Raw genomic sequence first — 57,671 nt, 5'->3', positions numbered from 1 at the left:
GAAAATTCCTGAATATCTTGATCGCCATTCGGATCGGTCAGGAAAAAAGCCAGGCTGAGCGTGCTGTTTTCCCGGATTTTGAATGAGCGGGTATTGGGCACAACCGAGATTTCAGGCGGAAGGTCGAGCTGGGTAACATCGATCTTCAGACGGCCCTTGCTCCGGGATTTCATCGGCTGGTCTTCCACATAGAATTCCACCCACAACGGACTCGCCTTCAGCCGATTGAATTGTGTCTGAGAAGGTTTCCAGGTGAATTCGCCCTGCGCGGAGAGCTTGGCTCCTTCAGGCATTTCATCCGGGATGGGGATGAACACGAGGGGATCTCCATCCGGATCACGGACGGAATTACCGTCCACCTGATAGGTATTCTGAACGTTGTACTGTACGTAGAAAGGCTTCAGCTCCCCTACGTATGGGGCGCGGTTGACGTGCAGCAACCGGAACTCGGCGACCTTGCGGATCTGCTCGCCGCCGCGGACGGATGCTTCAAACAACACCGGGAATATCTTACTGCCCTGGATGCGGTCCACCAGATCAAACGATGGCGTCCAGGCGAAGTTTCCGAGTGAATCGAGTTTCATCCCGTCTACACGACCTTCAGGAATAGAGAACTGAAGGTGGGTCGAATCGGGCAGGTTCCCCTTGAGGCGAAGCTGGAAGGAAATCGTCTTTCCTTCTTCCACCACGTTCCAGTTGGATTGGTCGGGCAGGATCAGGCTCGTTTGGGCATTAGCGGAGAGGCCCAGCAGGAGAACAAAAATAAATTGGACGAAAGAAAGTCTCTTCATGAGATACCTGTATCATTATGGCAATATCATGGCCAAGGGTGATCACTCTGTTGGACGAAATCAAAGCCCATTTATTGCGTAAACAGGCCAATATTTTCCCCCAGCACCCTGATCGAAACACGCTCCGGCCTGGTATTCCGGGCCGGAACATGCACTTGTTAAAATTGTATTTTCTGAACCCGCTTCCGCGCGGGAAAGTGCCCGGCCATGCCGGAAAGGCTACATAAAAAGCAGAATGAGTGTATTCCCGTTTTCCGGAACCCACTCATTCTGTACCCCGAGTATGTCTAAAACGGCTATCGGATCGCCTTGATAATGTCGACAAAATCGCGGGACTTCAGGGAAGCACCGCCGACAAGGCCGCCATCTACGTCCGGGCAGGCAAACAATTCAGCCGCGTTGGCTGCGTTGACACTACCGCCGTATTGAATCGTCGTGTTATCTGCTACTTCGGCGCCGTATTTCGATGCGATGTGGCTGCGGATCGCCGCGTGAACTTCCTGTGCCTGGTCGGCAGAAGCCGTCAGCCCCGTACCGATCGCCCAGATCGGTTCATAGGCAATGACTACCTGTCCGAACTGCTCGGCCGGGAGGTGGAAGAGGCTGTTGGTAACCTGATCCCTGATGATGGCGAGGTAATCTTCGTTCTGACGCTGCTCGAGCGATTCTCCGCAGCAGAAGATCGGCTTGAGGCCGTTTGCCAGGGCGATGTCCACCTTTTCTGCCAGGAGAGCGTCGGTTTCGCCGAAGTACTGACGGCGTTCGCTGTGACCCAGAATAACGTAGGGCACGGAGAGGGATTTCAGCATCGGGGCTGAAATTTCACCGGTATACGCGCCGGAAGCTTTCTGGTGACAGTTCTGAGCGCCGACAGAAATGCGGCCGCCAACGTACCGCTGAAGCGCAGGCAGGTAAATGAAGGGAACGCACAGCACCACTTCTACCGAACCCGTCACTTCGTCGGCAACCATGTTAACAATTTCCGAGGTCAGCGCGACGGCTTCTTCGGCGGTCTTGTTCATTTTCCAGTTGCCCGCGACAATTTGTTTTCTCATACGAAAAGATAGAATAATCAGAAGAAAGTTTGTAATCAATCAAAGAAGGCCCTACAGGCATCAGGAAAGCATTTTCAGCCGGGCTATCCGCGCGGCGAAAGTAACGAAAATCCCTGAAAGTGCCTTTGTTCCCCTGTTATTGATCGACGAGCATCTTGATTATCAGGAAAAAAGAATGTACATTAAGGGCGTGTTAGTCCTTAATTCCGGACCGCCATGAAACACGTTATACCACTCGTTCTGCTGTTCGGGTTGGTTTTGGGTTTTGCACCCGGCAGCTGTGGGCAAGGTCAATTTGGACTTTACCTGAAGGGACGCCATAAAACGACCCGTATTCCTTTCGAGCTTCAGTCTAACCTGATCATTGTACCGGTCAAGGTGAACGACTCTGACACGCTTCGGTTCATCCTGGACTCCGGCGTATCGACCATTCTGATTACCGATCCCAAAGTACCTGTTGCCAAAAAAATGAAGCCCGTCCGGAAGGTGCAGATCGCCGGCGCCGGAGAAGGCGGCAGTCTTTCCGCTACGGTCATGATCGGCAATTCGATTCAGATGGGGCATATGGTTGGCTTCAACCAGAACGTGGTGGTACTGGATCAGGATATTCTCCAGATTTCGGAGTATGTCGGCGTGCCTGTCCACGGAATTTTCGGGTATGAGCTTTTCAATCATTTTGTTGTAACGATCGATTTTGCCCGCAGGGAGCTGCTCCTCGAAGAACCCGAGCATTATACCTACAAACGGCGCAAAGGCGAACAATTCCCGATTACCATTGAGGAAGCCAAACCCTACCTCAATGCCGTAGCGCTGGTGGAAAAAGATCGTACCGTCCCGCTTAAAGTAGTCATCGATACCGGCGCCGGACACGCGCTGTCGCTGGATATTCACTCCCGAAGCAACATTCAGCTGCCGAACAAGGTCGTTCGCGCGCAGCTTGGCCGCGGGCTTTCCGGCGTCATCAACGGCAGCCTCGGACGGGTCGAAAAAATCCGTATCGGAACTCTGGAGGTCAATAACCTGATTGCCTCCTTCCCGGATAGTATGGCATATGGCATGAAAATCGCCCATAATATTGAGCGTCAGGGCAATATAGGTTGCGAGTTGTTGCGGCGGTTTAAAGTCACGTTCAATTACCGGGACCGCTACATCGTCCTGAAACCGATCCGCCGGCGTCTGCGGGAAGCATTCGAGCACAACATGAGCGGCATGGACATCATCGCCCGGGGTACCGACTACCACGAATACATTGTTGAAAAAGTGGAAAAGAACTCCCCGGCAGAGCTTGCGGGTTTGCAGTCGGGCGATCAGCTGGTGAGCGTCAACGGCGAGTTCTGCAATGATATCTCGATCTCAGACCTTTACAAAATCATGCAACGGGGAGAAGGACGAGAAATCGTCATGGCCGTCCGCCGGAAAGGGCAGCTCTTCATCACGAGCATGGTACTCCGGCGGATTATCTGACGCCTTACCAATTGTTTAAAAATCAACCGCTTTCCCTCCGGCCTCGGCCAAAACCCGTACCTTTCACGCAGCTAATCAACGCCGCCACGTTTATGCAGCTACGTTCAATCCTTCTGTTTGTTCTCTGCTGGTCGGGAGCGCTATCCTCCTTTGCCGTTCATTTTCCCGGAGATTCTGCCCGTTTTTCGGCTGGTCTTGCCGGCGGAACGCTGGGATATGGTGTGGAAGGTGCCTGGCGTCTGAATCATCGCTGGCAGTTCCGGCTGGGTTTTACCCGGGTGGCCTATAAAAAGCCTTTTGACGTGGATGCCAACAAGGAGTCCACCTTTCACCTGCAGCCGCTCGTCCGCATGAACCTGCTGCATGCCGGCGCGAACTGGGTACCTTTCCGGAAAAGTTCGTTTTACCTGACGGGCGGACTGGCCCTTCAAATCGATCCGAGCTACTCCGTTTCCGGCAATACGCTGACAGGTCTTCACGTGGATGCGATCAATATTTCCCCGGAAGAATTCGGACAGGCCCGGCTTTCGCTGAAATGGTGGCCGGTTATCCCGCACCTTGGCCTCGGTTTTGGCCGTGCAGTGCCAAAGAAGCGGATCGGCGTCAGCTTTGAAATGGGATGCCACTACCTCGGAAGCCCGAAAATCAACTTCTGGACCGACGGCCTGGTCGAATCCACTACCCTTCCCGACCAGATTCCGAAAATCGAGCACAACATGCGGAATTACAGCTACCTTCCTTACCTCATGCTCTACGTCCGGTATCGGCTTCCGGATCGGAATTAATCGGGCACAGACAGCGAATCCCAGCGCATTCCCGCTTATTTTGCTGATTCAATCAGCTTATTTGCGCATGTCTTTTCGCATCGGACACGGATACGACGTACATCAACTCGAAAAAGACCGGCCGTTCTGGCTCGGCGGCATACAAATTCCCCATACACACGGCGCCAAAGGGCATTCGGATGCCGATGTGATCTGTCACGTCATCTGCGACGCGCTCCTCGGCGCGGCCAATCTCCGCAACATCGGGTACCATTTTTCAGACAAGGATCCGCAATGGAAAGGTGTTGACTCCAAGGTACTTCTTCGGCGGGTGCTGGAAATGATCCGGGAAAAAGGGTATGAAGTCGGCAACATCGACGTGACGGTCGTATTGCAGGAACCCAAGCTCAATCCGCATATTCCGCTGATGAAAATCGTCCTCTCCGAAGTCATGGGGATCGACGAAGAAGACCTTTCCATCAAGGCGACGACGTCCGAACACCTCGGCTTCGTCGGCAAAAAGGAAGGGATCGCGGCCCATGCCGTTGCCCTCATTCAATCAAAATCCTGATATCTCCTTTTCCTCCTATGCGAAAAACTGCTACACTTCTTGCCCTTCTGCTGCCGGGGTTTCTCAGCGCGCAGACGACAGACCAGCCTCTGGGTTTCGAAGAGTATGATCCCGTTTCGACGTTACGGGTCGAAGAGCATAAGTTGACCCGGGCGAAATTTCCGTTTATCGACGTCCACAACCACCAGTTTCAGATGCCCACGCAAAACCTGAAGGAACTGCTGGCACAAATGGACGCGCTGAATATGCGGATCATGGTCAACCTGAGCGGGCGGGGCTGGACCAACAACCTCCCTGAGAGTACGCAGTTTTTCGACCAGGCACTGGCAAACATTGGCCAGTCGGCCCCGAAACGCATCGCGTTATTCACCAATATCGTCTTTGACGGTCTCGGAAAGCCGGGATGGACGGAAGAGGCGGTAAAAGTGCTGGAAGAAGACGTGAAAAAAGGAGCGCGCGGTCTGAAAATTTATAAGAACCTCGGCTTCAACATCAAGGACAATACCGGTAAGATTATTCCGGTGGATGATCCGCGCCTGGACCCGATCTGGGCCAAATGCGGCGAGCTCGGCGTACCGGTTCTGATCCATACCGCCGATCCGCGCCCCTTCTGGGACCCGCTGGACCGCTACAACGAACGCTGGCTGGAACTCAAGCTCAATCCCGGTCGCCGGCAGGGCGGCAAAGGCGGTTATACCTGGGAGCAGCTGATCGACCAGCAGCACAAGGTTTTCCGCAAGCATCCGAAAACCCAGTTCATTGCTGCGCACATGGGCTGGTACCCGAACGATCTCCGCAAATTGGACAGTATCCTGACGGTATTGCCGAATGTAAATGTGGAAATCGGCGCCGTCATTGCCGAACTGGGGCGGCAGCCGCGCACGGCCCGTAAGTTTTTCGAGAAATACCAGAACCGTATTCTCTTCGGGAAAGACAGCTGGGTACCCTCCGAGTATGCAACGTACTTCCGGGTACTCGAAACGGAGGACGAGTACTTCCCCTACCACAAGAAGTACCACGCGTTCTGGCGCATGTACGGGATGGGTCTTCCGGACGCCGTTCTCAAAAAGGTATACTACAAAAATGCGCTCCGGCTGATACCGGGACTGGATAAGTCGGCTTTTCCGGAGTAGCGGAGATTTAAGCAATAAGCTGTAGGCTTTAAGCTATAGGCAGGGACCTGCTTATTGCCTACAGCTTAAAGCCTACAGCTACTCAACAGCTGGGTACCCTCCGAATATGCGACGTACTTCCGGGTACTCGAAACGGAGGACGAGTACTTCCCCTACCACAAGAAGTACCACGCCTTCCGGCGCATGTACGGGATGGGTCTTCCGGATGCCATTCTCAAAAAGGTATACTACAAAAATGCGCTCCGGCTGATACCGGGACTGGATAAGTCGGCTTTTCCGGAGTAGCGGAGATTTAAGCAATAAGCTGTAGGCTTTAAGCTATAGGCAGGGACCTGCTTATTGCCTATAGCTTAAAGCCTACAGCTACTCATACGATATCCGCCCCACAATACTCCGGCCGAGGGTAATCTCGTCGGCATATTCGAGGTCGCCGCCAATGGGGATACCCCGGGCGATAGTAGTGATTTTGAGGGGGAAAGAACGCAGGCGCTTGGTCAGGTAAAACGACGTGGTATCGCCCTGCATGGTCGGACTGAGTGCGAGTACCACTTCGCGGATTTCTTCTCCGGATTGGGCAACGCGTTCGATCAGGGATTCTACCTGCAACTCCGCGGGGCCGATGCCTTCGAGCGGGTTGATGAGGCCGCCCAGTACATGGTACAGGCCCCGGTACTGCCCGGTATTTTCAATCGCGAGGACGTCGCGGGTATCTTCGACGACGCAGATCAGGCTGCTGTCGCGACGGGGACTGGCACAGATATGGCACAGCTCTTCGTCCGAAATGGTATGGCATTGCCGGCAATAGCGGGTCTTCTGCCGCAGACTGACCAGGGCTTCCGCCAGCTGAGTCGTCTGTTGCTCCTCCCGTTTGAGTAAATGAAGTGCCAGACGAAGCGCCGTTTTCTTCCCGATTCCCGGCAGCTTGCTGATCTCCTCAACGGCGTCTTCGATAAGCTTGGAAGGATAATTCAAGGTGTATTCCCGGATAAAGTTTGCCTAGACCACTTCGGCGCTGATGCCCCGGTTGCAGATGGCATTGCGCATCGGCGCGAGCTCCTCGAAAGGACCTTTTTTCACCGCGCATTTGCCTTTGAAGTGGATGAGAATGGTACATTGCTCGGCCTGCTCCGGCGAATGCCCGCAGACGTCGATCAATGTATCGATGACCCAGTCGAACGTGTTCACATCGTCGTTGAATACCACCAGATCATGCTCTTCCTTTTCGTCGATGAGCTCCAGTACATCAACGTCTTCCTCTTCCCACGGTTTTGGTAAGGTGTTCACTAACATGGCTTTTCGAAAGGACAGTTTTCAAAATTCAGAACAAATTTAACGGGAATAAACCGCATACCCAACCGTCTTCCGGCGAACTTTGCCAGCTTTTCCCCCGAAACAAGTAATATGTGGTCCGGATTGATTAGGTTTGCAGGAATGTGCGTTTTTCGACCCATATCCTGACGGTATTTTCTGATTTCTACTCCTGTTGCTAACGATTCATTCATGAATGCTTACCTCGCTCTTTTTATCCTGATCGGCTATTTTGCTGTGCTGGTGGCGGTTTCTTTTTACACCTCCAGAGGCGCGGATACGAATGCGTTTTTCACCGCAAACAAGCAATCGCCCTGGTACCTGGTGGCTTTCGGGATGATCGGCACGTCTTTGTCCGGCGTGACGTTCATTTCAGTACCCGGAAACGTCAATACCTCTCAGTTTACGTACTTTCAGGTTATCCTGGGGTATCTGGTCGGATACTTCGTCATCGCCAACGTGCTGATGCCGATGTACTACAAAATGAACCTGATTTCGATCTATACCTACCTGGAAAGGCGCTTCGGGTTCTGGTCGTACAAAACAGGGGCCGGGTTCTTCCTGGTTTCGCGGACAGTCGGCTCTGCCGGCCGTATGTTTATCGCGGTGCAGGTGCTTCAGCTGGCCATTTTTGACAGGTTTGGGATTCCGTTCGAGGCGACGGTCGTTTTCGCCATCCTCCTCATCTGGATCTATACCTTCAAAGGCGGCGTCAAAACCATCATCATCACGGATACCCTGCAAACCTTCTTCCTGGTCACGGCGGTATTTCTGACGGTATTCCTGATTGCCAAACAGCTTAACCTCAACTTCTCGGAGCTGTGGACGACGGTGCAGTCGACCAGCTACTCCAAAATATTTGTGTGGGACTGGGCGCCGAAAAACAACTTCTTCAAGGATTTCATCTCCGGCGCGTTTATCGCCATCGTCATGACCGGCCTGGATCAGGACCTGATGCAGAAAAACCTGACCTGCAAGAACATCGGCGAAGCGAAAAAGAACATGCTCTGGTTCTGCGTGGTACTGGTGATCGTCAATTTCGCCTTCCTTAACCTAGGCGCGCTGCTGCTGATTTACTCGCAGCAGATGGGTATCCAGCTGCCGGCCAAATCAGATGATATTTACCCGATGCTCGCCCTCGGCAATCACTTCGGGATTGTCGCGGCCATTACTTTCCTGCTGGGGATTACGGCTGCAACCTATGCCAGCTCCGATTCGGCGCTGACGGCCCTGACGACGTCGTTCTGCATCGACTTCCTCAACATTGAAAAGTACGCGGAAAAAGACCGTGAACGCATCAAAACCCGCGTCCACATCATGTTTTCCGTGCTTTTCCTGCTGGTGATTATGCTTTTCCGGCAACTGAACAGCCAGGCCATGATCCGGACGATTTTCGACCTCGCCGGGTATACCTATGGCCCCCTGCTCGGTCTCTACGCCGTAGGTCTCTATACGAAATGGCATGTGCGGGATTCCTATGTGCCGGTTGTCTGCCTCGTTTCTCCGTTGCTGACCTACCTGATCGTAACCAACTCCGAAGGGCTTTTCGGCTATACCTTCGGGTTTGAGAAACTCCTGCTGAACGGATTCATTACGCTCGTCGGCCTGGCACTGCTCCGGCAGCCCAAACCGCTTGCCGCCTGATTTTTCGGAAGGTTAATTTTTCACTATTGAAGAAATAATATAACTTTGAAGCGAAAAACGTAACCTCTCTCAATCTCTATTGACGGACTGACTTTCTCCTGTTTCTTGATTTTCAAGGGATTCTGGAAGAAGTCAGTCCGTTTTTTTGTGACATTCGGCCGCGAAACCGGATGCTTTTTACCGCCCTTAACCGAATAAAAAATGCCTGATTCTCCTTTCCTCCGAATAAAATTCAACCTTCCGATTGACTAGCTCTCAAAAAATACCGACTTTTAATTAGTGTTTGTTTCCCCCAGAACTTGCCTATGACCTTATTCTCTACTTTCCCGATTTCCAACCGGATTGTGCGGCTGTTCGCCTGCGGAGCCGTTGCCGCTCTATCCGGAACCAGCAGCGTACTTGCCCAGACACCTACCGATGGCATTATGATGGGTAAGCACCTGATCTGTAATGTTTTATCTTATTCTAACAGCCAGTGGGACACTTACTGGGAGGGTACGCTCAAACGCCAAAACGGCAACATCGGTACGTTCGTCAATCAAAACGTGACAGCCATGAGCGCCTATGGCCTGACGAAAAACCTCAACGTCATGGCGGCCCTGCCGTACGTATGGACCCATTCGACAGGCGGTCACTTCTCCGGTCAGAAAGGCCTGCAGGACCTCTCCCTCTGGCTGAAATACCGGGCCGTGAAAGCTGAAGGCAAAGCCGGTACGTTTGCGGCCTTTGTAACAGGTGGTGTTTCGTTTCCGACGACGAACTATATCCCGGACATGCTGCCGTTTTCGATTGGTATCCGTTCGAAAACAGCTTCTGTTAAGGGCGTTCTTCACTACAAGCTGCATGGCTTTTACCTGACGGCACATGCGGGGTACCTCTTCCGCTCGAATATCCACATCGACCGCGACGCCTACCAGGCCAACGGGCAGATTTACGATACGCACGAAGTGGAAGTACCCAATGCGATTGATGCCTCCGCCCGCCTCGGGTATATCAACAAACATGTACAGGTGGAAGGGTATGTGGAAAACATGACCACGCGGAAGGGAGATGATATCCGTCGCCAGGACATGCCGTTTCCGACCAATAAAATGGATATGACTTCGGTAGGCGGCATGGCAAAAGTGCATATCTACCTGAAAAACGGGAGCTTCTTTTCGCTCGTCGGCCAATATGGCCGCGTCATCGCCGGACGCAACGTCGGCGAATCCACGATGTATACCCTCGGCGTCCAGCATACCTTTAATGTTACCGGCAAATAGCCCCTTTTCCTGACTTTCATGAAACTTTTTCCGATTACCGGACTTGCCCTGCTGGCGCTCTTTCTGGGCAGCTGCGATAAATCCATTGAACAGGCCAGCTTATCTCCCTATGTTCCGGCGGGGCTCGACGCCAACGGCGGGCAATGGAAAACATATGTACTGGGCAGCCCTGACGAAGTAGCCGTAGCGGCTCCCAAAGCCGCGAATTCCACCGAATACCTGGCAGAAATCGCTGAGCTCAAGACTACTGTTTCAAAGCTTACCGACGCGCAGAAAGACCGCGTGCAGTTCTGGTCGGCCGGCGGCGTTTACCGCTGGAACGAACTGGCCCGTACCCTGGCAGCCAACTACAACCTGCCGCCGGTATACGACGAAGTACAGAAGAAGTACCCGGTACCCGACGCTGCGAATCCGAAAGCGGAACCGAAGTTCCCCTTTTGTAACCCGCCGTACGCCTCCCGGATGTTTTCCTACCTGGGCGTCGCCCAGTATGACGCGCTGGTTGCCGCCTGGAAATACAAATACCTCTACAACCGGGCCGCGCCGGGCAAAAACGACGCGACGCTGAAACCGCTGCTGGCGGTGACAGATCTGCCCTCCTACCCGTCGGAAGACGCCGTTGTTGCGGCCGCGTCGCTCGAAATCCTGAAGCTCATGTTTCCCGGAGAAGTAGATAAACTGACGGCGTTTTACGAAGAGCACCGGAATGCCCGTATCTGGTCCGGCGCCAATACCCGCAGCGATCTGGATGCCGGCGATGCGCTCGGCAAAGCCATTGCGGCCAAGGTCATCGCCCGGGCAAAGGCTGACGGCATGGGCGCAGCCAATAACCAGGCCGCCGTACCGGCAATGATCGCCGACGCAAAAGCCCGCGGGCTGAAAACCGAATGGGTAAGCCTCGACATTCCGGCCCGCCCGCCGATGCTCCCGACGTTCGGAAACGTAAAAACCTGGAATTTTACCGATGCGCAGAAAGTGGCCATGCGGCCGAGCCCCCCGCCGGCGCTGGGTACTGCTGCTTTTGAAAAAGACCTGAATGAATTACGCGGGATGGCGTCGCGCATTACGCGGAACGAACACCGGATTGCGTCCTACTGGTCAGACGGCGTCGGCAGCTATACCCCTCCGGGTCACTGGAACCGCGAAGCCGCCAACCTGACGCGCAAATACAAGGAGAATGAGCTCCGCGCTGCCCGTACCATGGCGCTCGTCGGCACGACGCTGATGGATGCCGGTATAGCCTGCTGGGACACCAAGTACTATTACTACACACCGCGTCCGTTTCAGGTAGACCACGAAGTCCGTTCGACTATCGGTACGCCCAATTTCCCGAGCTTTACCTCCGGCCACTCCACGTTTTCCGGAGCCGCTGCAACGGTACTCGCCTACCTTTTTCCGACGGAAGCCGACGCGATGAATGCTCTTGCGCTGGAAGCTTCTACGTCCCGCATCTACGGATGTATTCACTACCGTTCCGACTCCGAAGTGGGCCTGGAACACGGCAAGGCCGTTGGTCAGTATGCCATCAAACGTGCTCAGGCAGACGGTGCCGGCCTGTAATTGCGTATGAAGAAGTTCTTTTATGCCGGACTGGCAGGACTGCTGGCTTTCGAGGTACTCCGGGTGTATTTCATTATGCCCATGCCGGGAAGCCAGCGGTCCCAGAGTCTGGATACCGCCTATTTTCTGCATCAGTGGCGCTGGGAAATCCGCGCGCTTTTCGGGGTTTGCTGCGCCCTGGGCCTTGCCGCGGCGCTCAGGCCTTCGTCCCGCAAATCGACCATTGCCCTGCTGGCGATTGGAGCGGCTGTTGTCTGGCTTTTCAACGGGAAGTTCTCGGCCGATCACATGTTTCTCGAACCGGAATCAGTGCGGATGCTACCCGCAGCATCGAGCAAGGTACCGGGAGAACGCCTCGTCATGGGGCTCGTCATGGGCCGGGAAGCCCGCGCCTATCCGATTCAATACCTGGCCTATCATCACCAGGTACGGGATACGGTCGCCGGTACGCCGGTACTCGTAACCTATTGTTCGGTTTGCCGGACAGGCCGGGTATTTGCCTCGCTGATCGACGGGGAGCCGGAGACCTTCCGCCTCGTTGGCATGGACCACTTCAACGCCATGTTTGAAGATTCCAAAACGGGCACCTGGTGGCGCCAGGTAAACGGCGAAGCCGTAGCAGGACCGCTGAAAGGTACTTTTCTTCCGGAAATTCAAAGCTTCCAGACGACCCTTAGTCAGTGGCTCAAACTCTACCCGAATGCCCGAATTCTCCAGGCAGACCCCGCGGCAGAAGGGAAATACAGCAAAGACCTGAAGTACGAAAAAGGCGCCTCACGCGATGAGCTGACCGGCACCGATCCTGATTCCTGGAAAGACAAGTCATGGGTAGTGGGTGTGCAAGCAGGTACCGCTTCCAAAGCATATGACTGGAACCGGCTGAAAAAAGAGCGCATTGTCAACGACTGGGTCGGAAAAACACCTGTTGTGCTGGTACTTGCCCGCGATACAGCCAGTTTTGCCGCCTTCCAGCGCCCCGACGATCAGGTCATTTTCTCACTTTCCGGAGATTCGCTCAAAGCCCCCGGATACGCATTCGACCTGATGGGACGCTCTCCCTCCGGCCGCCTGCGCGCATTGCCCGCTTCCCAGGAATTCTGGCATAGCTGGAAGACCTTTCAACCCTCCACCGCCCGATACTAGCCGATGAAGCACCTTTCCTTTTTACTGTTGCTGTTGTTCGGGCATCTTTCTTTCGGGCAGGTACTTTTTTCGGGGAAAGTCATTCAGTCGGAAGGAAAAGGCGTTGCAGGTGCTGCCGTCCGGATCACGGGCCGGCCGGGCCTGCTGACGACCGATGCTTCAGGCGCCTTTCAGGCAACGCTCTCAACCGGAACCTACGACATCCGTATTTCCCACGTCGGCTTTTCGACGTTGCGGCAAGCTATCTCGGTATCAGGCACTTCGACCCGTGTTTTTCTATTACAGGAAGACGTTTCGCTGCTGAATGAAGTAGCCGTACGCGAGCGCCTCGATCGTTCCGTTCGGCCCCTGGCGGATGTCCAGGGCACTTACCTCCTGAGCGGGCGAAAGTCGGAAGCAATCCCCGTCGCACAGACCGACGCCAATCTGGCCGAAAAAAACATCCGCCAGGTTTTTGCCAAAGTACCGGGAGCCTTCGCCTATGACATGGACGGGTCCGGCAATCAGGTCAACCTCGCTACGCGCGGCCTCGACCCGCACCGGAGCTGGGAATACAACATAAGGGCAAACGGCGTGCTGACCAACTCAGATATGTATGGCTATCCGGCGAGCCATTACTCGGTTCCGATGGAGGCCGTGGAGCGCGTGGAGCTGGTTCGCGGCAATGCGTCGCTGCAGTACGGAGCGCAATTCGGTGGCATGCTCAACTATGTCCTGAAACAAGCGGATACTTCCCGGGCGTTTTCCTATGAAACCATGAACACCGCCGGCTCCTTCGGCCTCCAGAGTACCTTTCACCGGGTAAGCGGCAAAACGGGCCGGCTTTTGTATAACGTATATTACCAGCGTCGGACGTCCGACGGATACCGCCGCAACAGCCGCTCTGTTTCGGAAGCCCAGTTTGCCAGCCTTCGTTTTCAGGTAAGTCAGCGCCTGATGCTGACGGCGGAGCTGGGTCGGTCGACGTACCGCTACCAGATTCCCGGTCCGCTGACCGACTCGCTGTTTGCCGCCGACCCGCGCCAGGCTACCCGCTCCCGCAATTACTTCAGCCCGGATATCTACATTCCTTCGCTGCGCGCAGAATGGGCCGTTTCACCCCGGACAACGATTCAGGCTACCCTGTCGGCCGTACTTGGCTCCCGGAACAGCGTTACATTTGAAGGGTTTGCCAATCAGCCGGATACAATTAACCGGGCGACGGGGCAGTATAAAAACCGGCAGGTCGACCGGGACCAGTTTCACAGCTATACCCTCGAAATACGCGGCCTGCACCGATACGGAATCGGCCGGGTACCGGCTATCCTGGCAGCGGGTATTCAGCTGATGAACAATGACTTGCACCGCCGGCAGGCAGGCAAGGGAACAACAGGCACAGATTATGACCTGACGCTTACCGGACCCTTTGCCAGGGACCTGCATCTGCGGACGAAAAACGTCGCTTTCTTCGCCGAAAACCTCTTCCAGCTCACTTCCCGCCTGCACGTAACGGCGGGTGTACGGGTGGAGTCCGGCACGACAAAATCCACGGGATACCTGGCTTACTATGATCCGAAAGGTATTCCCAATCAATTCGACCACCATTTTCCCCTTTTCAGCCTCAACGGGCAATACCGCCTGCGGGAACATATCCGGTTATACGGCGGCTGGTCGCAGGCCTACCGGCCTGTCGTCTACAAAGACATCATCCCGAACAACATACTGGAAAAAGCCAATCCGGATACAAAAGACGCGCGCGGACACAATGCCGAACTGGGCATCAGCGGTACTGCCGCCGACAACCGCCTGACTTTTGACATCAACCTGTTTGAACTGGTCTGCCGAAACCGCCTGGGTAGCCAGGTCATCACTGAAAACGGCCAGTCGTACATCTATAAAACCAATATCGGAGACAGCCGTACCCGCGGCGTGGAAGCCTATGCCGAGTATGCCTTTGTTCAGCAGAAGCATAGCCGCGTTTCGCTCTTTTCGGCGACGTCGCTGATGGATGGGAAGTACCTCTCCGGGCGCGTCACTGACGGAACAGAAAAAAACCGGGACATCACGGGCAATACCATCGAATCCGTCCCCCGCTGGATGAGCCGTAACGGCCTGCAGGTAAGCTGGTATGGGTTCTCGGCTACGCTGCAATACAGCTATGTTTCGGAGACGTTTGCCGATCCGCTCAATACCATCAAACCGACGGCCAACGGCGCCAAAGGTATTGTTCCGGCGTACGGCCTGTGGGACCTGAATATGGGATACCGTTTCGGCGGCCGGTTTACGCTCCGCGCCGGTATCAGTAACGCCGGGAACAAAAGCTATTTCACAAAACGCCCGACGATGTACCCCGGCCCCGGAGTATGGTCTTCCGACGGACGGGCCATCCAGGTTTCAGTGGGTCTCCGTTTATAAGCTATCTCCAGAATCTTCCTGCTGAGATTGACAAACGATCTGTTTCCTTTTCCCGAATATTTGATAGCTTCCGGCCAAAATCAGTCTGATTGATTGCTATGGAATCCGGAACCTGCCGTGTCTACATTACTGGTGTTTTTCCCGAACTGGAGGAAGGACGTTTTTCGGCCAAAGGCCTTGCGGGAGACGTGTTTACGGTCGAAGCCGATTTTCTGTCCGATAGTTTCGAACGGGTTTCCGGCCATCTGCTTATCCGGCACGAAACCCGTCAGGAATGGGAGCGTGTCCGGATGGAGGACCTGGGCAACGACCGGTTCCGTGGTCATTTCAGGCTCACAGAAACCGGATTTTACGTTTTCACGGTCGAAGCCTGGATCGATCACGCCCTTACCTGGCAGGAGAACCTGCGGATCAAACTGCAGGACCGGCAGTCGGTCGAGCATGAAATCGCGGAAGGTATTCGCCTGTTCAGCCGGATGGCGGAAGACGCCGCGCCGGAAGACAAGCCCCGCCTCGAACAAATAAACAGCGAATTAGCTGGCACGGATACCTTTCACCTCGCCTTGAGTCAGGAAGTAACCGACTGGATTCACCGGTATCCCGTTCCCCGTCACCGCACGCGGTACCGCCGGGAGCTGACGGTTTTTGCCGAACGGGAGCGTGCCGCTTTTTCTGCCTGGTACAACCTCTTTCCCCGCTCAACGGCCCCTGCGAAGGGCCTGCATGGCACGTTTGCCACAACGGCGAAGCTGCTCCCCAGGATGGCGGAGCTGGGTTTTGATGTTTTGCAGATTCCGCCGGTTCACCCGATCGGGCGTCAGTTCCGGAAAGGACGAAACAACGCTGCTGTTGCGCAACCGGGTGAGCCTGGCGTGCCGTATGCCGTGGGTAATGAGCTCGGCGGTCATGATGCGATTCACCCGGAACTGGGTACACTGGACGATTTCCGTCACCTGATCCGGCAGGCAGCCGCACATGGCATCGAAATCGCCATGGACCTGGCGGTGCAGTGCGCGCCTGATCACCCGTGGGTTAGCCAGCATCCGGGCTGGTTCCGGCACCGGCCCGATGGCAGTATCCAGTACGCCGAAAACCCTCCCCATAAGTACCAGGACAGCTATCCCTTTGATTTTGAATGCGATGACTGGGAAAATCTCTGGAAGGCCCTGCGGGACGTTGTCTTCTGCTGGGCGGAATGGGGCGTCCGGCTGATCCGGGCCGACCAACCGCACGGCAAGCCTTTTCTCTTCTGGGAATGGCTGATACGGGAAACGCGGGCAAAGTACCCCGACCTGCTTTTCGTAGCGGAGTCGTTTACAAAGCCGAAAACGATAGACCTGCTGGGAAAGATCGGTTTCGCCCAAAACTACACGTATTTTATCTGGCGGAATACGAAAGAAGAACTAACGGAATATGTACACGAACTGGCCGGTAAATCCGCCTTTCTGCGGCCCAATTTCTGGCCGAATACACATGATATCAATCCGTTTCCACTGCAAAGCGGACTGGAGCCGGTCTTCCTGACCCGTTTTTTTCTGGCTGCGACGCTCTCCTCCAATTACGGCATTTATGGCCCTGTTTTTGAACAGATGTACCACGAGGCCTTCCCCGGCCAGGAGGAATACCTCAATTCCGAGAAATACGAAATCGCGCATTGGGAGTGGGATCGGGAAAACAAGCTGACATTGTTGATCCGCCTCGTCAACCGCATTCGGAAAGAGAATTCCGCTTTGCAGCGAACCGACAACCTGACGTTTGTACACCTGCCCAACGACGCCCTGATCGGATATCTCAAGGTACACGAAAACGGGAATCAGGTACTTTGCGTGGTCAACCTCGACCCGCATCACCGGCAAAGTGCGGGGATCTACCTGCCGCCGGCGCTGATCGGTCGACGGGAAGATGAACCGTACCTCGTGCACGACCTGCTTACCGGCAACCGGTGGCAGTGGCAGGGTGACTGGAACTACGTTGAGCTGGACCCGGCGATTTTGCCCCTTCACCTGTTCCGGATCGAGTACCCGGTTAGTTGATCAGCTTTGTCAACTGACTGATACTCTGAAGCTTTCCTTTTCGGTAGAGTTCTGTTTTAACAACGATACCGTTTGACGGCGCGTACCACTCCGTGGTTTCGTAGTCGAACGACATAACCGATTTCATTTGCTGCCGGGTCGTAATTTTGAGGCAGTCGTAGGTCCCCGCAGGCGTCGTAACGGATTCTTTACCAACGACCTGTCGGTCGGTTACCGACAGGTTGAGCGACATGATTTTCATGCCGTTCATGCTGGTTTCCAGGTGAAAGTTGCCGTCAGGGAGGCGGCTGCCGGTGGTCATGTTCCGCGGGAAGATCAGGTAGGAGTCGTCGGCCTTAACCTGCATGTCTTTCATCCCCTGGGTTTGTTGTGCGGGAACGTAGCTACGCATATTCATGCGAAACTCGGAACCGGTACATTGGTAAACCACATCAGCTGTCGATAGTTGTTTTTCTTTTTTGTCGAAAACTGTCGACTTCACAACAGCTTCTACGTGGTTTCCTGTACTTTTGGTCTCAATCACTTCATACTCCACCCTTGTTTGGAGTTTCCCACCCTCGTCCGTTGTACGGAATTCCAATTTTGAATTCTTTTTAAAATAACTGGAGACCAGGCAGTCCTGTGCCCAGGCATTTTCCATTGCCCAGAGGAGGAGGATGGCAGAAATCAGCGTTTTCATTTCAGGAGAGTTTCTTAGAAAAGTACAAATTTTCATTTTTCATTCCGGGCCTTTTTCCAGCCTTCTGAAAAAGGAAAGAGAAAAAAAATGCAAAATTTTTTATTCACATAACCAATTGATAATCAATAAATTAAAACATACAAAATCGGTTTTCTAAAATTTTTTCTGTTCGAGCAGGTTACATTTTGCCTTCCCGATTGATATAAGGATGAATTCGGGACATAAAACTTAAAAAAATGAAAACTTTTGCACGACTCTCACTCTTGAATCTGCTCTTTGCGGCAAGCCTGTTCTCACTCGCTTCCTGCCAACGCGAACTCGATGAGATTACCCCTCAACAGACGAAAACGAAGACCGTGAGCCAAGTCGTGCAAGATGCTGATTCCGAAGGAAGTATTCCTCCGACACCGGTAATTAAAAGATAAATTATAAAGAGATAACGGGATTCACCTAGCCGTTGAGACATAGTACTGCAATTCAAGTATCTTAAGAAATCCGCTCAGGCAGTACTGCATTCGCCAAAGCAACCACCTTCGGGGCGCACCGCCATGCCCCCGGAGGTTTTGGCGTTTTTAGGAGATTATGGTTATTTTGTACAAGTGACTTATTGCCGCGGGAGCTATGCTGTGTTCCACTAAAAGCGGAAGGCTTCTTTCGATCTTGTGCGCGCTGATGCTCCTGTTCCTCCAGGCAGCACAGGCACAACAGGTATTGCCCGCTGATCCGATTCGGACATTACAGCAAAAAGCGGAATCAACTTACCTTGGCGGAGATTATAACGGGGCCATTAAACTGATGGAAGAAGCGGTTTCCCTAGCCCGTCAGCAAAAGAGTACTCCGCGCGTTGCCGATCTCCAAGTTGAGTCTAGTACCATCTACTTTGTTTCCGGAGCTACTGCGAAGGCCGTTGCAGCATGCAAGTCAGCTATTGATTTGTTGCACAAGACGCCGGTTGATTCGATTCGGTTCAAAGCCTTCTCCAATCTCGGATACTTTTACACAGAATCTTTTCAGGAAAAGCAGGCCGATTATTATTACGGACTGGCTGAAAACTTGCTGGAAACGGCGCCAAAGCTCGTTCAAGAGACACCCGCCTACGTCGCAGCCTATTATAACCAGCGGGGTGTTTACTACAATAACACCTATGACTTCATTCAGGCGACAATTTATTTCGAAAAATCCGTCAGCGTCGCTAAAGAATATCACCTTTCCTCATTGCTCTCCTTCTTTACCAGTAACCTCAGCACACAATACAACAACTTAGGTGACTACGAAAAGTCTCTTCGTCTGAGTCTGGAAACCCTGGCGAACGAACCTGAACCCTACCGACAGATCGTTTATCAGATCAATGTAGCCCAAACCTATTCCAAGCTCAGGAATAACCGGGCTGCCCGTCGATACCTGGAACAGGCTCAGCGACTGATTGCTCAATACAAACAGCGCAGTTCCGGTGATTTTGCCGAACTGGCCATAACATTATGGCGGAACTGGGGAACGTATTATACCGGAACGCATCAGCTGGAGCAGGGGATAGCAGCCTTTGACCGTTCTATACGTTTATCTATTGCTTATTGGGGAGAACACCATCCCACCCTCGCCGTTTCCTACCGCGACAAAGCCCGACTCCTGGAAGAAAACGGCCGTTATGAGGCCGCGCTGGAAAACTACCGCCATGCCATGAGCGCCGTCTACCTTGGCGCGCCGCTTGGTAAGGGAACTTCGTTGCCTGACCTGAACGAAGGCATTCTGTCTGACCGTGAGTTGTTTGAGGCGTTGCTGGGCCAGGCCTCCGTACTTGAAAAGATCGGCCTGCAGCGCAGGAAGCCTTTTCTGGAAGAAACCTTTGCGACGTACCAGCTTGCTCTTCACCTGGCCGAACGGATCCGGACGAACTACGACGTAGCCGATGCCAAGCTGCTTTTCGGTCAGCAGGTATCGGCTGTCAACGAACAAGCCCTTCGGATTGCCTATGAGCTCTACGCCGAAACCCACCAATACCGTTACCTCAAAAAAGCGTTTGAAATCACGGAAAGTACCCGTGCATCTACCCTTTTTGACGCCCGGAAAGAACAGTCGCTCAAATCAGCCTGGGTTCCGAGAGATCTTTCCATGCAGGAAAGCCAGATCAAGGGAGAAATTACTTCCCTGAAACTGCAACTGCAGCAACCGCTCAGCAAGGAGGAGCAGGCCAATCTGAAAGCCAAACTGGTCGAACAAAAACTGGCGCTCGACAAATTCCGGCAGAAACTCCGCCAGCGCATTCCAATGTATGCCCGCTACCGGGCAGCCAACGAAACGCTCGGCGTGGACGACCTGCGGACCAAGGTACTCGACGACAAGTCGGCCGTCCTTTCCTATGTACTGACAGATCAGGATGTATTCATTTTTGTGGTGACAAAAGGCGCGGTAAAATGGTTACGCCGGCCCATGAACGAGCACATCCGCGGCATCATCCAGAAATTGCAGGTATCTCTTTATGAAAATCCCGGCATCTCGCCTTACAAGGGCCATCAGGCGGCGCAGTTCGCGTATCAATACCTGTTTGCGCCGGTTCTGCCTTATCTCAGGGGTGTAGACCGCCTGATCATTATCCGGGACAAGGAACTGAATTACCTGCCGTTTGAAGTACTTGAATCCGACGCGTCCAGCCACGGGTTCCTGCTTCGGGACTATGCCATCCGGTACGCATACGGCGCGTCGCTCGCCCAGATTCATTCACCGCCTCCAAGTTGGGGTGGCGGGCCGAGCGGCGTACTCGCCATGGCTCCGTTTTCCGATCTCTCTGTTCAGAAGAATACATTCCGGGATAAAACGCTCGGAACACTCCCGGCTTCCCAAAAAGAGATTATGGCCGTGGGCGGTATTCAGTTTGCCAATAACAAGGCGACGAAAGATCAGTTTCTGAAGAGCTACGCCTCCTCGGAAATCATACACCTCGCTACACACGCCCGTACGGACGACAAAGACGCCGAGCGTTCGTTTATCGCTTTTTATCCGGATAATTCACAGTATAAGTTATATACAGACGAATTATATAATCTTTCGTTCTCGCATACGCGCATGGTCGTGCTCAGCGCTTGCGAAACCGGCCGGGGACGGCTGCACCGCGGCGAAGGGCTGATGAGCCTCGCCCGGGGATTTCTATACGGCGGTTGTCCAAGCGTGGTTACAACGCTCTGGAACGCGCACGATCAGTCGTCGGCCTATCTTTCTGAACGTCTGTATTATCACCTCCGCAAGGGGGATTCGATCGACGAGGCCCTTCGTCAGGCCAAGCTCGACTTCTTCTCGTCCAAGATGGGCGTGCTCTATGACCACCCCTACTACTGGGCCAATATGATTCTGATCGGAGATGCTTCGGTGCTGTATCAATCCAAGTGGAAAAGCATCGGCCGTATCTCGCTCGGTATCTGCCTGATCGGCAGCCTTTTTCTGGGGATAACGCTGGCGCGGTATTGGTTTAGGGAGTAATTGCTTTGATGGGCTTTAGGCGGTAAGCTTTAGGCAGTAAGCCTTAGGCAGGCGGTAGGCTTTCGGCACGAGTCCTGGCTTAAAGCTTATTGCCTAAAGCCTACCGCCCTCCAAAAAAATAAACCCTTCCCGGGACAAGGAAGGGTTTTCGGGTTGGATAGTGAACCAATCTATGGTTATTGCCTGTGAGCGAGACAGCCTTTCAACTCAGTTTGACTTTCCGAACCACTTTGCGATTCGGATCTGCCAACGGATCTTCTGCTTGTCAAGCCAATTGATATCGTACTGAAAATCAGGATTTTTGGTTATTTCCTGATACATATTCTCTGCCTGCTGGGCCTGATCTGCCTGGAGATACGCCACCGTCAGGTACCATTTGGAGGCATCCTTGAAGTAGGGACGGACTTCGCAATCGATCACCTGTTGGAGACGCGGAATAGCCTGTTCAGGCTGCTGCGTCATCACAAAGGAGCGACCGGCATAAAAATTCTCGAAGCAGACACGGCTGGGCTGTTCGGAGATGCTGTTGTCTCCGCCCCGGATAGTCTGGCTCAGGGAATCGTGTAACTCAATGGGACTGAGCGTAATGTAGCTCGTGAAGGCGATGGTCGCCGCGGCGGCCATACCTGCAGACCACTTCCACCAGGGAACCCGGCCGGCGGCGGGCTGATGGAGCGGAACAACGGGAGCTTCGTGAACCCGGGGTTCCTCTGCATGCCATTCCTGCACTTTCTCTGCGTGGATTTCGCTGACCATCTCGGCAAGCAGAAAATCATCTACCACGTCTTCGACCTGCTGCATAAAGGCAACTTCCTTGGCAAATTCCGGATTAGTACGCAACTCGTCCTCGAACTCAATACGTTCCTGAGGGGGGAGAGCATTCTGGAAATATGCGTCTATCCATTCCAGTTGCTCATAGGCTGTCTTAGGTCTCATAGCGAAAGAGGGCTTTGAGTTTTTGTAAACACTTATATTTTTCATTGATGGCGATTCGTTCATTGTCATACCCCATCTGCCGGGCGATTTCCTTCATGGAAAGCCCGTCCCGGCGATAGGCCGTCAGGATAAACCGACACCTCTCACCCAGTAGGTTAAACAACTTCAAATAGCGTTCCTGGTCTTCCCGTTCTTCCATGATTCTCTGGGCTGAAGCCTCCCAGAAATCCACGTCGGCCACCGTTGATTCCATTTCCTGCACATAATCGCGCATTAGTCCCCGCTGCTTCAGGGTATTCCGCCAGCGGTTTTTAGCCAGTACAAAAAGAAACGCTTCAATCGTTGTCCCTTCCTGTAACTGGAAACTACCATTCCGTACGGCCTGTACGAAATTGAGGACTGTAATCTGCACTAAGTCATCCGCGTCCTGGGCGTTCCCTCCATTCTGCATGACGAAGTATCTGACAGGACTGATATGGTGGCTGTAAACGTCCCGAATGGCTTCATTCAATTCGCGACGATCCTTCGAACGGAGCCGAGCAAGCAACTTTTCCTGGCTCTGAATCCCTATCAATTCCTTGAAATTTTCCATATATCAATCGAGATGGGAAAATGTAACCTCCACTTTTCAAAAAAATTTTCCTACCCTTTACAAGTGCCTGATAATCAATATATTAAATTTTGATTTTTTTTTGCGTTTTGCAACGGCCTCCTGCGGAAAAATCACCTCTTCCGGTTTGCAATCCGACGGTTTGAAACAAAAAAAAGACCATTCCTAGCGGAAAGGTCTTCTTCTGGCCGGCAAATTTTGCTAAACCGACAGAGATCGCTGCCGGATCGCTTCAAAAAGCATCACACCGTTGGCCACCGATACGTTGAGCGAGGAAACGCGGCCCGTCATCGGGATGGAAACGAGCTCGTCGGCGATGCGCAAAAGTGTATCAGAGATTCCGTCTTCTTCCGAGCCCATGATAACGGCCGTCGGACCCGTCAGATCTGCCTCGTAAAGCGTTTTCGATACCTTCTCGGTACAACCTACCACCTGAATCCCGGATTCCTGCAGGAAACGGATCGTCTGCACGAGATCGTTCTCCCGGCAAACCGGAATAAAGTTAAGCGCGCCGGAAGACGTCTTCATGGCGTCGGAATTGATCTGCGCGGCTCCCTTTGTCGGGATCACGATAGCCTGCACGCCGGCGCATTCAGCGGTACGGGCAATTGCGCCGAAATTCCGAACGTCGGTCACCCGGTCCAGAATCAGCAGCAGGGGCGTCTTTCCTTCGTCAAAAATGCCGGCAACGACATTCTCCAGCTTCGCATAATTAATCGCGGAGACGAAGGCGATGACGCCCTGGTGGTTCTTCCGCGTGATCTGGTCGAGCTTCGGACCGGGAACCTTCTGCGTCGGAATACCCCGCAAACGGGCAAATTCCAATACTTCCACATTTCCCAGCTCCCGCTGTACCAGCAGCTTATCTATTTCTTTTCCTGCCCGGATAGCCTCCAGCACAGGCTGAATACCGAAGACGATCTCCGATTTCAGCTCTGCCGCCGGGGCTTTCGGCCTCGGGTAATAGGGTTTCCGATTTTCCTGGTTCGGGCCTACTCGATTTCCCCGTTTCTCCATGCTTCTACAGCCGGGTACCAGATGGGTTGAAACTCCACAAACCGCGAGAGCTCGTAGTGATCTTCGACAAACTGGTTACTCCGTTTATTAAAGGTAAAATTGATTTCTGAAAATTGAGAATTGCGTTTGTTGTACACCCATACCTCCCGGTCCTTGCTCCGGTTGACGCGGTTTGGCGGTCCCATGATGATGTATACCATGCCGCGATCGGTCTTCCAGCCTTCCTTGTAGCCCGTAAACAGCTTATTGGCCTGCTCCACGCGGCGGTAGAATGCCGAGATGGTCCGTTTTGCCGTCTGCTGATTGCCGTTTGACATGGCGAGCCAGTAGCGGTCGAGTGCCCGTTTGGGTTCGTTTCCGTTCCGGACGTCGTTGATTTCCTGGTTCGTACTCATGTACACGAGCGGCCGGTTGAGCTGCTGCGGGAAGGTGTACCGGGGATACCGGTCGGGTACGCCTACCAGGCCAATGCCATAGGTTTCGGTCGTGTCGCGGACAAAATAATGAAGCCCCTCCTTACCGACCACAAACGGTTTGCCGGTTGCGACCCGGGCCATCGAATCCACGTAAAGCTGCTTCGGTTGCGGCCGCATGGTAGCCATCGGCGGCAAGGCCGGATCAAAGTCGAAGCCGTAATGAAACGACTTGAAAGCGGTATCGGCGCGGCTGAGGCCTTTGAGTTGCAGCGTATCTCCCTGACGGGCGAAATTGGTCAGTACCGGTACTTTTCCGGCAGCATCAAAAAACGCAAAGTAGTCACTCACTTTGCCGGATTGAAACCGGATCGGCGTATCATTCACAGCCGTACCTCCCTTGGTATCCGTGATTTCCGTCATCGCTACGCCGGTATAAATCTGTTTATCGGCTGCTGGTTTCGGCAAATCATACCAGAGGATAAAGGACTGGCCCTTTTTGAGGAAATTCTCTCCTTCTGTCAGTTTGACGGCTCGGGCCGGCAGTAATTCCTGACGGCTGTTATAGTCCGGCAGGAGCGAGGTACGGACCGTAAACTCCTGCGCAAAAGCCTCAGGCGTCAGCTCCCGTTCCGGTTCTACCGAAACATACACCCGGACCTGATCTCCGTTATCCAGAAAACGGCTGCGGAGAGCAAACAGAAAAGGATCCGAACTGCGCGAGGAAGTCGCTCCGGCGGAACTCCCCGTCCGGGCCTTGGTTTTGACGTTCGATGGCGTACAACCGGCCAGAACAGCGAGCAGACTGACGAAATAAATCGGGTATTTCATGGATACATGCACGAGTGATACAAAGATGGGCTTTTTATTCGGAACCACCCTACCCGGCGCGGGGTGTAACGAATAACGAAAAAAGCCGGCGTTCTCACCCCGGGGAAGCCGATATTTTTCGGCATTTGCTCTCAAGATGGTATTTTTGCCCTTCAAATAACCTGATTTTGCGATCCGGCCGGGTCAGTACCACGCATCCGGCACCGCTCAATCCACCAGCTAACGCCATGTACAAAACCACCGAAATCGCCTCCTCCGAACTGGTATCCGACAATCCTGTTCACCAGCGCCTGCTTTTTCCCTATGTGGAAGCCGCCGGGATGGTTCACGGAAACCTGCTCGAAATCGGATGCGGTACCGGCCGCGGAGTAGCCGTACTGGCCCCCTCCGTCTCCGGCTATACCGGTGTCGATAAGAACGAACCGCTGATGACCAAACTGAGTCAGGAATACCCTGCGTTTACGTTTGTCGATATGTTCTTACCTCCGTTGAAAGGTATTCCGGACAATACCTTCGACTATATTGTCACCTTTCAGGTCATCGAACACATCGAGGACGATGATTTCTTCATCCGGGAAGCACATCGCGTTCTGAAGCCGGGCGGCAAACTTATTCTTACGACCGTCAACCGCAAATACTCCCTCACCCGAAACCCCTGGCATGTACGGGAGTACCTCGCCGGCGAGCTCAAAAATCTGATTCTCAAGCACTTTCCTGCTATCGAAACGAAAGGCGTTCACGGTAATCAGAAGGTATGGGATTACTACGAGCAGAACCGGAAGTCCGTTCAGCGGATTACCCGTTTTGACGTTTTCAACCTCCAGTACCGCCTGCCCCGGCGCCTGCTGCAGGTACCCTATGACATCGCCAACCGCCTCAGCCGGAACATTATCCAGCAGTCGGCCGGTAACCTCGTTTCTGATATTACCTACAAGGATTACTTCCTGACGGACGATGCAGAAAACTGCTTTGACTTTTTCTATATCGCCACGAAGTAACGTACAGCCGCCGGCATGCACCTTTACCTCCATATTCCCTTTTGCAGGCAGGCTTGCTACTATTGTGATTTCCATTTCAGTACGGCTTTGAGCGGCCGGTCGGACATGACCGCCGCCATCTGCCGGGAAATCGAGCTGCGAAGCAATTTTCTGCCGGATAACCGGCTGGAAACCATCTACTTCGGAGGAGGAACGCCTTCGCTGCTCGAAGACGCCGACCTGGGTAAAATCTTCGAGACCGTCCACCGGTATTTCGTAGTCGCTCCCGGCGCCGAGATAACCCTGGAAGCCAACCCGGACGACCTGACCCCGGAGAAGCTGACCCAGTTGCGGCGCCACGGCATCAACCGGCTGAGCATCGGGTTGCAGTCGTTTCACGAACCGCACCTGAACTACCTCCACCGCGTGCATACGGCTGCAGAAGCCAGCCGCTGCGTAGGGCTGGCGCAGGATGCCGGCTTTTCCAATCTGACAATTGATCTTATTTACGCCATTCCGAGCGACGAGGCCGATCCGCATCGTATCTGGCGAAGCGATCTGGAGAAAGCCGCCGATCTCGGCGTGCCGCATATTTCGGCCTACTGCCTGACGATTGAACCGAAAACGGTTTTCGGCAAATGGCTTTCGTCGAAACGCATCGCGCCGATTGACGACGAATTTGCAGCCGGACAGTTTCAGATTCTGGTGGATTTTCTCCGTCAAAAAGGATACGAGCAGTACGAGATTTCCAATTTCGCACAGCCCGGTCACTACAGCCGGCACAACAGCAGCTACTGGAAACAACGCCCGTACCTGGGCATCGGGCCGTCGGCGCACAGTTATGACGGCAGCCGGACCCGGCTGCATGCCGTCTCCAATAACCAGCAGTATATCAAGGCCTTGCAAGCCAACACTCTGCCGCTCGAAACCGAATACCTTTCCGATCAGGACCTTGTCAACGAATACCTCCTGACGAGCCTCCGGACACAATGGGGCAGCGACCTCGACCGGGTCAGCGCCTTATCGGCAAGCGGAAGAGCGGAAGTAGACCGGGAATTGCCGGGGCTGGAAAGCAGCGGCTGGGTACGGCGCGAGGGGTCGTTTATCTACCTGACCGAAGCCGGAAAACTCATGGCCGACCGCGTAGCCGAAATCCTGTTCTGGGTATAAAGGCGGATTCTTTTAGACCCGTTCTAACGAATTCTCCTGTGTCCTCTTATTTTTGTTTCTCGACTTAACCACACTTTCCCGGCATTTCGGCCGTTTTTCGAAGATATCCGGGGTAGTTGTCGGGGGCATAGCCCCGATCGCAAGCATTGTATCATTTATGCCCGCTTCCAATCTTTCCTGGCCACAGCAGGTGCTTCGTTTTATTGGCAAACTGATTTTCTATTTCCTGATCAGTTCCATCGGCGCAACCGTCTTTTTCCGGTTCGTACCCATTCCGTTTACGTGGACGATGCTCGACCGCAAGTTTTCCGGCGGCGGGGAGCTTCATTACGACTGGACGCCGTACGACGAGATTTCGCCGGAGATGGCCCTCGCCGTTGTTGCTTCCGAAGACCAGCGCTTTCCGCAGCATTTCGGTTTTGACTTTGAAATGATGGGCAACGCGTTCAAAAACAACCTCAAAGGTCGCCGGATCAAAGGCGCCAGTACCATCAGCCAGCAGGTCGCCAAAAACGTATTTCTGTGGCAGGGGCGGAGTTATTTCCGGAAAATTCTGGAAGCCTGGTTTACCCTGCTGATCGAGGTGATCTGGGGAAAGCAGCGTATTCTGGAAGTATACCTCAATGTAGCCGAAACCGGACCGCAGACCTTTGGGGTGCAGGCTGCCTCGGCGCGCTTTTTCGGCAAACCGGCGGCTTCGCTTAGCCGGACCGAAGCCGCGCGTATCGCGGCGGTACTGCCAAGCCCGATCCGCTTTTCGGTGACGAACCCGTCGGGGTATGTACAACGCCGGACCAACGCCATCGCGCGGCAAATGCGGGCATTGGGCGGCAAATCGTACCTCGCCGGTATCTGAGTCCTTTCAACAAAAAGATAAACGGAAAACTGTTTTCCTACTCCTGCACGAGGTACGGCTTCAGCACGTCGTATACCCGGTGTACGGGAAGACCCATCACGGTGAAGTAAGAACCTTCGATGCGGTCGATGCCCACCATACCAATAAAATCCTGCACACCGTAGGAACCGGCTTTGTCAAACGGGCGGCAGGTTTCGAGGTAGTAGCGGATCTCCCAATCCGTCAGTTCCCGGAACCGAACCCGCGCCGTATCGGCAAACGCTATCGTTTCTTCCTGCCCCATCAGGCATACGCCGGTCGTTACTTCATGCGTCTGTCCGGACAGCCCGCGCAGCATCGCCGCCGCTTCCTCAGGGCTGGTAGGTTTATTTAAGATTTTTTCGTTGATTCGGACAACTGTGTCAGCCGTCAGTACCAGTTTTTCACCCAGGGTTTCGCGAAAGGCTTCGGCTTTTTTCCGGGCGAGAAAAACGGGTACTTCTTCGGTCGGCATATCAGCCGGAAAGTCTTCATCGGTCGGATGGACTTCCACCGAAAACGGGAACCCGGCATCCCGCAGGATCTGCTGCCGGCGGGGCGAATTGGAACCCAGCAAAAGAGGTCTGGAAAGGACTAACATGCAGGAAAAATTGACTCGGCGGCAAAAATAAGCGGAACGCGCAGGAAACCGTTCCGCAGTACCGGAAAGACATACCATTCCACGGGGCATGTCCGTTAGAAAACAGATGGCTGCCGTCCAAACATAAGGATGGGCAGCGTAGTTAAGGAGGCACCGGACCCGTTCCGGGAAACGCTAAATCGGGGATCATTGAGTACTTTTATGCGCATCGGAATGGGGTTCTTTCTGCTCGGCTGGCTGCTGCTGCCGTCCAGTGGCACGGCCCAGAAAAGCGCCCGGCCCGATACCCTGCCCCGATCCGTAGCCCGGAAGGATACCCTGCCCCGCCTCACGCCTGCTCAGCGCGACAGCATCCGGTTCACCAATCTCCGGACCAAAATGAAAAAACGGAACTGGACCGGCAGTCTGTACGACCTGCTTTTCCGGTATCCCTACAATACCAACGCCCAGAATCAGGAAGTTTCGAAAATCGAGGAAAACCCGTTCAAAGTCTATTCCGGGCGGATTATCCGCAATATTTATGTCAAACGCCTCGACGTCTTCGGCCCCAGTATCTACGATACCACACGTGTAGCCTCCAACTGGTTTGAGCGCCTGGGCAACCGGCTGCACCACGATACCCGGGAGCAGACTATCCGCCGGTCTCTTCTGCTTTTCAAAGAAGGGGAAGAAGTCAATCCGGATGTACTGAAAGACAACGAGCGGGTTCTCCGGCAGACGCCTATTCTCCACGATGCCCGGATTTTTGTGCTTCCGGTGGCGAATTATTCACACGTGGTAGATATACTCGTCGTGACGCAGGATCTCTGGTCGCTTATTCCCGACGGAAGCGCCAGCGGTCCCCAGAACTTTAATTTCGCCGTCGAACAGAAAAACGTCCGCGGCATGGCCCATGCCTGGAAAACAGGGATTGCGTATAAAGGAGACGCGCCCTACCAACCGCTTGAATTCTTCAGCCGGTATTCGCTGCCGTATATCGGCCGGTCGCTGACGACTACCCAGCTGTATTTAGACTATCTGCGGGATAAAAAGCAGGTTGGCGCGCGCCTGCAAAAGGACTTCATCACGCCTGAAATCAAGTATGCAGGAGCTTTTGAGGTATCGCTGGTACAGGAGAATAAGTTCGTCTTCGTCAACCCGAATTCAGATACAACGGTACGGGCCCGCCTGCGCTACGGGTTTCAGGATGCCTGGTTTGGCCGCGCCTTCAAGCTCGGCTTCCGGGACCAGAAACTCAACAGCCGGACACGGCTCATCCTGGCGGCGCGTACCAGCGGCTACGGCTACCTGCAGCGGTCTAACCTGCCGGCCGGGGCGGAAAACCTCTTTCCGGGATTGCGCGTGTATCTGGGAAGTATCGGTTATTCCAACCGGAACTACGAACGGGACGTCCTGATTTACGGCTTCGGACGGACGGAAGACGTTCCCGTCGGCTTTCTGGCGTCCCTGACCTGGGGCAAGGAAAAGTCGGATATAGGCCTCCGCACCTATTCGTCCCTGCGTCTGGCGCACGGCACTTACCTCGGAAACAAGAAAGGGGGATACCTCTACGCGCTGACTTCCGTCAGCGGCTACCTCGAACACGGTCATATTCAGCAGGGTACCTTCAACATCGAGGCTAACTACTTCAGCCCGCTGATGACGCACCGGCGGTCCAGCTTCCGGCATTTCGTCACCTTCAAGTATACTGCCGGTATCAACCGGTTTCAGTATGAGTACCTGACGCTGAACAACAACGACGGGATACCCGGCGTATCCAGTAACTTTTTACGGGGTACCAACCGGGCAATTATGAACCTGCAATCTGTCTTTTTCTCCCCGTTTCAGATGTTCGGCTTCCGGACGGCGTTTGTCGGGTTCATCGACCTGGGGCTTTTGTCGTTCGACAACTCCCACCTGTTTTCCAACATTTACCAGGGCTATGGCATCGGCTTCCGGTTCCGGAACGAAAACCTGACGTTCAATACCTTCCAGGTCCGGCTGGGGTATTATCCGAATTTCCCGGGAATTACCAACAGGCTGCGCATTGAAGGCAGCGGGGAATCCGTCCTGAGAATGCCCGACTTCCGGGTAGAAGCGCCGGACCGCGTCGACCTTTTCCGTACGTCCCGGTAACTACAGCGCCCGGATCTGGTAGCCTTTGGCACGCAGGAGCGCCAGCACACCTTTCGGCCCGCCGAGGTGCCCGGCGCCTACCGCGACAAACGTCGCTTTCTCCGCCATCGCCTTCTCCAGTACTCCTATCCAGTTGGCATTGCGGTTCCAGAGTAGATCCTCGATCTGATCGGCGTAGTCGGGTTGTGATTCGGTGAGGCGGTACAATGCTTCCACGTCCTGCTGCCGGTAGAGATCGAGCATTTCGTTGAATTCATTCCGGGATTTTTCGTATTCCCGGACAAATTTCACGAGCTGTTCGGCGGTCTTCTTCGGCCCGGGTTTATCGATGACGGCAAACTGGTCTGCCGCCTTTTCAAGCCCCATAATCGGCTTTTTGGCCGTCGATGCCGCCTGCATAAACACCAGCTCCGGCGAGCCCGGCGAGCACCCCAGCAACTTCGGATACAACAGGCTCATCAGCATGAAGGGCTTCATTTTCCCGACAGCGGCGAGGCTGATATGCAGGGAATCCTGGTAAAACCGGGAGAGGAAGGCATAGTCTGTCGAATCGGTCAGGTCCTTCAGCGTCTGGCCTTTCAGGTACATATTGTTCATCATGGACGACATTTCCTGGGGATCGTCCATGTCAATTTCGAGGTACATCTGTCCGGCATCTTTCAGCTTTTCCATCGCTGTCGGACTGATCTTCAAGTCTTTCTGACACAGCAGGTGGAACGTACCATACAGATACGAAGGCTGTTTCAGACCGTTTCCCGAAACTTCCCACAAAAGAGACTTCTGCTGGGCGAAGGCACTTCCCGTCAGCAGGCAAAACAAAACAACAACGCGCAGCATAGGTATAAAAAGAGGGCAGGGTTCGCCCCTGCCCTATCGGTTGATTTATTCGGTTGTCCAGCCGATGCGGTCACAAATAAACGCATACTGGAAGGCTACTTCCTTGAGGTAATCGAAACGGCCGGTGGCTCCGCCGTGCCCCGATCCCATGTTGATCTTCAGCAGCAGCAGGTTTTTATCCGTTTTCAGCGTACGCAATTTGGCGACATACTTTGCCGGTTCGTGAAAGCCTACCTGCGAGTCATTAAGGCCGCCCGTCGCCAGGATATTCGGATAGGCCTGCGCCTTGATATTATCATAGGGCGAATACTTCCGGATGTAATCATAGTCGGCTTTGACGTTGGGATTACCCCATTGCTCGTACTCCTGCGTGGTCAGCGGCAGGCTGGTATCGAGCATGGTATTGATCACATCGACGAACGGTACTTCGGCAATGACAACCTTGAACAGGTCTGGCCGCATATTGGTCACAGCGCCCATCAGCAGCCCGCCGGCGCTCCCGCCCATGATAGCCAGGCGATCAGACGCCGTGTATTTTTCCTTGACGAGGTACTCCGCGCACGCGATGAAGTCGGTGAAGGAATTGATCTTTTTCTGCAGCTTGCCGTCTTCGTACCATTGCTCGCCCAGGTCTGATCCGCCGCGAATCTGCGCGATGGCATAGACAAAACCCCGGTCGATGAGGCTGAAAGCGTTCCGGTCGAAATACGCGTCCGATGAAATCCCATAGGAACCATAGCCCGTCATGAGCAGGGGATTTTTACCGTCCAGTTCCAGCCCTTTCTGATAAACAGCCGCAATCGGCACCTTGACGCCGTCCGGAGCCGTCGCCCACAGCCGCTTCACTTCATACTTTTCAGGGTCAAAGCCGCCGGGTACTTCGGTTTCCTTCAGTTTGACCGTCTCGCCGGTTTCCATGTTGTATTCAAACGTACTCATGGGCCGGTTCAGGGAGGTGTATCCGTAGCGGATTTTGGTCGACTTGAAATCGGGCAATCCCATCGAAAACGCGGTGTATACCGGTTCCGGGAATTCGACCGTCTTCGTTTCGCCCGATTGCAGGTTGCGGACGCGGATCTGCATCAATCCTTCGTTCCGTACCTCAATCACCAGGTATTGCTGGTATACTTCCGTGTCCTCAATCTTCACTTTCGGGTTGTGGGGAACGATTTCCTTCCACGTCTTCCGGTCCTGATAGCCTGTTCGCGGCAGTTCGTAAATCTTTTGATTCAGGTTCTGCTTGTCCTTGTAAGTCAGGAAGAAATGATCGGGATGGACATCCACGCCATAAGTCACGTCTTTCTGCCGGGGGAGGAATACTTCCGGCTTCCCGGCCGGGTTTGCCGTCGGAATGAGCATGACTTCCGACGTCGTAAAACTACCGGTGTAGACGATGATGAATTCTTTTGATTTCGAGCGACCCACGTTCAGGGTAAACAGCGGGTCTTTTTCTTCAAACAGCAGTACGTCCTTTCCTTTTTCCCCGAGGGTATGGCGGTAAAGACGGTACGGACGTAGCGCCTTGTCGTACGTGACGTAGTAGAGGGTCTTATTATCTGTTCCCCACGCAAATCCGCTGATTCCTTCAATGACATCCGGGAGAAGCTGGCCGGTCCGTAAATCCTTTACTTTCAGGTCAAACTCGGCATAGGAGCCGGTATTGTTGCTTTGGTAGGCCAGCAGATTCTGGTCTTCGCTGGTTGAGGTACCGGCAAGTATAAAGGCGTCGTGTCCTTCGGCGAGCTTGTTCCCGTCGAGGATGATTTCCTCCTTTTCAGACAGGCTACCTTTCTTCCGGCACTGAATGGCGTATTGTTTACCGGTTTCAGTACGGGTGTAGTAATAGTAGCCATTGGAAAAGACCGGCACCGACTGATCGTCTTCCTTAATCCGGCCTTTCATCTCGGCAAAGAGCTTCTCCTGAAAGGGTTTGGTATGTGCCAGAACGGTGTCGGCATACGTATTTTCGGCTTTCAGGTAGGCCAGTACTTCCGGGTTCTTTTTGTCTTTCAGCCAGAAGTAATCGTCGGTACGCTGGTATCCGTGTTCGGTAAAAGTCTGGGGCTTCCGGGGTGCTACCGGAGGCTTGGGGTAGGCGTCTTGGTCAGGCACAGTGTGTAATTCTTTCGGTGAGTGGCAGGCAGAAAGGCCCATCAGACAGCATAAATAGGCGGTGAGGAGAAAACGTTCCATAGGACGAGGGGGTTTTCCGGAGCGGTTCCCGCGCCTGGCGGACGGGTGATCCGGATGGGTTGTCAACCGGATCAGTTCCATTCACCGGCGGGGTAAGATACAAAGAAAAAGTCCTCCGCACTCCCGCCTGGCGGGCCTGCGGAGGACTTTTCCACCTGCATTACTTACTTCACCACCTTCAGCTTGCTCTGCATCAGCGTATGGTGCCCGGGGTACGTACACAGCATGGTGTACTCGCCGGGTTGGGCCGGGGCCGTGAAATAGATCGTTTCGGACGATTCCGGCTGCAACAGATTGGTATGGAACAGCACCTTGGGCGAGTTCGGAACGTATTGCAGATCAGGACCTTTCAAGCCGAGATTGATCGCTTTCGTACCTACTTCGTCGGCCGCTCCGGGCGCTACCACGACGCAGTTGTGCGTCATGTCGTCGTTGTTGTTGAAGACCAGCTTCACCTTCGAACCGGCGCGGACCTGTACCTCGGCGACGTCGAACTTCAACCCGGGTTTGGTACCCACGGTAATCACCTGATCCGGCGCCGACCACGACGCGGGCATCTCAGTCACCCGCTTGGCGGAAGCCTTACCGGGTGTCTTGGCCGTTGCCTTGGTATCCGTTGCCGGCATGTCCATGTGGTGATGAGCCGTTTCCGTCGCTTTGAACGGGGTAAAGGCTGTTACGACATCGCTCTTGGCTACGGCATTCAGCGTGTAATAACCCACGGGGTGCAGTACTCCATCGTTTTCTGCTGACCGTACGCCTTCAGGCTTGATTTCATAAATGTAATGCTCACGGAAAGTACCATCCAGAACGATACGTACCGAACGGCCGTCGTCCGCTACTTTGATACCCTTGATCTTGCTTTCTTCAGCATTGATAATAGGGCTACCATAGTTGTGGTGATACTTGTACGTGAAGCTTGATACCTTGTAGTTTGCCGGATTGGCTGCCGTTTCCTTGTCCACCGGTTTGGTGAATACTACTTCAAACCCATCTGCTTTTGAGTGGATTTCCTGCATTTCGAAAGGCGTTTTTCCGGACCAGATGAGGCGTTGCAGCGCGTAGGGAGCTTTACCGGTAGACGACCAGCCGCGGCTCGTCATCCCGCCCAGCATGGAGCCGTCGAGCCCCCATTGCAGGCGCAGCAAACCGGAAGCCCATCCTTCCCGGAAGGGGAAACAGGCGCCCTGGTACTCGCCGTTTACCTTTTCGAGGTACATCCGCATGACTTTGGAGTGTCCCTGATCGCCGACGAAGTACTGCCCCTTGAAGTGCGGGCCAAAATGCCCTTCGGTATCTTCGAGGATATCCGAGGTCGAAATACCCATCAGTACATGCGGGAACCAGCAGGCCGGAAACTGGTAATTCGGAATGCGGGTACCGGCAGTAGCGACCGCCTCACCGGTATCCGGCAGCTGATCGATCGTCAGTTTGAGCGGGGAATCAGGCTCTTTTGTCCATTTGAGGCTTTGACCGTGGCCAGCAAAAGTACCTTTCTTCAGAAGCGTAACCTTTCCGGAAGCAACCCAGTCTCCCTGGTTTTCCGCATAAAAAATATCTCCGGCAGAATTGATCATCAGACCGGCCGGCGACCGAAGTCCGGCAGCGATAGGTTCTACCTTGCCATCGGGGGAGACTTTGATGAGCCATCCCCGCCATTTCGCCAGGCTGGCGCCGTATCCTACCCAGGCGACGTTGAGCGTGACCAGCATATTGCCATCCTTGTCAAACACCGGGCCATAGCTGTATTCGTGGTAGTTTCCGGTGACGGGTAGCTGAATAACCGGCTCATAACGGTCGGCGCGGCCGTCTCCGTCTTCATCCGTGATCTTCGTCAGTTCCCCGCGGTTCGAGGAATAGAACGATCCATCCTTATACGTAAGCCCCAGCGCTTCATGCAGGCCGGAAGCAAACCGCTTGAAATACGGTGCAGTACCGTTTTTCTGGTAGGGGTTTTCTACCATCCAGATTTCTCCGCGACGAGTTGAAACCGCCAGGCGACCGTCCGGGAGGACCGTCATCCCTCCCACTTCCAGAATAGCATTTTCCGGAATGGGAAGCGTACGGAGCTGGTAAAAATCGGCTTCCGAAGCCGGCTTCTGCGCATACGCAGCAGAGGCAGCCAGCAGGGAAGAGAGAGTTAAATATCGGGCTATGCGTTTCATGTGATTACCAGATCAGTTCGTACTGGACGGGGGCACCACCGGCTGCCCGGAGTTCCTGTTGTCCGTTGTTCGGGACGATACGGACGCGGGCCGTCGTCTGCACATAGAAAATACCGTCGACGAGGTAGAGGCCCTTGCCGACCGAAGCGATCGTCCGGCCTTTCGCCAGGCGGTACTCGAGGCCTGAGCCGCCCTTCAGGCTAACCGTCCGGGACAGGCCTTTTCCACTTTCATACGGCTGAATGAAATCCGTGAATTCGGCGCCGGCCAGTTGATAGGTAAAGGTCGGATGTCCCTGTCCGTCAAGCCGATAGCCTTTGTAGATCAGACCCGCGGTCGAATCCGGCGTCGCGGAGCCTTCCGCGCCTACGGGCGCAGTAGCCCACAATGGAAGTACGGCTCCAAGCGGCTCGCTCGTCTGCGCTTCGCCGCGCTCGTGCCAGGCATCAGCCATGTTGATAAACCCGCCGCGCCAGCTGACCAGCAGCGACGCCTGATCCAGATCGTAGCTGTAATGCACGCCTGTCGGGTCTCCAACGTGGAGTACACGCAGTTTTTTGTTGGCGTCTCCGGCCGTAAAACCGGGTTTCCAGACAAATGAGCGTACCTGCTCGGCTTCGTTTTTGGGTTCAACGGCGATCACAGGTACAGGGTCCACGTCTGGTACGGAGCCGAAACCATGCAGTTCCTGGAGGTTGCCGCCTTTTCGTTCGGCATAAAATCCGATGACTTTGGGCGCCCAGGAAAAGTCCTTTGCCTGCAGCAGGGAATAGGTATGCTCGCCTTTTGACAGTGTTACGTCGACGGTCTTGGGCTTGTCATACCAGAGGTCTCCTTCGAATACATTTTTGCCGTCCACGACGAGGCGGCCTTTACCGGTCCATTGGACAATCAGCTGATACTGATCGGCATCCGGCGCAGTGAGCTTTCCGTTGAAAACCAGCAGGTAGTCCGATTTACCATCCGCCAGCGTGCTGTTGACTTTTTCAACCGTACCGGTGCGAACGGGCTTGGCTTTCAGCGTATCCAGGTTCGGAATGACACTGTATTTCCCGGAATAAAACGCGTATTCTACCGGACCGGCTACCAGCGGCGCCTTGTCGAGCAGTTCGTATGAAACAGATCGGAATGCTACCGGACCGTGATCTCCCTGAAGCACAAGCGGTCCGCGGGCTTTTTCATCGTTGTAAAGAGACGCGCGGGTAGGTCCGAACACGTCGATGTTTTCGTGGATGATCGTGCCGTTCAACACTACTTTCACAAAGCGGGCATTCGAAATTTTCTTCCCGGAAGCATCAAATTTCGGCGCCTTGAAAGCGATTTCCAGGTGCTGCCAGAGGCCGGGAGCCCGGCTGGCATTGAGGCGCGGAGCGTGGCCTTCGTAACCGCTGGGGGTACGTTTGTCGTCCCAGCGCTCGTACAGGGCTCCGCAGTCGATCGACTTCGGATTCTGCACACCCCAGCTGTCGTAAAGCTGCACCTCGTAGCGGCCCATCAGGTACACACCGGAGTTGGAGCCCTTCGGAAGCATAAAATCCAGGGAGATGTTCATATCCCCGTGCTCGAACTTGGTGACGAGGTAATCGGCCTGGTTGTAGAGTTTGCCGGGGGTGGCAAGAAGTACGCCTGTTCCGGATGCTCCTTTGAGCGCGGCGTCTTGCGGAGTTCCGCTGGCGGCGCCAACGATACTCCAGGATTTGGACGGATTCCGGAACGACGAAAGGTCAGTCAGCGGAAGCGGTGTCTGCGCGGCGACGGCCGTCCAGCCCAGACTTAACCCCAATACCCGGCACCACCGGGCATTCCATCCTCGGGAGAGAGGAAACTTCATAGGTTTTAACGAATTGTGAGGAATATCCACTATTGATTATCAGTGAATTAGTCAAAAATAGGGAACTTTTGTCACTATGGGTGTTATTTCGACACTTATTTTTTCATGACCGATGCTCCGATAAGCGCAGGAAGCGCATTTCCTACCCGTTTGATCGTAAAAAAACACCCCGCAGGGCGAACCTTGCGGGGTGTCCGGAACCGGAAATCCGGTAAACTACCAGAATACGGCGTACAGAATCGCAACAGCGAGGAGAACCAGACCGGCTCCCATCGCGAAAGTCGGTTTCACCCGGAACATCGACGGATCGATCGCCAATCCCTTGCTGCTCGGCTGGGCAATACCCAGAATCACCATCACCACCACACAGATGAGGAAGACAAACCCCATCGTATCGAGGAAGGGAATTTCATAGAGATGTGAGGTCTCATTGAGAACCGCGAAACCGCTCGGCGCGAGAAACTCCAGGTTCACCATTTCCGGCAGCACATTCTTGAAGAACAGCGACAGCACAAAACCGCCCACAATAGCGAAAAGCGCGCCGGCCGAGTTCGTCTTCTTCCAGAAAAAGCCCATGATAAAGGCGGCAAATACGCCCGGAGAAACCAGACCGGTCATTTCCTGGATGAACTGGAATCCGCCTTTTTTGTCAATCCCCATGAACGGCGAAATGAGGATCGCCAGAATCATGGCTACCCAGATGGCTACCCGGCCGACCGTCACCAGCTGTGTTTCAGAGGCATTCGGCGCGATGTATTTCTTGTAGATATCAAGCGTGAAGATCGTCGAAATGGAGTTGGCTTTACCTGCCAGCGACGCTACCACCGCAGCCGTCAATGCTGCAAAGGAAAGTCCTTTCAGCCCGGTCGGCAGGAGGTTGAGGAGAACCGGATACGCCCGGTCCTGGTTCAGCTCTCCGTTCGTCAGCATATCCTGCTGGAACAGCCCCTGCTGATAGAGCGTATAGGCGGCGATACCCGGCAATACTACGATGACGGGCATGAGAAGCTTCAGAAAAGCAGCGAAGAGAATCCCTTCACGAGCTGTTTTCAGATCGGCGCCCAACGCACGTTGTGTAATGTATTGATTACAACCCCAGTAGTTCAGGTTTACAATCCACATACCGCCGATCAGGATCGTCAGACCCGGCAGCGATGCATAATGCGGGTGGCCTTTAGGGAAGATCATCTGGAAGTGATCGGCCGATTTGCTCAGCATGAGATCGAATCCGTTGAGCAGGCCCTGCGTACCGTTTTCAGAAGAGACAAGGTTGATCGCCAGGTAGGTCGTTGCCAAACCGCCGAGAATCAGGAAGAATACCTGAATAACGTCTGTAAAGCCGATTACCTTCATACCCCCGATGGTGATGATCACGGCGAAAACCGCCAGACCGATCATGCAACCCGTGAAGTTCAGGCCGGAGATCGTCGAAACGGCAAGCGCCCCCAGAAAGAGGATAGACGTCAAATTGACCAATACGTACAAAAACAGCCAGAAAATGGCCATGATCATCGACACCGTATTGTTGTACCGCTGGGTAAGAAACTGCGGCATCGTGAAGATCCGGTTCTTGAGGTAGATCGGCATGAAAAACACCGCTACGACAATCAGGGTAGCAGCAGCCATCCATTCGTAGGTAGCGATGGCAAGCCCCATGGAGAAGCCGTTTCCGGACATCCCGATAAACTGCTCAGCCGAAATATTCGAGGCAATCAACGAGGCTCCGATTGCCCACCAGGTAAGAGAACCCTCCGCCAGAAAGAAGTCGGTTGTGGATATTTTTTCGGTCTGCTTCTTCTTGTAAATCCAATATCCGTAACCGGCAACGATAATAAAATAGACCAGGAATACGAGGTAATCTAGCGTCTCCAGCTGTTTTGAGGGCATTTGGTCAGGGAATTAGGAATGGTCGGTTTAAAATTCCCGGAAAATTAAGCTATTTTACCCCAACGCGAAAAATAGTAATATGCATTTCATGGAATTAGTCAATTTTGTATCGCGTTTCCCCGAATTTACCATCGTTTTGTACTATCCGGCCGGATCAGGCACTCAACCGTCAGCCGGCACATTCCACCACTTCAACACATGGAACTTATTGAGTTGCTTTTCATCGGTCTGCTCGGGACCGGAGCCGGTTTTGGCGTCGCCACCCTCTTTGGGAAACTGAGTACTTCCCGCCAGAAAGAAATCCGGACGGAATCAACCGTGCTGCTGGAGCGCATTGAGAAAGTCTTCAAAGTCGTCCTCGCCGAAGGGCATTTTTCCGAAATCCACGATCATACCGACCGCAAAGACCTTTTCATGGGCCTCAAGGCGGGCTCCAAAAAGGCGCTGATCGTCACAAAAGCCAAAGTCATGGTGGGCTATGATTTCCAGAAAGTGCACATGCGCTGGGAAGAAGGCTCCCGCCGGATGATCATCGACGAAATGCCGGAGCCGGAAATTCTCAGTATCGATTCGGACTATAACATCTACGACATCGATCAGGGCCTCTTCAACCGGTTCAACAAAGACGAGTATACCAAGCTGCTCTCCGACGCCAAACAGGTTATCCACAACAAGGCCGTCGCTTCCGAACTACCCCAGGTAGCCCGCCGACAGGTACAGATTCTGCTGACGCAACTGGCTGAAACATCCGGCTGGAAAATCGAATACACTTTCCCCCCTGTCATCGAAAACCCCTGAAAAGGAAAAAAGCCGCTCTGAGGCAGAACGGCTTTTATCACTAACCCACTTGTTACGCAATGAAAACGGGGTCAATCATTTCTCAGTTCTCTTTAAGTGAAATTTCTCCCGAAAGAATTACGAACCGAAGTTCGCATGGTGAGTATCCGTCCGGGGGTGTGTCTGAGAGTCCAGGGAAAAAAATGACCTGTTTTGATTAGTTTCAGAAGCAATATTCTCCCTTTTTCAGCCAATGACACATGACGACAGTTAGGTCGAAATGTGACTAAAATCATTTTTTTAGTCGCACGAAAGTACGATAAGTCACTTTTTTCTCATTTTTTCATCAAATATCAACGATCTGTCTTTCCAGAAAATCGATCAGTAAACGGACTCCATAGGCGGTTCCGGCACGTTGCGGAGCAAAATCAGTATCTCCATAGGCAGTCCCGGCAATATCAAGATGCGCCCAGGCGGAATGCCCTTCTGTGAATACTTCCAAAAATTTCGCTGCCGCAATAGCCTGTGAATGAGGCAGTCCGGAGAAATTACGAATATCTGCCACATCGGATTTCAGGTGCTCGGCGTATTCTTCCCAGAGTGGCAAACGCCAGAGCCGCTCGCCGGTATGTTCCCCGGCCCGTTTGAGTTGTTTGCCCAGCTTGTCGTTGTTGGTGAAAAGTCCGGCCGCCTGGTATCCGAGGGTCCGTATCACGCTGCCGGTCAGCGTTGCGAGGTCTATCAACACATCCGGTTGATAATTTTTGACACAATACGCCAGTCCGTCAGCCAAAATCAGGCGTCCTTCCGCGTCGGTATCCGTCACTTCAATGGTTTTTCCGGCATAGGATGGAATGACATCTCCGGGTTTCATGCTTTCCCCGTCGATGCTGTTTTCCGTCGTCGGCACGATTCCGACCAGGTGCACCGGCAATCTGAGGCGGGCAGCGGCCTCCATTGTCCCGAGCACCGCAGCGGCGCCACCCATATCCGACTTCATCAGGTGCATGTTTTCGGAAGGCTTGATGGAAATCCCGCCGGTATCAAACGTAACGCCCTTCCCGACGAGGCCCACGGTCTGCGAAGCGCCCTCTCCCTTGTATTCCATGACGATAAATCCGGCTTCGTTGGGGCTACCCTGTCCGACCGCCAGCAGCGAGGCAAGGCCCATCGCCTGGCATTCGCCGGCATCGAATACGCGGACGGAATACCCGTAGCGGTCGCCCGACTGCATTGCCCAGCTTGCCAGTGTCCTGGGATTCTTGTGGTTAGCGGGCGCGTTCAGCAAACGGAAGAGCTGCAGCTGCGTTTCAGCCAGGATTTCCCCTTTCCGGATCGCAGCAGAAGCATCGGCGGCCAGATGAAGTTCCAGCCTGCCCTCCGGTCCGGCCCATACCGGAGCAGGTTTGGTATCGGTTTTATACAGCCCAAAGTCATATTCCGCCAGCCGTACACCGTTCGCGACAAACTCCGCCCAGGCAGCGGGCAGGTTGCTCATCTCCACACCTATTACGGCAGAAAGTTTCGCTTTATGGCGAAAAACCACCGTACGGAGCGCTCTGATGATATCGGAAGAACGGGGGTCTTTGCCTAACCCGACGATGAATACCCGGCGCTCATTGGCGAAAAAGGGGGTTATTTCTCCCTTCTCTCCTTTGACTTCTTCCCGGAGCAATGCTTCGCTGACTCCGGTAGCTGTTGCAAGGACCGACCAGTCAGCCCAGTCGGAAGTAATGGGATAGATCAGTGCCTGACAATCGTCCGAAAACTGAGGTACGCAAGCAATTTTCATGTATCATACGGTTGATTCGTCCAACAAATAAGACAAGGCAAAAGGCAGCTCAGCGCTCCAGGCGGCTTCTGAATGCGTGGCTGCCGGTTTTTCAGAAAGAGCCACTGCCGCTCCGGCTTCCCGGAGTACCCGGTTCATTTTACGGACGGCCGCGGCCGTTCCGGCAGATTCCTTCCCTCCGACATAGAGGTATATTTTCGTCCCCAATCCGCTGCGAATCGTTGCGGCATCGGTATATACCTGCTGCGAAACCCACAGCGAAGGACTGAAAATCAGCCCCATACCAAAGATATCCGGAAAATGCGCGACGCCATACAGGCTGATCAGGCCTCCGAGTGAACTGCCGCACAGGCCGGTATTCCGGCGGTCGGGTAAGGTACGGAAATGCCGGTCGATTTCAGGCTTCAGCTCCGTCGTCAGCCATTGCAGGTATTTCACGCCTTCCCGGTGCCGGGCATAGGGGTTAAACTCCGCGCGGCGCCGTTCGGCTCCGTGATCGATGACGACGCCGATAAACGGGCGCCTGCCCTGCTGCGCGCGGATGGCCATTTTGCGGTCGAGCGCCCAGTCGCCATAAACACTGCCGCCGCCATATATATTCTGTCCGTCCTGAAAATAAAGCACCGGATACCGCTCATCGGTATTGCCATAGCCCGCAGGAAGCAGAATAGACACACGCCTTTTCCGGCGGAGCGGCTTCATGGTCATCTCCGGCCATATTTTCAGCCCGGGAGACATCCAGGGATCAAAGGCCTTCCCTCCGGTCATAAAGTGCGGTACCGTATCCGAGCGGGTGGCTACCCGCCCGATCCATTCCCGGTTCGGGGTATCCCAGCCGCTGGCGTCGAGTTCGACGGACGACCAGTCTCCCTTCGTATACTTGTACGAAAAGGGTGGACGTACTAGTTCCGGAAAAGTAAATTCATAGCCGCCGGCGCCGAGATTCGTCATCCGGAATGCGGGCAGCTCTGTCTGCCAGTCGCAGAACGATCCGGTCAGAAAAACAGGCCGGTCGTCATCAGAAAGAGTTTTCAGGTGTACTTTCACCACCGAAGGTTGTTTTAGGAGCGGAAAAATACATGTATTTGCCCGTTCCCCCGGTACGTTGGCCGGAAACCTAAACGCGAAAAACGATGACTTTTCAAGAATTTTCCGGGACGCTGGAGCAGCCCGAACCTCCTGCCGGCTTTCCGGATGTGTTGCAGGCGCTGTGGTACGACGGGAAGGGCGACTGGGAATCGGCCCATGAAATTGCTCAATCCGCCGAAGGCACCCGCCCGTATGATCGTCTCCACGCCTACCTCCACCGCAAGGAAGGAGATGAATGGAACGCGCGGTACTGGTACCGCCGGGCAGGCGCAGCATTTCCCGCCGTTTCGCTGGACGAGGAATGGGAGGCGCTTGTGCGCGAGCACCTGTCATTCCGGCAATAACCCGCCTTATAACCGCATAAACCGGCAGCGTTACAGGGATACATCGGAAAAGGGCCTTACCTTTGCGGGGACAGCAGGCGGCTATGCCTGCGTCGGGCCTTTTCCGGGCTGATTATCCATGCAAGTTGCGTTCCTTTTTTGGTGTGAATACAATGCCTGCCTCCATCGAAGCCTCCCGCTTTGACGTTCTCCGGTCCCGTTTTCAGGGAGAACTTTACTACAACAACACGCCTGAGCATCATGCCCAACGGATTCTGTATGCAACGGATGCGTCTGTATACCGGGAAAAACCGGTGGCGGTGGCCATCCCGCGGAACGTACAGGACTTGCACGAGCTGGTTGCTTTTGCCCGGGCTAACCGGACGACGCTCATTCCGCGGACGGCCGGTACATCCCTTGCCGGGCAGGTAGTAGGAGCAGGCATTGTGGTGGATCTGTCGAAGTATTTCACCGAAATCCTCGAAATCAATGCGGAGGAGCGCTGGGTTCGGGTGCAACCGGGAGTGATCCGGGATGACCTCAACAAAGTACTGGCGCCGTACGGGCTGATGTTCGGACCGGAAACGTCGACCGCCAACCGCGCCATGATCGGCGGGATGGTCGGCAATAATTCCTGCGGCCTCCATAGTATTGTCTGGGGAAATACGCGGGATCATTTGCTTTCGGCAAAGGTGATTCTCTCAGACGGTTCGGAGGCGGAATTCCGCTCGCTTACCCCCTGGCGCTACCAGAATAAAGTAGAAGGTACCGACGCTGAAAATGCCTTCGAAACCCGGATTTATCAGGGATTACACCAACTGCTGTCGGACAAGACGAATCAGGAACAGATCGTCCGCCGCTTTCCCAAACAATCGCTGACCCGCCGCAATACGGGCTATGCGCTTGACGCCCTGCTTGAAACGGATCCGTTCAGTACGGGCGGTTCCGATTTTAACCTATGTGCGCTTCTCGCCGGATCGGAAGGTACGCTGGCGCTGGCAACAGAACTGAAAATCAATCTCTTACCACTCCCTCCGGCAGAGGTAGCGGTGGTGTGCGTGCATTGTACCTCGATCGACCAGTCGCTCCGGGCCAATCTGGTGGCGCTGCGGCATCACCCGATGTCGTCGGAGCTGGTTGACAAATACATTCTCGATTTCACGAAAGACAATCCCGAGCAGAGTAAAAACCGCTTTTTCATCGAAGGAGATCCGGCGGCAATTCTCATGGTCGAATTCATGGCCGATACGCCGGAGGTATTGCAGGCGCAGGTCGACGGATTTCTGACCGAACTCCGGCAGCACCAGCTGGCCTATGCAACGCCGGTGATCTATGGAGAACAGACGAAACAGGTATGGGACGTCCGCAAGGGTGGCCTTGGCCTGATCCGCAATCTTCCCGGTGATATACAGCCGGTTAACCTCATCGAAGACTGCGCTGTAGCGCCGGAGGAGCTTCCGGAATACATCGCCGACCTCGAAGGAATACTGAAAGGTCACGGCCTGCATGCCAGCTACTACGCCCACGCCGGCGCCGGCGAGCTGCACGTCGAGCCGATGATCAACCTGAAAACGGCAGAAGGGCAGCGGCTTTTCCGGCAGGTACTCGCCGATACCGTCGAGCTGGTCAAAAAATACAACGGCTCGCTCTCGGGCGAGCACGGCGACGGTCGTCTCCGCGGCGAATTTATCCCGCAGATGATGGGCGAGCAGGTATACGGCCTGTTCCGGGAAGTGAAACAGCTTTTCGATCCGGAAGGCCTGTTCAACGCCGGGAAGATCGTCGACACGCCGCCGATGAATCAGTTTCTGCGGTATGACGCTGACAAACCGGTTCGTAAAATCAATACCTATTTCGATTTCTCCGGACAGGAAAACATCCTGCGCCTGGCCGAAAAATGTTCCGGATCAGGAGATTGCCGCAAAACAGAGCTTTCCGGCGGCACCATGTGCCCCAGTTTCATGGCTACCCGGAAAGAACACGATACGACCCGGGCACGGGCCAATATTCTCCGGGAATTTCTGACGCGGTCGGATAAGAAAAATCCGTTCGACCACGCCGAAATCAAGGATGTGATGGATCTCTGCCTGAGCTGCAAAGGCTGTAAATCGGAATGCCCGAGCAGCGTCGACGTAGCGAAACTGAAAGCCGAGTTTCTTCAGCATTATTACGATGCGCACGGAGTACCGTTCCGTTCGCGGATGATCGGCAATTTCACGGCCCTATCCCGCATCGGAAGCAAAACACCTGGACTCTATAACTGGATGATGACGAGCAAGTTACCTTCAACCGTCATCAAAAAAGTCATGGGATTCGCACCCGGTCGCTCGATGCCCGAAATGGCCCCTCAAACGCTGCGGAAGTGGTTTGCTGAAAACGAAGCCCGCCTCAACAGTACCGGGCGGGTCAAGTTCAAGCGTATCCTGTTTTTCTGTGATGAGTTTACGAACTACAACGACGTAGAAGTTGGGAAAAAGGCGATTCTGCTGCTGAGCGGTCTCGGGTATAAAATCGAAATTCCCTACCACGTCGAGTCGGGCCGGACGTATTTGTCCAAAGGAATGGTCAAGCAGGCGAAAGCCATTGCTATTCAGAACGTTAAACTACTTTCAGAAGCGATCCGGGAAGGCGCGCCGATCATCGGTCTGGAGCCTTCCGCGCTATTGACGCTGCGGGACGAGTACCTCGAACTGGTACCCTCCGAGCTTCAGGAGCAAGCCCGGCAGGTAGCCGAGCGGGCCTTTATCTTCGATGAATTTCTGGCGCAGGAGATCGACAAGAAGAATATCAAGTCGGATCAGTTTACAGCCGCCAAACGGCTCATCAAGCTGCACGGGCACTGCCACCAGAAAGCATTGTCGAGCCTGACGCATACCAAAAAGATCCTGTCGCTACCGGTTCAGTACGAGGTGCACATGATTCCCTCCGGATGCTGCGGAATGGCCGGCAGCTTCGGCTATGAAGCGAAGCATTTTGACCTGTCGATGCAAATCGGAGAGCTGGTGCTGTTCCCGACGGTCCGTAAACAACCGGAAGACGTACTGATCGCCGCACCCGGCACGAGCTGCCGGCACCAGATCAAGGACGGTACAGGGCGGATTGCGCTCCACCCGGCAGAGATTCTCTGGGACGCCTTCAGCAATGACATCCACTAAACCCGGTTTCCGGCCGGAATAAAAGAAATTTTACCTTTGGCGTGTTTTTTGCCGGATATTTGAAAAGAATCTCGCGGCCCGTCCATGACCGAACTACTTATTCTTCTCCTGCTGATCGTCCTTAACGGCGTTTTTTCCATGGCGGAAATCGCCCTGGTTTCCGCCCGCAAAATCCGTCTGAAAAACGACGCCGAGCGGGGAGACGCGCGCGCGAAACAGGCCCTTCAACTGGCAGAGGCACCCGATACCTTTCTTTCCACCGTTCAGATCGGCATTACCCTTATCGGCATCCTGACCGGTATTTATTCGGGCGAGAAGCTCGAAGGCAACCTTACCGCATGGCTGATGGGATTTCCGTCACTGGCGCCCTATGCGCCGACGCTCTCCCGGGCACTACTCCTGCTGCTGATAACGTATGTGACTCTCGTCGTCGGTGAGCTCGTTCCGAAACGGATCGGCCTTACCCGGCCCGAAGCGATATCAAAGACGCTGGCGCTGCCAATGTCCCTCCTCTCCCGGCTGACCTATCCGTTTATCTGGTTATTGTCGATGTCTACCAACCTCATCGTCAAAGTACTGGGCATCCGGAAGGGTGATGACGGGATGGTGACAGAAGAAGAAATCAAGGCTATTGTCAACGAAGGGCTGGAACAGGGAACGATTGACGTCATTGAACAGGAGATCGTCGAAAATGTATTTAACGTCAGCGATCGCCATATTGTGTCTCTGATGACGCACCGGAGCGATCTGGTCTGGATAGATGTCAACGATACGCCGGAACAGGTCCGGCAGAAAGTAGAAGCAGAGCGGCACTCCGTCTACCCCGTTGGCGAGCGTTCGCTCGACAACATGCTGGGATACCTGACTGTCAAGGATTTGTACCTGGCCACTTCCGAAACGCCCCTCCGCAGCCTGATCGAAAAACCGCTTTACCTGCCGGAGAACATTTCGGCGTATCAGGTGCTGGACGAATTCCGGAAGTCAAAGGTACACCACGGTTTCATCGTCGATGAGTACGGGATTTTGCAGGGTATGGTAACGGTCAACGACATATTTGAAGCCATCGTGGGGCAGATTCCGGACGACGAAGTAGTTGACTTTACCTTCCACCGGCGGGAAGACGGCTCCTACCTCGTGGAGGCGCAAATGCCGTTTATTGATTTCCTGACGCGGCTGGGCCGCCGGGATATCCGGGATTTTCTGGAGGAAGACTACTCGACCGTTGCCGGATTTATGCTGCATCACCTGCGGCGGATTCCCGTCGAAGGAGACGAAATTACCTGGGGCAACCTCATTCTGGAAGTGATCGACATGGATGAGCAGCGAATCGACAAGATACTGGTCCGGGAACGAAACCAGCCGGACGAAGACTAAAAAAGAAAAAACGGAGTGGCGACTCCGTTTTTTCTTTTTTAGTGTGTTTCTCAGTAGTTAACGAGCTCTAATTGCAGATCGAGATAATTTTCCAGTGTGATTCCTTCACCCTTGAATCCGAAACAGGGGTAATAGTACCCCGAACCGGCAAACAGACGAGCTTTCAGGTACTTCCGGTTAGGATAGAACTCCTCCAGCTCCAGCAAACGCTCCGAAGAATCCACGAGACCGAACCACAGATTTCCATCAAAAAAGAAGGGTTTCAGGGAGGCGTCAGAGCTGAACAGGGCATTTTCGTTAGTCAACATTCGGCATATCAGGTTAAAGTTTACGCGAACGCACTGCATTACATGCCGCCGGCGAAGCGGCTGTGGCTGCGCACATAAATTCAATACCGAAGCACTAATTGAGTAAGTGATTGCAAAATAAAGATAAGGCTTTGAATTTCAAGGCATAATACCGTTCCAGCTAATCTGTTCGGTTTTATACTTAAACGACTAATTACTTATTTACAATTAAATAACTTAAGCAGAAAAACAATATTTATTGTCAATCGGTAGAACACTTCCATCCTTACTTTTCACCGTATCCTTGCTGGTCAGTTGTCCCGGCGTTCAAAAAAAAATATCGCCCGCTACGTAAAAAACTAACTGGTTAGTAATACCTAGCGGTGTAATGCTACATCTTTTTCAGGGGATAGGCCGGGTATTTCTGTTCAATGCGTCGGCCGGTCGCGCACCGGAGCAGATGCGTGGCTTTCCCGCGCGATTTTTTCCGCATATGTATCCAGCAATTCGTTTACACGTTGCCGGCTATCCGACTGCACAATCAGCCCGATGTGAAATTCTTCATTCATCCGCCACCAGAGTTCCGGCGCCTCATACCCTGCCAGGTCCGGATGGGCTTCTTTCACCAGTGAAATAACAATCCCGGCGTGCATCGACCGGACAGGCGGCAGTTCATAAGTCAACCCTTTCGCCGCCGCCGTTTCGAGCCGGGCCCATTCCCGCCAGAGGTTGATCCCGGTGGCTGCCTCCACCATTTCGGCGAGATGCGCGCCACCCACGCGGGAGGCCGTTTCCAGAAAGTACCACTCCCCGTCTTCGTGGCAGCGGATAAACTCGGTATGGCTGGCCGAATCGGTGAGGCCGAAGGCTGTCAGTAGTTTTTCGTTGAAATCAAGCAGCGCCGCTTCTTCTTCCGATCCGGTTTCCAGCGTCGCAGAGCGGAAAATTCCGCCGCCGTGCGCCACTTCCATCGGTGTCGACAGGTAGCGGCTGGCGCGGCTGAAAACGACTTTCCCGCCGGCGGTCAGGGCATCGACATGGTACACATCCCCCGGCTTGAACTGCTCGACGAGGTATTCGTGGCGGCGGTCGCCGAAGCTGTGGACAACCTGCCAGAGTTCGTCCTTGTTCCATACCTTCCGGATGCCCGTCGTAGAGGCCTCGCCGCGGGGTTTTACCACCATCGGGAACGCGTGCGAATCGGCAAAGGCGGTGATCGTTTCATCGTGAAAAAGAGACGAAAACGCCGGAATTCTCAGGTCTGCCTCAGTGGCTTTTACCCGCATGGCGAGCTTGTCCCGGAAATACCGCGCCTGCGTCTGGCCCATGCCCGGAAACCGGAATACTTCCCGGAAGTAGGCAGCTTTTTCCACATCAAAATCATCGAGCGCCACAACGCGGTCGACCTGCCGGCTGCGAAGCATATAGGCAAGACCTTTCGCGGTTTCTTCCAGGTTCAGCTCCTGTCCGGCAGGCGTATCCACAAAAAAGATCTCGTCGATGAAATCACGGACCCAGGGCTTGTGTTCCAGTTTCTTTTCGGTGAGGAGGTACACCGTATTCCCGGCCTGTTTACAAGATTTCAGAAATTCATTGCCTTTGAAGAAGGTAGCGATGCAGAGAAAAGACAGTCCCATAACCGGCTCAGATTGAAGAGGTTTCGTTCCCACGTAAATTCCAGTCCAATAAAGGGAAGCCGGGGCGTATTCCCAAATGCGGATTTCCTTCTTGGGCAAAAAGGCTACCTTTGCCGCATGGATTCCAGCCGAAGTATCTACACGATCCAGTTTTGGCTGCTGTGCGCCAGTAACTTTCTCTTCACTGCCAGTTTCAACATGATGATCCCCGAGTTACCGGGGTATTTATCGGCGCTCGGCGGGCGCGAATATGTCGGGCTGGTAATCAGCCTGTTTACGCTGACAGCAGGCTTTTCCAGGCCTTTTTCGGGAAAATTGACGGATACCGTCGGCCGGGTACCCATCATGGCATTCGGCTCGCTCGTGTGTTTTGTCTGCGGACTGCTGTATCCGTTTATGGTAACGATTTACGGGTTTCTGCTGCTGAGGCTTTTTCACGGTTTTTCGACGGGATTCAAACCCACGGCGACGTCGGCATATGTAGCCGATGTTGCTCCGGAAGACCGCCGCGGCGAAGCCCTGAGTGTTATCGGTATTTCAGCGAGTATAGGCATGTCGGCAGGACCGCCGCTGGGTAGCTGGCTCGTATCGTGGTCGTCGGTCAATACCATGTTTTACGTGTCGTCGGCGTTTGCCCTCCTCTCTATTCTGATTTTGATGAATCTCAAAGAGACACTGGAACACCGCGAACGCTTTTCTCCGCGCTTGCTTCTCATCCGGAAAAACGAGGTATTCGAGCCCCGCGTACTCGCTCCGGCCATCGTCATGCTGCTGGTGAGCTATGCCATTGGGATTATCCTGACAATCGGCCCGGATCTCTGTACCGCCGTTGGTATTACGAATAAGGGGACGTTTTTCATGACCTATACCCTGTCGTCTCTGCTCATCCGCCTGGTAGCCGGCCGGGCGTCAGACCGGTTCGGGCGGGTAGCAGTACTCCGGTCTTCCATTCTGATTCAGGTAGTGGCGATGCTGGGCCTGGCCTTTGCGACCGACGCCTGGATGGTACTGGCCATGGCCTTTCTTTTCGGTATTCCCTGGGGTCTGAACTCGCCGGCACTACAGGCATGGACAGTAGACCTCGCCCATCCGCTGTTCCGAGGACGGGCCGTCGCTACGACCTACATCGCCCTCGAAGCGGGTATTGGTCTGGGAGCCCTTACCTCCGGCTGGATGCATAACCACTTGCGAAACAGCTACCAGATCAACTTTCTGCTCTGCAGTCTGATTACCTTTGCAGCCTGGGTGTACATCCGGATGCGCAAATCTCCGGCAATGAACTACTGACCGTCATGACATTCGAAGAATACCTCCACCAGAAAAAAATCAACGCCCAGGCCTTTGCGAAAGCGGAGCCTGAGCGTTTTGAAGAGTGGAAGCAGCTGTTTGCTCAACTGCATCCGGACAGCTTTACTGCCCAGAAAAAGTTTCTGATCAACCCCATCCGGCGCAAGTACCGGGCTGCGGAGTAATCAGGATTTGGATTCGTCGTCTTTCTCCCCGAAATCGGCGTAATCGGGTAGTTTTTCGTTCAGCTTCACCATATCGATGTTCCGGCGGAGGCGCATGTTGATCAGCTCTACTACCAGCGAGAAGGCCATGGCCGTGTACAGGTAGGTCTTGCTGACCTCCTGGTGAAAGGCTTCGGCAACGAGCATGATACCGATCGCGATGAGGAACGACAGCGCGAGAATTTGCAGCGTCGGGTTTCGGTTGATGAAGTCGGCAATGACACCGGAAAACGCCAGCATAACGCCCATCGACAGGACCACGGCGATAATCATGATCCATACGTTTTCGACGAGACCTACGGCTGTCAGAATACTGTCGATCGAGAATACCGCATCCACGAGTACAATCTGCACGATGATCAGGCTGAGCTTCGAGTACTTTGCCATGCCTGTTCCCTCGGCGGCGGAGTCTTCCAGTTTGTGGTGAATTTCCAGCGTACTTTTTCCTACCAGAAACAACCCGCCGCCCAGCAGAATCAGGTCTTTCCAGCTGATTCCGACCGGATTATCGGTTCCATGTTCATGCAGAAAGGGTACTTCAAACAAGGGGCTCGTCAGTTTCAGCAGGGAAGTAATCCCGAAAAGCAGGCAGATCCGGAAGACCATCGCGAGCAGCAGCCCGATGGTACGGGCGCGGCGCTGCTGGGCCGCTTCGAGCTTGTCGACGATAATCGAAATGAAAATGATGTTATCGACCCCGAGCACAATCTCGAGGAAAGAGAGCGTGAGAAGACTTATCAGGACGGCCGGGTCGGCCAGGTTTGGGAATTCCATGCAGAAGAGCTAGTTGTCGGTAAAGGCAGGCAGCAAAAGAATCCTGCCGGGTGCAAAAGTAAGGGAGACAGGAGATTAATACCTGCTGCCCCAAAAAGGAAAATCCCGGAAGGCAGCCTTCCGGGATAAGTGGTTATTTCATCGCCGGAAAGCTACCCCAGTACGACGGGGCCGTTCTGGTTGATTCCGGAAACGTAGATTTCGCTGTCGATCTGGACACCGGCAAACGCCCGTTGCATGGCTTCGCCGACTTTCTTGGCCGTATCGCGGTCTTTGCTGAGCGCAAACATGGACGGGCCTGCCCCGGAGATACTGCATCCCAGCGCACCGGCTTCAATCGCGGCCTGTTTGACTTCGGTAAATCCCGGAATGAGGATGGCCCGCACCGGCTCGATGATGACGTCGACCAAACTCCTGGAAATCAAGCCATAGTCACCTTTCATCAGGCCGGCGACCATCCCTGCTACGTTGCCCATCTGGGTAATCGTGTTTTTGAGGGATGTTTCTTTCCGGAGAATATTCCGCGCATCGCGGGTATTGACCTCAATCTGAGGATGTACAATCGTGGCAAAAAGCTCGGCCGGCGTGTCAATTTTGATGACGTCGATCTTCGGATCGTAGCTACGGATTGCGACGAAACCGCCGAGCAGACTGGGCGCTACGTTGTCGGCATGCGCCGTACCGCTGGCAAAACGTTCGCCTTCCATCGCGAAGGGAAGCAGTTCCAGTTGCGTGAGCGGACGCCCGAGCAGCTCGTTCAGGGCATAGACGCCTGCCACCGAACTCGCCGCCGACGATCCAAGGCCGCTGCCGAGCGGCATTTTCTTCTTCAGCTCGATACTGATCCCCTGATTGGCATTGATATGCCGGAGATAGGCCAGCATGGAAATGCAGGCGGTATTCCTTTCGGGATCAAGCGGCAGACGCCCTTCGTCTCCCTCAATTTTGAGGATTTCGAGGCCGGGAGATACTTTTTTCCGGAGAATGATTTCATCGCCGGGGTTGTCGACGGCGAAACCGAAGATATCAAAACCGCAGGCTACGTTGGCAACTGTCGCCGGTGCAAATACTTTGATGGATTCCATGAACAGGACAAAGAAAACGGCGTTGCGCGGGGGGCCGCCTGACACTGTGAAAAACTCGACCGCAAAGGTAGGGAAAAGTGGACCGGGAGCCAAGCCGGTTTCCGTTACGGCACCGGCAGCACATCCACCGCTACGTGAAACTCATGCCCTCCCGAACTGAACAGGATGCCTTTGAGCGGGGGTACGTCTCCGTAATCCCGTCCCCAGGCCGTGACAATGTGCCTTTCCTGCGGGACCACGTCGTTGGTCGGATCAAAATCGCACCAGCCCATGCCCGGCACATACACGGATACCCAGGCATGCGTGGCATCTGAGCCCTGCAGCTTGGGTTTTCCCGGCGGCGGCTGGGTTTCGAGGTACCCGCTGACATAGCGGGCGGCAAACCCGAGACTGCGGAAGCAGGCGATAGCCAGGTGAGAAAAATCCTGGCAAACTCCCTTTTTCTCTTTCAAAACCGTCTTAAGCGGTGTATAGATCGTCGTAAAATCCGGAACGTATGTAAACTCCGAATAGATCTTGTGGCACAGGCGCCGGGCGCAGCGGTAGAGCGGCTCATCATCCGGAAAACAATCGCGGGCATAGTTCCGGATCTCGTCGTCCCAATACACAAACGGACTGGGCAGCACATATTCCAGCAGCTTGTTTTTCAGGCTATTAGCCAGCAGCTCCCGCACTTCGGCACAGGTAATGAGCTGCTCCGGGATAGTAAACGCACGGGTTTCAATCAGGCTTTTGGCCAACACCGTCAGCCGGGTATGCGGCTTGTGAATCGAGAAATAATGAACGGTATTCCCGAAATAGTCGGCGCGCTGGCTGATTTCGTCCGGAAAGGGAGAAATGACCAGCGAGAAATTCGAGCATTCCTGCTGGGGCAGGCTTTTCGGCATCACGCAGGCGAGGCTGTGGTAGCTGCTGACCGGCCCCGCGTATTTGTACTGCGTTTTGTGGATCAGTCTAAACTTCATCTTCCGGCCCCGGGATCGACTCGTTCAGCGAGTGCTGCGTCGAGGTATGGTTGAAATACAAATTCGTGGTATGGTCCGACACCGATAACACCGAGTCATAGACCTCCGACAATACCTGATCCAGGCGCACATAGTGCATGGTACGGTGTTCGGGCCGGCTGACCTCGTGAATATCAACGAGCTTGATGCGCGTCGACGCTGACAATACCGCCTTCTGGGCAGCACTGAGGCGGTCGTCCGTTGCCGGTAACTGCGTCAGGCAATAGCTCAGGGAATCAAGCAGGCTCACGAGCGACGAAGGTATCTGCTTGTCGAGCAGTACCATATCGAGCACATATTCCGTTTCCAGATTAGACCGGTAAGCGGAGCGGTAATGCACGAGTGCAAAGTGATTCATCAATACCGCTTCCAGCAATTCGTTTTCGATGAAACGATCCGTCTTTTGGCTGAATACGGAACGGAGAATTACGATTTTCGACAGTATCCGCTCGATGAGTTTACCTGCTTCGAAAAGATAGTATCCGTTTGTGCGGGGTACCGACTCGACTACAATCCCGTAGAATGTAAATAAGCGGGTTTGAAGCTTATCGAGGGATTTTTGAAGATCGGCTCCGGGATTTTTGAACTTGTTGGTAATATTTTCAATAAGGTCGATGATCCGCCACGTCACGAGGTTCCATTTTTCCCGGACAGAAATCATCGCCCGCAAAAAGGATTCGGTACTGGAGACGATCGTACCGGGTTTCTCTCCGTTCGAAATCATGTCCAGCACCACCGGATACGGGTCTTTCAGGTACTCCTCCCCTTCTTCTCCCAGGAAACCCGGCTCCACCTGCATGAGGTGGCTGAGGCTTTTGAGGAGTATGTCGATGTGCTGGCTCTTGTTGGTATTCCCGAAGTTGCGCTGGAAATTGAGCGCGTTGAGGGTAATTGTCAGGAAGGTCGCCGCGGCCATCGACCGCTCGCTGTACCGGCCGGCCCAGAACATATTCTCGGCACTGCGGCTGGGCAATGACGACAGGGCGTTGACATGCGGCGTCAGCGCAGGCAGCACGATTCGATCCCGGATGATCTCCGCTTCGTTCGAAACGATCCAGGTATCCTTCGCCACGCCTCCGTATTGGTTGGAGAACGTAAAGCGGTCTTTCAGCGGAGAGCTGCGCGTCAGCCCGCCCTGCATGACCTGATAGCCGTTGGGCGTAGCGGTCAGAAACGCGCGGATGGCGGCAAAACGCGGTTCGATGCGGTCGTCAACGAACGCAGGCGTCGTCGAAAAACTGACCTCTTCCTGCGCCACATACTCCGCCGGATTGTTGAGGATCTGCTTTTTGAGTTCCGCCAGCTTTTCGGCAGACAGCTCCCGGCCGTACACCGAGCGGAATACCTGCTTGCGGTTGGCTTTTTTGATGATCAGCCGGGGAAGGTTTTCGAGGACAAAGCGAAGTTCCTTTTCCTGCCCGCACCACCACGTCGCTACCGATGGCAGTTGCAGTTCTTCGTTCAGGAAATACCGGCAGGCCGACGGTAAGAAGGCATTGAAGGCATTGTTTTCGAGGACGCTGGCGCCGGGAGGATTGATGACCATCACGTTTCCTTTCCGCATGGCTTCCAACAGGCCGGGTACGCCCAGGCGTGAATCTTCCCGGAGTTCGAGGGGATCGCACCATTCGTCGTCGACCCGGCGGACGATCACATCTACCCGCTTCAGGCCGTCGATCGATTTGATGAAAACGTGCCCGTTTTTCACCACCAGATCGTCCCCCAAAACCAGCGTATACCCCAGGTACGACGCCAGGTAGGCGTGCTCAAAGTACGTTTCGTTGGCCGGCCCGGGCGTGAGGTAAACGACGTTCAGGCTTTCGGTTTTTTCCTTGAATACCTTGAAAATCGATTGCTGAGCATGGGTAAAAAACGGCGACAGGCGACTGATGTACATATCCTTCGCCATGTCGGACATGACCTTGCTCACAATCACCCGGTTTTCGAGGGTATACCCGGAGCCGGACGGCGACTGCGTCCGGTTGTCGAGAATCCACATGCGGCCGTCCGGTCCGCGGGCCATGTCGGCCGCGTACATAACCAGCTGATTTTGCGTCGGCAGCTTCACATCCTGGCAGGGGCGCAGAAACCCGGAGTTGCCGAATACCAGCTCGGCCGGGAGTACCTGGTCTTTGATAAGCTTCCGTTCGCCGTAAATATCCCGGAGAATCAGGTCGAGCAATACAGCCCGCTGCTGCAATCCCTTCGAAATACCCTGCCATTCCTTTTGCTCGATGAGAAAGGGAATCGGATCGAGCTTCCAGGGCCGGTTCATGCCGTCGGGACTTTCGTAGACGTTGTACGTCACCCCGTTTTCCCGGATTTTATTCTTGATTTCCTGGTTACGGTTTTTCAACTCGTCCATACCCATGGCTCCGAGCGACGAAAACAGCTTCTTCCAGTGGGGTTTAAAGGCCCCGCCGGCATCCAGTACTTCGTCGTAAGAGCTGATTTCCTTCCGGTATGCGTCCAGCAAATCCTTCGTAATTTCTGCTACCATTTCATTATCTGTCCGCGAGCGCCACCGGCGTCACGGGGTTACTTTGATCTCCAGAACCGCCGGAGATCGAGCAGGGTCGGATACTCCGGGTTCACCAGGTCCACAGGCGCATCGGCGCGGAGATCCTTCTTGTGTTCGGCCACAAATCTAGAGATACTCGGAGTAAATTTTATCGGGACGGGAATCTGCTCCGTCCGCGACGGCGTATGGCCAAAGCCCCAGAAGCGGCTGATCTGCCGGGATTCTGCTTCGTAGCCATTGACGGGATAAGTATCAAAACTCCGCCCGCCCGGGTGGGAAACGAAATAGGTACACCCGCCGAGGATCCGGTTATTCCACGTATCCACGATATCAAAAACCAGGGGCGCATCCACACCGATAGTCGGATGAAGGGCCGACGGCGGGTTCCACGCCTTGTACCGGATACCGGCTACGTATTCGCCTTTCGTGCCTGTACTGCGGAGCGGTACCCGGCAGCCGTTGCAGACCAGAATATGCCGGCCTTCCACAAAGCCCGTCACTTTCACCTGGAGGCGCTCCACCGACGAATCCACAAAGCGGGCAGTACCCGAGCTAGACAATTCCTCGCCCAGTACATGCCAGGGTTCGATGCCGAGGCGCAGTTCCAGTTCAA

45 protein-coding genes and 1 pseudogene (2 of these 46 cut by a window edge) are annotated in these 57,671 nt (G+C 54.3%); 22 read left to right on the top strand and 24 right to left on the bottom strand.

What is annotated here, in order from left to right; all coding sequences use genetic code 11:
* Positions 1 to 791 carry the 5' portion of a hypothetical protein gene (locus BLR09_RS18370; protein ID WP_245689948.1) on the bottom strand. It extends 790 nt beyond the left edge of the window, so 791 of the gene's 1,581 nt are visible here — the first part of the coding sequence; it begins with the start codon at positions 789 to 791; its stop codon lies off the left edge, out of view.
* 296 nt (positions 792 to 1,087) lie between these two features.
* Positions 1,088 to 1,846: a triose-phosphate isomerase gene (gene tpiA / locus BLR09_RS18365; protein WP_093205635.1), complete on the bottom strand. Its 759-nt coding sequence runs from the start codon at positions 1,844 to 1,846 to the stop codon at positions 1,088 to 1,090.
* A gap of 216 nt (positions 1,847 to 2,062) precedes the next feature.
* On the opposite strand from tpiA, the gene BLR09_RS18360 reads away from it, so the two are divergent.
* The 5 genes and pseudogenes from BLR09_RS18360 to BLR09_RS25780 form a co-directional block, all read left to right on the top strand.
* Entirely contained in the window at positions 2,063 to 3,310 is a 1,248-nt protein-coding gene (locus BLR09_RS18360; protein WP_093205632.1) for an aspartyl protease family protein, read from the top strand.
* 92 nt (positions 3,311 to 3,402) lie between these two features.
* Positions 3,403 to 4,095, top strand: a complete 693-nt coding sequence (locus BLR09_RS18355) for a hypothetical protein (protein ID WP_093205630.1) — start codon at positions 3,403 to 3,405, stop codon at positions 4,093 to 4,095.
* 67 nt (positions 4,096 to 4,162) lie between these two features.
* Positions 4,163 to 4,645, top strand: coding sequence for a 2-C-methyl-D-erythritol 2,4-cyclodiphosphate synthase (gene ispF, locus BLR09_RS18350; RefSeq protein WP_093205627.1), 483 nt, complete (start codon positions 4,163 to 4,165; stop codon positions 4,643 to 4,645).
* Between the two features lie 17 nt (positions 4,646 to 4,662).
* Entirely contained in the window at positions 4,663 to 5,778 is a 1,116-nt protein-coding gene (locus tag BLR09_RS18345) for an amidohydrolase family protein (protein ID WP_093205625.1), read from the top strand.
* Positions 5,779 to 5,862: 84 nt separating this feature from the next.
* Positions 5,863 to 6,063, top strand: a pseudogene (locus BLR09_RS25780) (amidohydrolase family protein); the annotation flags it as partial.
* A 78-nt stretch (positions 6,064 to 6,141) separates the two neighbouring features.
* On the opposite strand, the gene recR reads toward BLR09_RS25780, so the two are convergent.
* Positions 6,142 to 6,750, bottom strand: a complete 609-nt coding sequence (recR, locus tag BLR09_RS18340) for a recombination mediator RecR (protein ID WP_093205622.1) — start codon at positions 6,748 to 6,750, stop codon at positions 6,142 to 6,144.
* A 24-nt stretch (positions 6,751 to 6,774) separates the two neighbouring features.
* Positions 6,775 to 7,068: an ATP-dependent Clp protease adaptor ClpS gene (locus BLR09_RS18335; RefSeq protein WP_093205620.1), complete on the bottom strand. Its 294-nt coding sequence runs from the start codon at positions 7,066 to 7,068 to the stop codon at positions 6,775 to 6,777.
* 210 nt (positions 7,069 to 7,278) lie between these two features.
* Between BLR09_RS18335 and BLR09_RS18330 the strand changes: the two genes are divergently transcribed.
* From BLR09_RS18330 to BLR09_RS18300, 6 genes are all read left to right on the top strand, one after another.
* The gene (locus BLR09_RS18330; protein WP_093205617.1) at positions 7,279 to 8,730 is read left to right on the top strand and encodes a sodium:solute symporter; all 1,452 of its coding nucleotides are present in this window, start codon (positions 7,279 to 7,281) and stop codon (positions 8,728 to 8,730) included.
* A gap of 305 nt (positions 8,731 to 9,035) precedes the next feature.
* Entirely contained in the window at positions 9,036 to 9,992 is a 957-nt protein-coding gene (locus BLR09_RS18320) for a hypothetical protein (protein ID WP_093205612.1), read from the top strand.
* A gap of 18 nt (positions 9,993 to 10,010) precedes the next feature.
* Entirely contained in the window at positions 10,011 to 11,552 is a 1,542-nt protein-coding gene (locus BLR09_RS18315; protein ID WP_093205610.1) for a vanadium-dependent haloperoxidase, read from the top strand.
* 6 nt (positions 11,553 to 11,558) lie between these two features.
* Entirely contained in the window at positions 11,559 to 12,695 is a 1,137-nt protein-coding gene (locus BLR09_RS18310) for a DUF3179 domain-containing (seleno)protein (protein ID WP_093205607.1), read from the top strand.
* A 3-nt stretch (positions 12,696 to 12,698) separates the two neighbouring features.
* Positions 12,699 to 15,089: a TonB-dependent receptor gene (locus tag BLR09_RS18305; RefSeq protein ID WP_093205604.1), complete on the top strand. Its 2,391-nt coding sequence runs from the start codon at positions 12,699 to 12,701 to the stop codon at positions 15,087 to 15,089.
* 98 nt (positions 15,090 to 15,187) lie between these two features.
* On the top strand, positions 15,188 to 17,122 hold the full coding sequence (locus BLR09_RS18300; protein ID WP_093205601.1) for a maltotransferase domain-containing protein: 1,935 nt from the start codon (positions 15,188 to 15,190) through the stop codon (positions 17,120 to 17,122).
* On the opposite strand, the gene BLR09_RS18295 is transcribed toward BLR09_RS18300, so the two are convergent.
* Positions 17,115 to 17,801, bottom strand: a complete 687-nt coding sequence (locus BLR09_RS18295; protein ID WP_093205598.1) for a TapB family protein — start codon at positions 17,799 to 17,801, stop codon at positions 17,115 to 17,117. The genes BLR09_RS18300 and BLR09_RS18295 overlap by 8 nt on opposite strands.
* Before the next feature lie 672 nt (positions 17,802 to 18,473).
* Here BLR09_RS18295 and BLR09_RS18285 point away from each other — a divergent pair.
* A complete protein-coding gene (locus tag BLR09_RS18285; protein ID WP_176785604.1) occupies positions 18,474 to 21,272 on the top strand; it encodes a CHAT domain-containing protein in 2,799 nt (932 codons plus the stop codon).
* Positions 21,273 to 21,479: 207 nt separating this feature from the next.
* Here BLR09_RS18285 and BLR09_RS18280 read toward each other — a convergent pair whose 3' ends face one another.
* The 4 genes from BLR09_RS18280 to BLR09_RS18265 form a co-directional block, all read right to left on the bottom strand.
* Positions 21,480 to 22,208 carry a hypothetical protein gene (locus BLR09_RS18280; RefSeq protein WP_093205593.1) on the bottom strand — a complete coding sequence of 243 codons (729 nt, stop codon included), beginning with the start codon at positions 22,206 to 22,208 and terminating at the stop codon, positions 21,480 to 21,482.
* On the bottom strand, positions 22,198 to 22,800 hold the full coding sequence (locus BLR09_RS18275) for an RNA polymerase sigma factor (RefSeq protein ID WP_093205592.1): 603 nt from the start codon (positions 22,798 to 22,800) through the stop codon (positions 22,198 to 22,200). Before BLR09_RS18275 ends, BLR09_RS18280 begins: the two co-directional genes overlap by 11 nt.
* A gap of 219 nt (positions 22,801 to 23,019) precedes the next feature.
* Positions 23,020 to 23,835 (bottom strand): 23S rRNA (guanosine(2251)-2'-O)-methyltransferase RlmB, encoded by an 816-nt coding sequence (rlmB, locus tag BLR09_RS18270; RefSeq protein ID WP_093205590.1) that lies wholly within the window; start codon positions 23,833 to 23,835, stop codon positions 23,020 to 23,022.
* Positions 23,811 to 25,079, bottom strand: a complete 1,269-nt coding sequence (locus tag BLR09_RS18265) for a GWxTD domain-containing protein (protein ID WP_143011152.1) — start codon at positions 25,077 to 25,079, stop codon at positions 23,811 to 23,813. The genes rlmB and BLR09_RS18265 overlap by 25 nt, the downstream gene beginning before the upstream one ends.
* A 227-nt stretch (positions 25,080 to 25,306) precedes the next feature.
* On the opposite strand from BLR09_RS18265, the gene BLR09_RS18260 reads away from it, so the two are divergent.
* The 3 genes from BLR09_RS18260 (at position 25,307) to mtgA (ending at position 28,082) form a co-directional block, all read left to right on the top strand.
* Positions 25,307 to 26,077: a class I SAM-dependent methyltransferase gene (locus BLR09_RS18260; protein WP_093205584.1), complete on the top strand. Its 771-nt coding sequence runs from the start codon at positions 25,307 to 25,309 to the stop codon at positions 26,075 to 26,077.
* A gap of 15 nt (positions 26,078 to 26,092) precedes the next feature.
* Positions 26,093 to 27,226: a radical SAM family heme chaperone HemW gene (gene hemW / locus BLR09_RS18255; protein WP_093205581.1), complete on the top strand. Its 1,134-nt coding sequence runs from the start codon at positions 26,093 to 26,095 to the stop codon at positions 27,224 to 27,226.
* A gap of 157 nt (positions 27,227 to 27,383) precedes the next feature.
* Positions 27,384 to 28,082 (top strand): monofunctional biosynthetic peptidoglycan transglycosylase, encoded by a 699-nt coding sequence (gene mtgA / locus BLR09_RS18250; protein ID WP_093205578.1) that lies wholly within the window; start codon positions 27,384 to 27,386, stop codon positions 28,080 to 28,082.
* A 37-nt stretch (positions 28,083 to 28,119) separates the two neighbouring features.
* Here the strand turns inward: mtgA and BLR09_RS18245 are convergent, their stop codons facing one another.
* Positions 28,120 to 28,701, bottom strand: a complete 582-nt coding sequence (locus BLR09_RS18245; protein WP_093205575.1) for a Maf family nucleotide pyrophosphatase — start codon at positions 28,699 to 28,701, stop codon at positions 28,120 to 28,122.
* 201 nt (positions 28,702 to 28,902) lie between these two features.
* Here BLR09_RS18245 and BLR09_RS18240 point away from each other — a divergent pair, with 201 nt between their 5' ends.
* Positions 28,903 to 30,816: a hypothetical protein gene (locus tag BLR09_RS18240; RefSeq protein WP_093205573.1), complete on the top strand. Its 1,914-nt coding sequence runs from the start codon at positions 28,903 to 28,905 to the stop codon at positions 30,814 to 30,816.
* Here the strand turns inward: BLR09_RS18240 and BLR09_RS18235 are convergent, their stop codons facing one another.
* The 5 genes from BLR09_RS18235 to BLR09_RS18215 all read right to left on the bottom strand — a co-directional run bounded on the left by BLR09_RS18235 (position 30,817) and on the right by BLR09_RS18215 (position 39,729).
* Positions 30,817 to 31,653 carry a TraB/GumN family protein gene (locus tag BLR09_RS18235; protein WP_093205570.1) on the bottom strand — a complete coding sequence of 279 codons (837 nt, stop codon included), beginning with the start codon at positions 31,651 to 31,653 and terminating at the stop codon, positions 30,817 to 30,819. It abuts the gene before it with no gap.
* A 45-nt stretch (positions 31,654 to 31,698) separates the two neighbouring features.
* Positions 31,699 to 33,846: a S9 family peptidase gene (locus BLR09_RS18230; RefSeq protein ID WP_093206063.1), complete on the bottom strand. Its 2,148-nt coding sequence runs from the start codon at positions 33,844 to 33,846 to the stop codon at positions 31,699 to 31,701.
* Between the two features lie 164 nt (positions 33,847 to 34,010).
* Positions 34,011 to 36,011, bottom strand: a complete 2,001-nt coding sequence (locus BLR09_RS18225) for a plastocyanin/azurin family copper-binding protein (protein WP_093205567.1) — start codon at positions 36,009 to 36,011, stop codon at positions 34,011 to 34,013.
* 4 nt (positions 36,012 to 36,015) lie between these two features.
* Positions 36,016 to 37,842, bottom strand: coding sequence for a 3-keto-disaccharide hydrolase (locus BLR09_RS18220; protein ID WP_093205565.1), 1,827 nt, complete (start codon positions 37,840 to 37,842; stop codon positions 36,016 to 36,018).
* Between the two features lie 216 nt (positions 37,843 to 38,058).
* Positions 38,059 to 39,729 carry a sodium/sugar symporter gene (locus BLR09_RS18215; protein WP_093205562.1) on the bottom strand — a complete coding sequence of 557 codons (1,671 nt, stop codon included), beginning with the start codon at positions 39,727 to 39,729 and terminating at the stop codon, positions 38,059 to 38,061.
* A 198-nt stretch (positions 39,730 to 39,927) separates the two neighbouring features.
* On the opposite strand from BLR09_RS18215, the gene BLR09_RS18210 reads away from it, so the two are divergent.
* A complete protein-coding gene (locus tag BLR09_RS18210; protein WP_093205557.1) occupies positions 39,928 to 40,527 on the top strand; it encodes a DUF4230 domain-containing protein in 600 nt (199 codons plus the stop codon).
* Between the two features lie 325 nt (positions 40,528 to 40,852).
* Here BLR09_RS18210 and BLR09_RS18205 read toward each other — a convergent pair whose 3' ends face one another.
* Positions 40,853 to 42,298, bottom strand: a complete 1,446-nt coding sequence (locus tag BLR09_RS18205; RefSeq protein WP_093205555.1) for a leucyl aminopeptidase family protein — start codon at positions 42,296 to 42,298, stop codon at positions 40,853 to 40,855.
* 3 nt (positions 42,299 to 42,301) lie between these two features.
* Positions 42,302 to 43,345 carry an alpha/beta hydrolase gene (locus BLR09_RS18200; RefSeq protein WP_093205554.1) on the bottom strand — a complete coding sequence of 348 codons (1,044 nt, stop codon included), beginning with the start codon at positions 43,343 to 43,345 and terminating at the stop codon, positions 42,302 to 42,304.
* 86 nt (positions 43,346 to 43,431) lie between these two features.
* Between BLR09_RS18200 and BLR09_RS18195 the strand changes: the two genes are divergently transcribed.
* The 3 genes from BLR09_RS18195 (at position 43,432) to BLR09_RS18185 (ending at position 48,239) form a co-directional block, all read left to right on the top strand.
* Entirely contained in the window at positions 43,432 to 43,731 is a 300-nt protein-coding gene (locus tag BLR09_RS18195; RefSeq protein WP_093205552.1) for a hypothetical protein, read from the top strand.
* Between the two features lie 152 nt (positions 43,732 to 43,883).
* Positions 43,884 to 46,865, top strand: coding sequence for an FAD-binding and (Fe-S)-binding domain-containing protein (locus BLR09_RS18190; RefSeq protein ID WP_093205550.1), 2,982 nt, complete (start codon positions 43,884 to 43,886; stop codon positions 46,863 to 46,865).
* An 84-nt stretch (positions 46,866 to 46,949) separates the two neighbouring features.
* Positions 46,950 to 48,239: a hemolysin family protein gene (locus BLR09_RS18185; RefSeq protein WP_093205548.1), complete on the top strand. Its 1,290-nt coding sequence runs from the start codon at positions 46,950 to 46,952 to the stop codon at positions 48,237 to 48,239.
* A gap of 50 nt (positions 48,240 to 48,289) precedes the next feature.
* Here BLR09_RS18185 and BLR09_RS18180 read toward each other — a convergent pair whose 3' ends face one another.
* Together BLR09_RS18180 and BLR09_RS18175 are read right to left on the bottom strand one after the other, a co-directional pair.
* Positions 48,290 to 48,547, bottom strand: coding sequence for a hypothetical protein (locus tag BLR09_RS18180; protein ID WP_093205546.1), 258 nt, complete (start codon positions 48,545 to 48,547; stop codon positions 48,290 to 48,292).
* A gap of 407 nt (positions 48,548 to 48,954) precedes the next feature.
* A complete protein-coding gene (locus BLR09_RS18175) occupies positions 48,955 to 50,163 on the bottom strand; it encodes an ATP-grasp domain-containing protein (protein ID WP_093205544.1) in 1,209 nt (402 codons plus the stop codon).
* Between the two features lie 117 nt (positions 50,164 to 50,280).
* Here BLR09_RS18175 and BLR09_RS18170 point away from each other — a divergent pair, with 117 nt between their 5' ends.
* Entirely contained in the window at positions 50,281 to 51,450 is a 1,170-nt protein-coding gene (locus tag BLR09_RS18170; RefSeq protein WP_093205542.1) for an MFS transporter, read from the top strand.
* Between the two features lie 5 nt (positions 51,451 to 51,455).
* Positions 51,456 to 51,635, top strand: a complete 180-nt coding sequence (locus BLR09_RS18165; protein WP_093205540.1) for a hypothetical protein — start codon at positions 51,456 to 51,458, stop codon at positions 51,633 to 51,635.
* On the opposite strand, the gene BLR09_RS18160 is transcribed toward BLR09_RS18165, so the two are convergent.
* The 5 genes from BLR09_RS18160 to BLR09_RS18140 all read right to left on the bottom strand — a co-directional run.
* A complete protein-coding gene (locus tag BLR09_RS18160; protein WP_093205538.1) occupies positions 51,636 to 52,448 on the bottom strand; it encodes a TerC family protein in 813 nt (270 codons plus the stop codon).
* 152 nt (positions 52,449 to 52,600) lie between these two features.
* Positions 52,601 to 53,533: a homoserine kinase gene (locus BLR09_RS18155; protein WP_093206061.1), complete on the bottom strand. Its 933-nt coding sequence runs from the start codon at positions 53,531 to 53,533 to the stop codon at positions 52,601 to 52,603.
* Between the two features lie 104 nt (positions 53,534 to 53,637).
* Positions 53,638 to 54,498: a transglutaminase family protein gene (locus BLR09_RS18150; protein WP_093205535.1), complete on the bottom strand. Its 861-nt coding sequence runs from the start codon at positions 54,496 to 54,498 to the stop codon at positions 53,638 to 53,640.
* Positions 54,488 to 57,037 (bottom strand): circularly permuted type 2 ATP-grasp protein, encoded by a 2,550-nt coding sequence (locus BLR09_RS18145; RefSeq protein ID WP_093205532.1) that lies wholly within the window; start codon positions 57,035 to 57,037, stop codon positions 54,488 to 54,490. The genes BLR09_RS18150 and BLR09_RS18145 overlap by 11 nt, the downstream gene beginning before the upstream one ends.
* A 38-nt stretch (positions 57,038 to 57,075) precedes the next feature.
* On the bottom strand, positions 57,076 to 57,671 hold the 3' end of the coding sequence (locus BLR09_RS18140; RefSeq protein ID WP_093205529.1) for a transglutaminase family protein. The gene runs 2,806 nt beyond the window's last position; the window shows 596 of its 3,402 coding nt (coding positions 2,807–3,402); the start codon falls outside the window, past its right edge; its stop codon occupies positions 57,076 to 57,078.

This window comes from Siphonobacter aquaeclarae, from assembly GCF_900103285.1.
Classification (GTDB): domain Bacteria; phylum Bacteroidota; class Bacteroidia; order Cytophagales; family Spirosomataceae; genus Siphonobacter; species Siphonobacter aquaeclarae.
The sequence above is the reverse complement of the archived record's forward strand: the minus strand, read 5'-3'. Positions and strand labels throughout refer to the sequence as shown.

Coding starts and splice junctions, on each gene's coding strand:
- BLR09_RS18225 (WP_093205567.1), bottom strand. CDS start 36,011: ATGAAACGCATAGCCCGATATTTAACTCTCTCTTCCCTGCTGGCTGCC.
- BLR09_RS18160 (WP_093205538.1), bottom strand. CDS start 52,448: ATGGAATTCCCAAACCTGGCCGACCCGGCCGTCCTGATAAGTCTTCTC.
- BLR09_RS18315 (WP_093205610.1), top strand. CDS start 10,011: ATGAAACTTTTTCCGATTACCGGACTTGCCCTGCTGGCGCTCTTTCTG.
- BLR09_RS18240 (WP_093205573.1), top strand. CDS start 28,903: ATGCGCATCGGAATGGGGTTCTTTCTGCTCGGCTGGCTGCTGCTGCCG.
- BLR09_RS18205 (WP_093205555.1), bottom strand. CDS start 42,298: ATGAAAATTGCTTGCGTACCTCAGTTTTCGGACGATTGTCAGGCACTG.
- BLR09_RS18345 (WP_093205625.1), top strand. CDS start 4,663: ATGCGAAAAACTGCTACACTTCTTGCCCTTCTGCTGCCGGGGTTTCTC.
- BLR09_RS18215 (WP_093205562.1), bottom strand. CDS start 39,729: ATGCCCTCAAAACAGCTGGAGACGCTAGATTACCTCGTATTCCTGGTC.
- BLR09_RS18190 (WP_093205550.1), top strand. CDS start 43,884: ATGCCTGCCTCCATCGAAGCCTCCCGCTTTGACGTTCTCCGGTCCCGT.
- BLR09_RS18260 (WP_093205584.1), top strand. CDS start 25,307: ATGTACAAAACCACCGAAATCGCCTCCTCCGAACTGGTATCCGACAAT.
- BLR09_RS18320 (WP_093205612.1), top strand. CDS start 9,036: ATGACCTTATTCTCTACTTTCCCGATTTCCAACCGGATTGTGCGGCTG.
- tpiA (WP_093205635.1), bottom strand. CDS start 1,846: ATGAGAAAACAAATTGTCGCGGGCAACTGGAAAATGAACAAGACCGCC.
- BLR09_RS18210 (WP_093205557.1), top strand. CDS start 39,928: ATGGAACTTATTGAGTTGCTTTTCATCGGTCTGCTCGGGACCGGAGCC.
- hemW (WP_093205581.1), top strand. CDS start 26,093: ATGCACCTTTACCTCCATATTCCCTTTTGCAGGCAGGCTTGCTACTAT.
- BLR09_RS18145 (WP_093205532.1), bottom strand. CDS start 57,037: ATGGTAGCAGAAATTACGAAGGATTTGCTGGACGCATACCGGAAGGAA.
- BLR09_RS18360 (WP_093205632.1), top strand. CDS start 2,063: ATGAAACACGTTATACCACTCGTTCTGCTGTTCGGGTTGGTTTTGGGT.
- BLR09_RS18300 (WP_093205601.1), top strand. CDS start 15,188: ATGGAATCCGGAACCTGCCGTGTCTACATTACTGGTGTTTTTCCCGAA.
- BLR09_RS18355 (WP_093205630.1), top strand. CDS start 3,403: ATGCAGCTACGTTCAATCCTTCTGTTTGTTCTCTGCTGGTCGGGAGCG.
- BLR09_RS18195 (WP_093205552.1), top strand. CDS start 43,432: ATGACTTTTCAAGAATTTTCCGGGACGCTGGAGCAGCCCGAACCTCCT.
- BLR09_RS18330 (WP_093205617.1), top strand. CDS start 7,279: ATGAATGCTTACCTCGCTCTTTTTATCCTGATCGGCTATTTTGCTGTG.
- BLR09_RS18165 (WP_093205540.1), top strand. CDS start 51,456: ATGACATTCGAAGAATACCTCCACCAGAAAAAAATCAACGCCCAGGCC.
- rlmB (WP_093205590.1), bottom strand. CDS start 23,835: ATGGAGAAACGGGGAAATCGAGTAGGCCCGAACCAGGAAAATCGGAAA.
- BLR09_RS18310 (WP_093205607.1), top strand. CDS start 11,559: ATGAAGAAGTTCTTTTATGCCGGACTGGCAGGACTGCTGGCTTTCGAG.
- BLR09_RS18155 (WP_093206061.1), bottom strand. CDS start 53,533: ATGGAATCCATCAAAGTATTTGCACCGGCGACAGTTGCCAACGTAGCC.
- BLR09_RS18285 (WP_176785604.1), top strand. CDS start 18,474: ATGCTCCTGTTCCTCCAGGCAGCACAGGCACAACAGGTATTGCCCGCT.
- BLR09_RS18305 (WP_093205604.1), top strand. CDS start 12,699: ATGAAGCACCTTTCCTTTTTACTGTTGCTGTTGTTCGGGCATCTTTCT.
- BLR09_RS18235 (WP_093205570.1), bottom strand. CDS start 31,653: ATGCTGCGCGTTGTTGTTTTGTTTTGCCTGCTGACGGGAAGTGCCTTC.
- BLR09_RS18245 (WP_093205575.1), bottom strand. CDS start 28,701: ATGTTAGTCCTTTCCAGACCTCTTTTGCTGGGTTCCAATTCGCCCCGC.
- BLR09_RS18335 (WP_093205620.1), bottom strand. CDS start 7,068: ATGTTAGTGAACACCTTACCAAAACCGTGGGAAGAGGAAGACGTTGAT.
- BLR09_RS18265 (WP_143011152.1), bottom strand. CDS start 25,079: ATGAAATACCCGATTTATTTCGTCAGTCTGCTCGCTGTTCTGGCCGGT.
- BLR09_RS18175 (WP_093205544.1), bottom strand. CDS start 50,163: ATGGGACTGTCTTTTCTCTGCATCGCTACCTTCTTCAAAGGCAATGAA.
- BLR09_RS18275 (WP_093205592.1), bottom strand. CDS start 22,800: ATGGAAAATTTCAAGGAATTGATAGGGATTCAGAGCCAGGAAAAGTTG.
- BLR09_RS18295 (WP_093205598.1), bottom strand. CDS start 17,801: ATGAAAACGCTGATTTCTGCCATCCTCCTCCTCTGGGCAATGGAAAAT.
- mtgA (WP_093205578.1), top strand. CDS start 27,384: ATGCCCGCTTCCAATCTTTCCTGGCCACAGCAGGTGCTTCGTTTTATT.
- BLR09_RS18185 (WP_093205548.1), top strand. CDS start 46,950: ATGACCGAACTACTTATTCTTCTCCTGCTGATCGTCCTTAACGGCGTT.
- BLR09_RS18180 (WP_093205546.1), bottom strand. CDS start 48,547: ATGTTGACTAACGAAAATGCCCTGTTCAGCTCTGACGCCTCCCTGAAA.
- BLR09_RS18230 (WP_093206063.1), bottom strand. CDS start 33,846: ATGGAACGTTTTCTCCTCACCGCCTATTTATGCTGTCTGATGGGCCTT.
- ispF (WP_093205627.1), top strand. CDS start 4,163: ATGTCTTTTCGCATCGGACACGGATACGACGTACATCAACTCGAAAAA.
- BLR09_RS18150 (WP_093205535.1), bottom strand. CDS start 54,498: ATGAAGTTTAGACTGATCCACAAAACGCAGTACAAATACGCGGGGCCG.
- BLR09_RS18280 (WP_093205593.1), bottom strand. CDS start 22,208: ATGAGACCTAAGACAGCCTATGAGCAACTGGAATGGATAGACGCATAT.
- BLR09_RS18170 (WP_093205542.1), top strand. CDS start 50,281: ATGGATTCCAGCCGAAGTATCTACACGATCCAGTTTTGGCTGCTGTGC.
- BLR09_RS18220 (WP_093205565.1), bottom strand. CDS start 37,842: ATGAAGTTTCCTCTCTCCCGAGGATGGAATGCCCGGTGGTGCCGGGTA.